This is a genomic window from Acidithiobacillus sp. TH-A67, from assembly GCF_057473545.1.
In genome coordinates this window covers 1-56,762 of the sequence record NZ_JBYCKU010000030.1, presented here as the reverse complement: position 1 = coordinate 56,762, position 56,762 = coordinate 1, and the positions used below count along the sequence as shown (strand labels likewise).

Genomic DNA, 56,762 nt, shown 5'->3' with positions numbered 1-56,762 from the left:
GATGACTACGTCGCCAAGCCCTTTGAGCCGGCAGAATTGCTGGCGCGGATCGGCGCGGTGCTGCGCCGCAGTCAGGATAGCGGCACGGTCGAGCCCAGCCCCGGCGCTATCGATTTTGGTCCGTTTCATCTCGCTCTCGATTATCGCCGCCTGTACCGAGGCAAACAGGAAATCACCATCACCGAAACCGAGTTTGCCCTGCTTCGCGCCCTCGCCGAGCATCCTTGGCAAACCCTGTCACGGGACAAACTCCTCGGCATGATCCATGGCCATAGTGAGGACATCCCGGGCCCCCGCGGCATCGATGTCTTTGTCTCCCGCCTGCGCCGGCTGATCGAAGATGACTCGAGCAAACCCCGCTATCTGCAGACGGTCTGGGGGCGTGGCTATGTCTTTGTTCCCGACGCGGGGAGCCCGGACAAACCCGCGTGAAATTCTGGCGTCTCTGGTCCGATACCCTCTTTGGACGGATCTTTTTGCTGATAGGCGCACTACTGCTAGCCAGTCAGTTTGCGGTCTACTGGTACTTCACCATCTATCTGGGCAACCCCCAGGCGCGTCACTTGGCACAAAATTGGGCACAGATCCTGACCCTCAGCAGCGCCCTGGATGTCGGAGAGGCGGAATGGCTGGCCCCGCGCTTGGCCAAGATCGGCATCGCCTTTTTTCCTATCGACGAAATGGAGGGGCATCCTCCCCGCAACCCAATCATGCGTAATGCTGCGCGTCTGTTGCGCGAAATGGGTTGGCCCGATGCCCAGGTGCAGGTCGACAATAAGCATCATCTGCTGTGGATCGATCCCGACCCCCACAGCCATGTCGCCGTTGCCATGCCCATTCCCAAACCCCCGCCAGGACCGTCACCACAGTGGTTCAAGCTCAGTGCCATCCTCCTGCTGTCGTTGCTGGGGGCCTACCTCATCGTGCATCAGATTACCGGTCCTTTGCGCCGCCTGGTGCAAGGCCTAAACGCCAGTCGTGGTCGCGAGGGGCCGGTGGCATTGCCGGTAGAGGGACCGGAGGATATCAAGCATCTGGCGGGCGAACTGAACAGTGCCCTGCGCGAACGCCATGAACTGGCGGAAGAACGGGAGATGGTCCTGCTGGGCGTTTCTCACGATCTGCGCACGCCCTTGACGCGGATGCGCATGCTCGCCGAGTTTCTCCCCAAGGAGGCGGCAGATCTGCAGAAAGATCTGGTCGACAATCTGTGGGAAATGGACGAAATCCTGCATCAGTTCCTCGATTACGCCCGCAGTGGACGCGAAGAATTAGCCGAAGAGATCGATCTGATCGCTTTCCTGCGCCATTTTGTCGAATCGCAGGGTGACGATGTGCTTCTGAAGGAGCCGGAATGCGAAAGCCTCTATCTCTCTATCACGCCGGTGGCGCTGCGCCGCGTCCTGCAGAACCTGGTGGAAAATGCTCGCCGCCACGGGCGGCCCCCTATCGAGATCCGCGTCGCGCAGGAGGCGGGTTCCGCAAGTATCGAGGTCCACGATCACGGTAACGGCATCTCGGCGGAAAAACTGGCTCAGCTTGGCAAGCCTTTCGCGCTGGCTGGGCGGGGCGGCGGCACCGGACTGGGCATCGCCATCGTGCAGCGTATCCTGCAACGTCTCGGGGGTCGCATCGAGTTCCGCAACGCCCCCGAAGGCGGCTTACGGGTGCGCTTCACCCTGCCCTTGCGCTGAGGCTGCCTGCCGCGGACAGAGTTTGCGCAACTCCTGCAGCTCCTTGGGGTCGAGCTTTTGCCAAGCAATGTTGCCACAGCGGCCTTCAATCGCGCCCTCAATGGTACCCTGCTGGGAGATGCCAGGAGCGACGACAAAATCCGGCACCGAAACCACGCTACCGGTAGGGCTTACCGACTGCAGCGCCGCCGCCGAACTGGCGGTGCTGGCGACGGGCGACACCCCGGGGCCCGCCGGATGCAGCCACAGAAAGAAAAACCCCACCAAGACGATGATGGCGAGAATCACGATGATCACCGCCATCCACGATGCCTTGCTGTTTGCGTTCGTGCTCATCTACACCCCCGTGCTTCTCTTCAGGATAGTCTTTCCAGACTCACAATTCCCAGGGCCAGCCATTTGCTGCCGGAGCTGAACTGAATCTGTACCCGTCCCTGGCGTCCACCGCCCTCATAATCCAGTACCGTTCCCTCACCAAAAACCGGGTGACGGATGCGCCCACCCAACGGGTAGGGGCAATCGCTGCGCCCACTGCTCGAAGCCGATAGAGCAGGTGCCAGCGGTCGACTGATGCGCGCGCGCGGGCGCAGCTCTTCGATTTCCTCTGCCGGTAGCTCGCGCAAGAAGCGCGACGCCAAGGCCAAACGCTCCGCGCCATGCAGCCGCCGGCTCTCGGCGTGACAGAGAACGAGCTGCTGCATGGCGCGGGTCATGCCCACATAGCAGAGGCGCCGTTCCTCGGCCAGACCGGCAGGGTCTTCCAAGCTACGTTGATGCGGAAAGAGCCCTTCCTCCAGCCCAACGAGAAAGACCTGGGCAAATTCCAGTCCCTTGGCACTATGCAGGCTCATCAACTGCACCGCATCTTCCCAGGCCTCGGCCCCGCCTTCCCCCGCCTCGAGGGCAGCATGGGTGAGAAATTCGCTGAGCAGATCCCCGGGTACGGGACTCAGTTCGCGCAGGCCCTCGGAGCCATCCTGCAGAGCAAAACTGCGCGCCGCATTGATCAGCTCCTCCAGGTTTTCCAGGCGTCCTTCGCCGCGATCGCCATCCCGCGCATGCCAATCGCGCAGGGGAACCTGCTCGAGAACCAGACGCACCTGCTCATCGAGCTCCTGGTGGGTGCAGGCTTCCGCCAAGCGATCGATGAGGGTGAGAAAAGCATTGAGCTTGGGCTGCGCCATCTCCCCGGCGGCCTGCCAGAGCGAAATGCCGCGCTCGCGGGCGAGGCTGCGCAGGCGTTCGAGGGTAACAGCGCCAATGCCGCGCGCCGGCACATTGACCACCCGCTCGAAGGCGGCGTCGTCGTGGCGCTGCAAGACCAGACGCAAATAGGCGAGGACGTCCTTGACCTCGGCCCGCTCGAAAAAGCGCAGGCCACCATAGACCCGATAAGGCACGCCGGCACGCAGGAGATGTTCTTCAAAGGGCCGCGACTGGGCATTGGAGCGATAGAGGATGGCACAGTCCTCGCGCTTGCCGCCCGCCGCCACCCACTGCTCGATGCGACCGGCCACAAAACGGGCCTCATCCTCTTCGTTGTAGGCGCGATAGAGCTGCACCGGAGCGCCCTCGCTGCGTTCCGTCCACAAGGTCTTGCCGAGACGGTCGTGATTCTGCGCGATGACGGCATTGGCCGCTGCCAGAATCGGCGCCGTAGAGCGATAATTCTGTTCCAGGCGGATCAACCGGGCACTGGGAAAATCGCGCTGAAAGCGAAAGAGGTTTTCGACTTCGGCACCCCGCCAGGCATAGATCGACTGGTCATCATCGCCAACCACGAAGAGATTCTGATGCCCCTCCGCCAGCCGCCGCAGCCACTGATATTGCACGGCATTGGTGTCCTGAAATTCATCCACCAGAACCTGTTGAAACCGCTCCTGATACTGGGCAAGAAGGGGAGCATTATTCCACAGGCGCAGGGCATAGAGCAGCAGGTCGGCAAAATCCAGGGCTCCAGCGCGCTCGCGCAGCAATTCGTAGCGCTGATAGATCTCCAGTAGCTGCGGCGGCACCGAACGCTCGCCGGCGAGCTCCTGCGGCCCGCGGCCACCGTCCTTCCAGCGACTGATACGTCCGGCGATCTGCCGCGCCGGCCAGTGCTTATCGTCCAGCTGCAGCTCCCGCACGGCACGCCGCACCAAGCGTTGGCTATCGTCCGCGTCGAGGATGACAAACTGCTCCGGCAGATCGACCAGCTCGTGGTGCATACGCAGCAGGCGATGCGCAATGCCATGAAAGGTTCCCATCCACAAGCCACGCAGATCCATGTCGAGCATGGCCGCGAGACGTTCGCGCATGGCCCGCGCCGCCTTGTTGGTGAAGGTCACCGCGAGGATCTGCCCTGGATAGAGGCCGTCTTCCAGCAAATGGGCGATACGGCTGGTGAGCACGCGCGTTTTCCCCGAACCCGCGCCCGCCAGAACCAGCGCCGGCCCCGGTGCCAGCAGCACTGCCTCCCGCTGCCGCTCGTTTAGTTCCATACCTGCCTTACCGTACTGGTGACTTGAAAAAACACCTCTGCGCCCCCACAGTCGCATCAGGTTCATTAGATGCCATCGCGGCATGATACGGGGGGTTCCCTTGGAATACAAAGACTACTACCAGATCCTGGGGGTAGCGCGTGACGCCGACGCAGACGCGATCAAATCCGCGTATCGGAAGATGGCGCGCAAATATCACCCGGACGTAAGTAAGGAGGCCAATGCCGAGGACCGCTTCAAGGACCTGCAAGAGGCCTACGAGGTACTGAAAGATCCGGAAAAGCGCCGTGCCTACGATCAGCTCGGCAGCAATTGGCAAGCGGGGCAGGATTTTCGTCCGCCACCCGGCTGGGAACATTTTACCGGCGGCTTTGGCGGCGGTGCGAACCCCAATATGGGCGGCTTCAGCGACTTCTTCGAGGAGCTCTTTGCCCAGCGGGGGCGACGCAGCCCACACGGCGGTGCGTCCTTTCGTATGCGTGGGGAGGACAGCGAAGCGGAGATCCAGATTCCCCTGGAGGACGTCTTCCATGGGGCAAAGCGAGAGATTTCTCTGGAGCTGCCCGTACTCGGCCCGGACGGACGCATGCACCGCGAACGCCGCCAGCTCAGCGTCAAAATTCCTGCGGGAATCGCTGAGGGACAGCGCCTGCGGATAACCGGGCAAGGACAGCCCGGCCAAGGGGGCGGACCCAATGGCGATCTCTACCTGCGGGTGCGCTACGCAGCACATCCGCGATTTCGGGCCGAGGGAAAGGACCTATACCTCGACCTTCCTATCAGTCCGTGGGAGGCGGTACTGGGTGCATCAGTATCGGTGCCTACCCTGGATGGACAGCTTCGGGTGAAGGTTCCGGCCGGCAGCAGTAGCGGACAGAAATTGCGACTTGGGGGCAGGGGATTACCAGAGAGCAAGGGCGGCAAGGCCGGCGACCTCTACGTGGTTCTCCAGATTGTTGTCCCCAAAGAGGTCAGTACAGCAGAGAAGGAGCTATGGGAAAAGCTCGCGACAGAAAGTCGTTTTCAGCCGCGGAATGACTGACACTCAGGAGCGAGCAAAAAGAACCGCTTGGTTGCGCCCGAGCCGTTTGGCCTCGAAGAGCGCTTGGTCGGCTGCTTGCAGCAGATCCTTTGCAGAAGCCATCTGTGCATCCCGGCTTGCGGCCCCGATACTGACCGAAACATCTGGTTGCAGGTCAGTCCAGGTATCTGCCGCAGCCAGTTGCGAGCAAATGCGCCGTGCCAACACCTGGACACCTCGCGCGTCGGTGTTTGGACAAATGATCAGAAACTCATCGCCCCCCACCCGACAGGGAATATCCTGGTGGCGGGCAAAGGCGTCGAGAATACTCGAGGCCCTCTGCAACACTTCGTCACCCACGTCGTGGCCGTGGGTATCGTTGATCAGCTTGAAGTTATCCAGATCTAGAAGCATCAGGGCAAGATTTTTATCGTGGCGTTCTGCGATCGACCACTCCTGTGCCAGCCTCTCGTCGGCATAGCGACGATTGCGCAGGTGGGTCAGCGGGTCTGTTAGCGCCGCTTGTCGCAGATCCCGATTGACATCCGCCAAAGATCCGGTGAATTTGCGCATGCGCTCCTGCCGATGCAGATATTTTTGCCTTGCCTCCTGGCGACGCTGGGCCAATTGCAAGTGTTTTCGCAGACTTTCGGGGAACGAAGACCTAGGTTCGTAGGCATCGATACCGAGGCGAAACAGCTCACTTTCACTCTGCGCATCCAGCTTGTCGCCAACGAGCAAGATGTACGGTCCGAGAACCGGATCCAGGCCGCGTAAATTGGTCGTGATCCACTCCTTGGCATTTTGCTGGGAGGCGACGACCAGCAAATCCAGACTCGCAATATCACTGATATCTGCCATCAATGGCGAAAGCCCCAGACGCGAGAATACTTCCATGCACGCGTCGGACACGCTGCTGTCCATCGCCAGGCACGCGACCCGCAATGGGGAGGAATCGCTCGATGCAACTCGCTCCCGATCCATCAGAAACTCCCAGTCCAGCGGCTCCGCAAGCAACGGCGCCGCTTCTTGCAACAGGCTCTGCCATTGCGGCCAAGCCAAAAGGAGGCGGGAGACTTGTTCGCGGACGCGCGCGGCATCGAGACCGAGCTTGATCATCTCCTCGGCCATTTGCGCTGCGCTAGCGGATCGGCGTGGGTTATCACGCAGGCAGAATTCCGCCATGCCCGCCCCAAAACGAAGCAGCCGCGCCAGAAACAGCGACCGACCTGCGTCTGGAAAGGAACTCAACTCCTCCGGCTGTGCTTGATGAAATATGGCTTCCACGAAGACCATCGGCAATCCCCACTCTTCTACCAGCAGGGAAGACAACTCATCGTGGTCAATGCCATATTGCTCGCGTTCGATGCGCAGCAGCGCGTTACCTTCGGATGGTGGCACCGTGCCACGCAATTCTGCATAACTCTCGGAGAACAGGCTCACCAAGGCCAGCTCGCCCACCTTGGCCAGGAGCGCCACAACAAATATTTCGTCTGAATTGACCTGACCAAGTTGCTCAGACAGTGCTTGTACGGTGAGCGCCGACAGCAATGAAACGGTCCAAAATTTGGCGTAATCGAATCCGCTCACCCGCGGAGTGGTCGACTGGATGAGCGTCAAGGCCAAGATGAGACGTTTGATCTGCGCTTGGCCGAGCACCAGAATTGCGTCCGAAACCGCCACTATGGGACGTGAGCGGGTGCGAATGGAGACATTGGCGAGCTGTAGCAGCCGCGCGTTCGTTGCTGGATCGGATTGCAGCACCCGTACCAGTTCGCGATCGTCGACTTCCTCTTGCTCCAGGAGACGTAACGCTTCCAGGTACACTCCTTTCGGTGAGGGAAGTTTACCACCCTGACGATACTGGGATAGCCAATCAATATTCCTCGTTGCCACTGTTTTCCCCAGCTCGTCCTGCGATATTCTCAGTCTCGTATACTAGACTATTTTCTGCAAAATGCCGTCCCCGTCAAATCGATTTGGCCATGGCTCTCGCTGTGCCCCATCGCCACGGGTACGGCTCGTTCCGGGCCCAAGAAGACTGGGGCAATGGGCTGCACAGGCACGCCGCTCTGGATACTGACCCGCTCCACCCCAGACCAAGACAGGCCCAAGGCCGTGCAGGCATTGCGGGCGTCTTCTATAAAGCGATGCAACACCGTAGTGCTGGCCTGCCGCTGTGCGGTGGCAATGGCCGAAGCCGCGGCCTCTGACCGCAGAGAGCGCAACTGCAGACGGGACTGCAGCGTGGCCAGAACCGGCAGCAGCACTTTGGGATCGGCGCGTAGCGACAGATCCCCTGCCACCCGCCAGTCTTTGTCGCTCTGGCGATTACTGCTGTAACCTGCAAGCTGCCAGTGGATCTGCGGATAGGCAGCCAATTGTTGTTCTGCCCAGCGCAGATCTTCGTTTACCACACTGGCGGCACTGCTCGCCTGCGGTTTTTCCGCAGTGGCCTGGAGTTGCGCGATCAGTTCACTGTTGGCGACCGTATATTTCTGTGTAAGCCGCAATTCCACCTGTGGCAGGGAATTCTGAGTATCTGCCGAGGCGGTCGGAGCGATACAGCAGGCCAGCACCGCCAAACTGCAACTCAGTTTTTTCATAGTTTTCTCCATGGACTGGCTCACGAAGCAGTATAGTTCATGTCATAGCCTATTGCTCTTGGAGGGCGGCCGCTCAGGAAAAGGGGTCGACTCTTCAAGGTAGAACGGATAATTGTACGAGGAGTGGAAATGTCCCATGATTTTTCAGAGGTTGGTATATTTCTTATCCTGTTAGCAGAAGAGGTGATCCATTGAAAATCCAAACACCTGGCAGCAAACCTATCCATGAGCCCATCGTACTGCGCACCTATACCGAGTTTTTATGGCACCAGGCCAGATATACTCTGGCCGGAATAACCTTCCTGATTCTTTCTCTCGGCATGGGAATCGCTGGATATCACATCTTTGGCAAACTGGACTGGCTCGACAGCCTGTTGAATGCCAGCATGATATTGAGCGGTATGGGACCCGTTTCATCGCTCCACGGCAGCACGGCAAAACTCTTTGCCAGCGCATTCGCATTATATTCAGGTATTGTGTATCTTGCGGTATCCGCAATATTGCTTTATCCCTTGGTATTGCGCATGCTCAAAATCCTGCATCTCCAGGCTTTGCATACGCCCCAATAGGGTTGTCGCCATCACCTCCGCACAGCCGGAAAATATCTTCTGGGGGGCCATTGCTGCGCTTTATCGCATTACGAAAAAGGCGCATCATCATTTACTGGAGGACGCTGCACTATCGCTGACAGGCATTCCCACTTAGTGTTTTTGCGCATCCCATCACCCAAAGGAGACATCACATGTGTGTTCGAAAGATTTTTTCTATCGTTCTCAGCTCTGCGCTGACCCTCATTGCCGCCAATGGCGAGGCCTGTACCCGAGTGGTCTACCACGGTGAGGATGGCCTGACCATTACCGGCCGCACTATGGACTGGAAAGATCCCATGCACACTCGTTTGTGGCTTTTCCCCGCGGGCCTGAAGGAAAACGGGGGGGCAGGCAAGAATGCAGCAGTATGGACTTCGCGCTACGGCAGCGTCGTTGTCACTTCCCTCAATGCCGCCGTCTCCGATGGAATGAATCAAAAAGGCCTGGTGGCCAACATGCTGTGGCTGAATTCCAGCAAGTACCCCGATCACTGCGGGACCGACGAAAAACGTCTAGCGATCAGCGCCTGGGCGCAGTATTTCCTCGATAACTTCGCGACGGTGCAGGAGGCCGTTCATTCTCTGAAGACGCATCCCGTTTGTCTGATTTCGGCGCCCATCCCTGGCACTGATCGCTTCACCACCCTACACCTGTCGTTGTCGGATAGTAGCGGCAATAGTGCCATCCTGGAGTACATCGACGGCAACTTGGTGATCCACGAAGGCCGGCAGTATCAGGTGCTGACCAATGATCCGGAATATTCGCAGCAACTCGCCGTTGCGAGATATTGGGAAGGGATTGGCGGCACCCGCTTCCTGCCCGGCAGCAATCAGGCTCCAGATCGCTTCGCGCGGGCGAGCTTCTACATTCACGCCATCCCCAAAACCGCCAGCAACCGGGTCGGGGTAGCCCAGGTGTTCAGCGTGCTCAACAACATCTCCGTACCCATGGGTATCTCCACTCCGGGGCACCCCAATATCTCCACCACCCGCTGGCGGGTCGTGGCCGATCAAAAGGACCTGAAATATTATTTCAACTCGACCTCCTCCATGGATCTGTTCTGGGTTGACCTCAACAAGGCCGACCTGAAACCCGGCGCCCCAGTGCGGATGCTGCCCATGGGCCAAGGGGAGACCTACAATGGTGACGTGCTTGACAAATTTGTGCCTAGCAAGCCCTTCGAGTTTGCCCCGGTGCCGCCGGAGGTCTTGGCGGCATACCGCTGACGAAGCAATTTTTACTGACAAGGAAGCGCCCATGAAGATTTCTGCCAAGTTGTTTTTCCTGTTGCTTCCCATGACGTTAGCGGGTTGCGCCGCAGCGGCGCCGTCTCGTCAGGGCAGCCATCCCCAGCCCCCGGATGAGAGCACGGCAAAAACCTCCCTCGACTGGTCCGGCAGTTATGCAGGGAATCTGCCCTGCGCCGACTGTGCAGGTATCCGCATGACCATCAGTCTGCGCAACGATGATCGTTATCTGTTGACGCACCAATACGCCAGCAACAAGGCGGGGGGCATCTTCCGCAGTCAAGGCAGCTTTCATTGGCTGCCGGGAGCTTCGGAAATCGAGCTGTCTTCTGCGGATGGGGAAAGGTTTCAGGTCGTGGAGAATGCGCTGGTACCGCTTACCGGCGAAGGCAAGGCGCTAGAGTTGGGAGGCAAGCGCTGGGTACTGAACAAGGTCAGCAGCCAGGACTCCGCGCAGGCGCTTTATGCCAGTTACCGCTGGCAGCTGAGCAAGCTTCCAGGCCACCAGACCGTCGCCACTGCCAACGGCAAGAAGCCCTATCTGGCCTTCGATCCCGCGGAACGCTCGGTATCCGGCTGGGATGGCTGCAATCGCATTGCTGGACGGGTCGCCCTCGGCGCGGAGAATACCCTACGTTTCCCCGCCCTGGTATCGACGCGCATGGCCTGTCTAGGCAGCAATGCAGAACTGGAGACGGCTTTTTCCACTGCACTGAACGAAACACGCTCGTTCACCTGGCATGGCAATCTGCTCGATCTGCAAGGGGAAAACGGAAAACTACTCGCCCAGTTCTCCGAGATTGCCGAGCCCGAAACTTCAGCGCATTGAGATTTTGCGTCCTATAGGGAATTTGAAGCCTGCGATATTTTCGTGGCTAGCTTCCGCGGGCGCTATATTTTTTCGCCCAGTCACGGTGTTCGCTTGCCCGTTATGGCTAGATGCCCCGGCTGGCGGACACCTTGAGCAAGTTGGCCGCCGCCAGCAGGCCCTGGTCCAGTGTGTAAAAGGTCTCGGCGCCGTGGTTGCTGGCAATGGCCAAGTGCAGGGCATCTCCGGCACGGAGTTTAGTGGCGAAGTGCTTGATGTAGCTCGTGGCTAGGTCGAAGTCCGCGACTCCCAAGGTGAGGACCCGAAAGGACTCCGACACCATGGTATCGAACTGGTCCATGGCGGCTAGGGCATTGCTTTCCGCCAGGGCCTGCGTTCTGACCTCACGGGCAAGCAAGCTGGCGAATTCCGTCCGGGTCCAACGGCTTACAGAAAGCTCTCCGGGCGGCAGCTTGACAATAAACGCCTCGACCTTGTCGCTGGTTTCTTCTTCCAGGATGAGAGGGGCTAGAAAGCTGGTATCGAAATACAGCATTACAGCCCTTCCTCGCGCATCTGCCGCAGCAGCTCGACGCTGGACTTGCGCCAATGAGGCATCTGCTTGCGGAATTGAGCGAGGGACTTGAGCGGCTGCTTAGGTTTCTCAACGGGAGTGAGACGTGCGATGGGCTGGCCGCGCCGCGTTATGACCACCTCTTCTCCGGCCTCCACTTGGTCGAGCAAATGGCTCAGATGGGTCTTGGCTTCGGCCAGGGTGACAGTGCTCATGCCAAACCTCTATTGGTCATGTAGTTGGTCATAGAATAGCCCGAGATACCCTTTCTGGCAAATCCGCACTACGTCAATGGTCACGAGCAGATCTGTGAGCAAACTTTATTATCTGTGAACAACTAGCCACACGGACACACACAGTTACTCGACAGTCACAGCCTTTGCCAGGTTGCGCGGGCGGTCAACGTCAGTACCCTTCACCAGAGCGGCATGGTAGGCGAGAAGCTGCACTGGGATGGCGTGGAGGACGGGCGAAAGCAGCCCGGCGTGGCGGGGGAGGCGAATCACATGCACCCCTTCTCCACCCTCATAGTGGCTATCGAGATCGGTAAAGACGTAGAGCTGCCCGCCACGGGCGTGGACCTCCTGCATGTTGGCAGCGACCTTCTCGAAGAGCTGGTCGTTGGCGGCAATCACCACCACGGGCATCTGCCGATCGACCAGCGCCAGGGGCCCATGTTTCAACTCACCGGCAGGGTAGGCCTCGGCATGGATGTAGGAAATCTCCTTGAGCTTCAGCGCCCCCTCCAAGGCAATGGGATAGTGCAGTCCCCTGCCGAGGAATAGGGCATGCTCCTTATCCGCAAAGCGATTCGCCCAGAGCTGGATTTGTGGTTCCAGATTGAGGGCCTGCTGCAGGCTGCCCGGCAGTTGCCGTAAGGCCTCGCGATGCGCCTGCAATGCGGCCGCATCTACCCGGCCACGCAGCACGCCGAGACTGAGGGCGAGCAGGTAGAGGGCAACGAGCTGAGTGGTGAAGGCCTTGGTCGAGGCCACGCCGATTTCTGGTCCGGCGCGAGTGAGAAAACGCAGGGCCGACGCCCGCGGGATAGCACTCTCCGCGACGTTGCAGATCGACAGGGTGTGCTGATGCCCCAAGGTCTGCGCGTGCCGCAGCGCCTCGTAGGTATCCAGGGTCTCACCGGACTGCGACAGGGTAACGATGAGCTGGCGTGGATCGGGAATGCTCTCGCGGTAGCGGTACTCGTGTCCGAGTTCTGCCGCTGCCGGGATGCCCGCAATGGATTCGATCCATTGGCGCCCCACCAGACTTGCGTAATGACTGGTTCCCGAGGCCAGCAACAGGACGCGATCGATTTCTTGCAGTCGCTCCGCCGCTCCCTTTCCCCACAACTGGTCGATGGAGAAATCCCCATCCAGAGCCGCTTCCAGGGTGTCAGCAACGGCGCGCGGCTGCTCGTAGATCTCCTTCTGCATGAAGTGACGGTAGGGTCCGAGGTCGATGGCTGCCGAGCTCAACTGGCTCCAATGCTCTTCCCGCTGTATCAGCATCCCCTCGGCATCCTGCAGAGATGACTCATTCTGCTGGAGCCGGACAAAATCGCCATCTTCGAGATAGATCACCCGCCGTGTCACCGGCAACAGTGCCGCTACATCTGAGGCAAAAAAGTGTCCCTGCTCCGCGATGCCCAACAAGAGGGGACAGCCCTTGCGATGCAGTACCAGCTCCTGCGGATCGCGCCGACTGAGCACGGCGAAGGCGTAGGCACCCTGTAACTCACGACTGGCTGCCTGTACCGCTGCCAGCAGGGCAGGCAACTGCTGACGATACCAGTGCACCAGATGGGCGATGACTTCGGTATCGGTCTCGGAAGTAAAGCGGTAGCCCAGGGACTGCAGACGACTGCGTAAGTTCTGATAATTTTCGATGATGCCATTGTGGACTACGGCAATCTCGTCATGGGAGATCAGCGGATGGGCATTGTGCTCGGCAATCCCGCCATGGGTCGCCCAACGGGTGTGGCCGATGCCGACCGTTGCTCGGAACCCTTCCTTGGTTTGCAACGCCGCCAGCTCCGCGACACGCCCGACGCTGCGGCGCCGCTGCAACTCGCCCTGCGCATCGACAAAGGCCAGGCCAGCCGAGTCATAGCCACGGTACTCCAGGCGCCGTAAGCCCTCGAGAATGACTGGAACCACATCGTCCGTCGCAAGTCCACCAACAATTCCACACATTGCTCTGATCCCCCGCCTGGTTCAGGATGGTGTACAGGATTTTTTGGGACCCTGCCAGTGTGAAATCGTCCTTTGCGGTGTCCGGCTGAGAGTCAAGCCACCTTCCGGTACCGCCTTGGTGATGGTGCTGCCGGCACCGATGGTGGCACCTTTTCCCACAGAAACCGGAGCTACCAGCTGCGTGTCAGACCCTACGAAAACATCGTCACCAATCTCGGTGCGATGTTTGTGTACGCCATCATAGTTGCAGGTGATCACGCCTGCACCAATATTCACGCCCTTACCGATCTCCGCGTCGCCGAGATAACTCAGGTGATTGGCCTTGCTTCCTTCACCCAGAATGACCTTTTTGGTTTCCACGAAATTGCCGATATGCGCACGCGCGCCGATGTCGCTTCCTGGCCGAATGCGGGCAAACGGGCCTACGCGGGCCGCCGTGCCAATGCGCGCTTCCTCCAATAACGAATAGGAGAGAATCTCCACATCGTCGCCGATCGTACAGTCACGCAGAATTACGCCGGCACCGACGCGCACACGATCCCCGAGCGAGACCTTGCCCTCGATGATCACTCCAGGCTCCAGCCAACAGTCCATGCCAAAGCGAAGTTCACCGCGCAGATCCAGACGCGCCGGGTCGGCGCAGCGCAGCCCTGCACGCTGCAAGGCCTCCACCTGCCGGCGCTGGTAGAAGCGTTCCGCCACGGCGAGCTGGGCGGGGTCGTTCACCCCCAGGGCCTCCTCCGGCCGCGGCAGGCGAAAGCCGTGTACCGCAACGCCGTCGCTACGTGCGAAGCCCACCAAGTCCGTAAGGTAGTACTCTCCCTGCGCATTGCTGGGCTGCAGACGCGCGATCCAGGCCGGCAAGCGAGACGCAGGGAGGAGCATGATGCCCAGATTGACTTCCCGCAGCAGCCGCTCCTCTGCGCTGCAGTCACGCTCCTCGCGAATCCCCAGGACCTCCCCTTGCGGAGAGCGAAGGATTCGACCATAGCCCTGGGGGTCCGTCAGGTCCCCGGTACAGAGTCCGAGGACATTGGCTGGCGTGCTGTGCAGAAACTGCTGCAGGGTCTCGGCACGCAGTAGCGGCACGTCGCCATACAGCACCAGCACCCGCTCGGCCTCCCGCAGAGCTGGCAAGGCCTGGCGTACGGCGTCGCCGGTGCCGAGTTGCCGTTCTTGGTGGTGCCAACAGATCTCGCCCTCGTGCGCAAAGGTTGCACGCACCAGCTCTGCGCCATAACCGACAGTGACGTGGATCCGCGGGTTTCCCGCTAGCGTGCGCGCCGTATCGAGCACATGCGCCAATAATGGCTTGCCCGCCAATGGCTGCAACACCTTGGGCGACGATGAGCGCATGCGCGTGCCCTTACCAGCGGCCAGGATGACGACGTCGATTGTCATGTTATTCCCCCAAAAACAAAGGCCCCACTACGCTACTGCGTCGGGGCCTTCGACAAGCTACGTGGGAAAAGACCGCCCAAAAGGCTAGCGCAGGATACCCTGTTCGCGCAGACGCTGCAGGGTGCGCAGGCGTGCTACCTGCTCGAGCAGCTCCGCTTGCGCCGCCGCATAATCCAGCTCGTCCGCCTGATTGGCGATGCGCACCTCTGCCGCCTCCTTGGCAGCCTTGGCCTTCGCCTCATCGATATCAGTGGCACGCTCTGCGGAATCCGCCAGAACCGTAACCACGTCGGGCTGGATTTCGAGGATCCCGCCGTTTACGAAGAGATATTCGGTCTCAGCACCATGTTTGATGCGCAGCTCCCCCGGGCGCAGCCCGGTGAGCAGCGGGGCATGGCGGGGAAGGATACCCAGCTCACCCATCTGCCCCGGTGCAATCACCATATCCGCCGTGCCTTCGTAGATGCTGCCTTCCGCGCTGACTACCCGCACATCGATGGTCATGCCCATAGCTCTCAGCCTTGCTGCAGCTTCTGCGCCTTGGCTAGCGCTTCATCGATGGTGCCGACCATATAAAAGGCCTGCTCGGGCAGATGGTCATATTCGCCACTGACAATCGCCTTGAAGCCACGGATGGTCTCTTTGAGCGAAACGTAGGTGCCCGGGCTACCGGTAAAGACTTCGGCAACAAAGAACGGCTGCGACAGGAAGCGTTGGATTTTCCGTGCCCGTCCCACCAGCACCTTGTCTTCGGCAGAAAGTTCGTCCATACCGAGGATGGCGATGATGTCCTGCAACTCTTTGTAGCGCTGCAAAGTCTTCTGACAGGAACGCGCTACGTCGTAGTGCTCCTGTCCGACGATCTGCGGATCGAGCTGACGGCTAAAGGAATCCAGAGGATCCAAAGCCGGATAGATGCCCAGCTCGGCGATCTGTCGCGACAACACCACCGTCGCATCCAAATGGGCGAAGGTGGTTGCCGGAGACGGATCGGTGAGGTCATCCGCCGGCACGTAAACGGCTTGCACCGAGGTAATCGAGCCGACTTTGGTAGAGGTGATCCGCTCCTGCAGCTTGCCCATTTCTTCGGCCAGGGTCGGCTGATAACCCACCGCCGATGGCATACGGCCGAGCAGTGCGGAAACCTCGGTGCCCGCCAGGGTATAGCGGAAGATATTGTCGATAAACATCAGGATGTCGCGGCCTTCATCGCGGAAATGCTCCGCCATGGTCAAGCCGGTAAGACCCACGCGCAGACGGTTGCCTGGTGGCTCGTTCATCTGCCCGTACACCAGCGCAACCTTATCGATAACGCTGGACTCGGTCATTTCGTGATAGAAGTCGTTGCCCTCGCGAGTCCGCTCGCCGACCCCAGCGAATACGGAGTAACCCGTGTGCTCGATGGCAATGTTGCGGATCAACTCCATCATCAATACCGTCTTACCCACGCCCGCGCCCCCGAAGAGGCCGACCTTGCCGCCCTTGGCAAAAGGACAGACCAAGTCGATGACCTTGACGCCGGTTTCCAGCACCTCGGTGCTCGCCGCCAACTCGTCAAAGGACGGGGCTGGGCGGTGGATCGCCTTGCGCTCTTGCGTCTGCACCGGCCCCTTGCCATCCACGGGATCGCCCAGGACATCCATGATGCGTCCCAGAGTTTCATGGCCCACGGGGACGCTGATCGGTGCCCCGGTGCGGCGGACGGAGAGTCCGCGCTTCAAGCCTTCGCTCGAACCCATGGCAATACCGCGAGCTACGCCATCACCCAACTGCGTCTGTACTTCGATGGTGAGATGGCGGTCTTCAACGACAATCGCCTCCATGATTTCCGGCACCTGCCCGCGGGGGAAGGCGACGTCGATCACCGGCCCGATGACTTGGACGATATGGCCAACGGCCTGATCTGCAACTTGCGCTTCGCTCATGCTCTGCATCCTCAAATAATCCAAAAATTTACACTGCCGCGGCGCCGGCGCTGATCTCCGCGATTTCCTGCGTGATTGCCGCCTGACGCGCCTTGTTGTAAGCAAGCTGTAATTCGCCCACGAGCCGTTTGGCATTGTCGGAGGCGTTTTTCATCGCCACCATCCGAGCGCTCTGCTCGCAGGCCAAATGCTCGACTACCGCCTGGTAAATGACCGATTCCACGTAGCGCTGTAACAGATGATCCAATACCGGTCGCGCTTCTGGCTCATAGATGTAATCCCAACGCTCGCCTGCCACCACCGTCTTTTCCTCCGGCTTTTTCACCGGCAAGACCTGCTCCAGGGTCGCCCGCTGCAACATGGTATTGATGAAGCGCGAAGAAATCAGGTAAAGGGCGTCAATCTCACCATTCCGATAGGCGTCGGTCATCACCCGAATCGGGCCAACCATATCCGCCAGGCCGGGCCGATCGCCAATGCCGGTGAGTTCGGCAGAGAGCTGCGCACCATGACGTCGCAGAAACCCAACGCCCTTGTTGCCAACTGCAGCCACCTGCACTTCTATGCCCTGACTCTGCAAGTCGTGCATTTGCTGCACAACGATGCGCAGGACGTTTACATTCAGTGCCCCACAAAGACCGCGATCGGAACTGACCAGCAGAAACCCAACCCGCTTTCTTGGCCGCTCGGCGAGAAAGGGATGTTGATACTCTGGATGCGCCTGCGCGACATGCGCCAGCACTTCGCGGATCTTGTCGGCATAGGGCCGCGATGCCGCCATCCGTTCCTGGGCGCGGCGCATTTTACTCGCCGCGACCATTTCCATGGCCTTGGTGATCTTGCGCGTGTTTTTTACGCTCTTGATCTGGGCGTTGATTTCCTTCGCCTTCGCCATTGCCGTTCCTTAATAACTCGCGGTGGACTTGAATTGCTTCAACGCTGCATCCAATTCTGCCTTGATCTCGTCGGTGAGTGCCTTCTTGTCTTCCAAGGCATCGACGGTCGCCTGATGATTGGAGTGCATATAGGCAAGCAAAGCCTTCTCAAAGGGCCGAACCTTGGCGACCTCGACGTCGTCCAGGGCACCACTGCTCGCCGCAAACAGTGCGATAGACTCCTCGGCGACGGACATCGGCGAATACTGATCCTGCTTCAGCAGCTCTGTTACGCGCTTGCCGCGCTCGATCTGCTTGCGCGTGATCTCATCAAGATCCGAAGCAAACTGCGCAAACGCCGCGAGCTCGCGGTATTGCGCCAAGTCCAGACGAATACCACCGCCGAGCTTCTTGATGACCTTGGTCTGCGCTGCGCCGCCGACGCGGGAAACCGACAGACCCGCATTGATAGCCGGGCGAATGCCGGAATTGAACAAATCGGATTCGAGATAGATCTGACCGTCGGTAATGGAAATAACATTGGTCGGCACGAACGCAGACACATCGCCCGCCTGGGTCTCGATGATCGGCAATGCGGTCAAGGAGCCGGTCTTTCCCTGTACCGCGCCATTGGTCTTCTTTGCCACGAAATCGGCGTTGACGCGCGCAGCGCGCTCCAGCAAGCGGGAGTGCAGATAGAACACGTCACCAGGGTAGGCCTCGCGACCTGGCGGACGGCGCAGCAACAGGGAGATCTGCCGGTAGGCCCAGGCTTGCTTGCTAAGGTCGTCGTAGATGATCAGGGCATCCATGCCCCGATCACGGAAATACTCGCCCATCGTACAACCGGCATAAGGTGCCAGGTACTGCATTGCCGCAGAATCCGAGGCGTTGGCGGCGACCACGATGGTGTACTCCATCGCGCCGTACTCCTCAAGCTTGCGCACCACACTCGCCACTGTGGACGCCTTCTGCCCGACGGCGACATACACACAGAAGACGTTCTGGCCCTTCTGATTCAGAATGGCGTCTACCGCAACGGCAGTCTTGCCAGTCTGGCGGTCGCCGATGATCAGCTCGCGCTGTCCGCGCCCGATCGGAACCATGGCATCAATTGCCTTGATTCCCGTCTGCATGGGCTCATCCACACTCTGGCGATCGATGACGCCCGGAGCGATCTTTTCGAGGACGTCGTATTCTTCCGCCTCAATCGGGCCTTTGCCATCCAGGGGCTGACCCAGGGAGTTGACTACGCGACCCAGCAAGCTCTTACCAATCGGTACCTGCATGACCTTACCGGTACATTTGACGACGTCCCCTTCCTCCAGGCCGGAGAATTCGCCCAATACCACGGCACCGACGTTGTCACGCTCCAGATTCATCGCGAGGGCATACTTACCCCCCGGCAACTCGAGCATCTCGCCGTACATCACGTCTTCCAGGCCGTGAATGCGGAGAATCCCGTCGCTCAGGCTGGTGATCGTTCCCTGTGAGCGGGTTTCTACCCGCCCCTCGAAACCCGCTATCCGCGTGCGGATCAGGTCACTGATTTCCGAAGGATTCAGTTGTTGCATGCCATTTCCTCAATTCAATTGCGAAGATTTTGCGCCAGTTGTTGCAACTGGCCGCGCACGGATGCGTCAATGGATTCGTCACCGGCGCGGATGACCAGACCGCCCAGGAGATCAGGGTCTACCGCCGCCCGCAGGGTCACGTGCATACCAGGATGCCGGCGTTCCAGTGCAGCAGCTACGGCCGCCCTCTGATCGTCGTCCAAAGCGAATGCGCTGGTAACCAACACATCGAGTTCCCCTTTCGCACGTCGTACCGCGGCGCGGAAGAGTTCGGCGATTTCTCGGGAAAGCGACCAGCGCTCGTTATCGATGAGCAGCTGGACGAAGCGCGTCCAGGCCTCCTTGTCGACGGCGACCGAAACACCCGCCAGCAAGGCTACCTTGTCGGCATCCAAGCGCTCTGGATCAGCGAGAAAGGCGCGCGCGTCTGCATCCTCGACCCAAGAGGCGAGGGCTTGCAGCGCATCATCCCAGGCACCCGTTACAGCGCCCGCCGATGCCATCTCGAAGAGGGCTTCAGCGTAGGGACGCGCGAGGGTAGTAGACTCTGCCATCATCGCCTCCGTCAGAGCTGGGCAACCATGCGATCAACGATGTCGCGATGATTGTCAGCGTTGATTTCCCGATGCAGGATCTGTTGCGAGCCGTCCACCACTAGGCGCACGACTTCACCACGCAACTGCTCGCGAGCGCGATTGCCTTCGACCTCGATCTCGGCTCGGGCTGCAGCGATGATGCGATCCGCCTCCTCACGCGCCTTGATTTGCGCTTCCTCGCGCATCTCAATACCACGTCGCTCGGCTAGAGAAATGATTTCGCTCGCTTTTTCTTTCGCTTCCCGTAGAATTTCGGCAGCGCGCTTCTGCGCGAGGTCAAGCTCTTCCTGACCACGCTCGGCGGCAGCCAAACCGTCCGCAATCTTTGCCGAGCGATCGTCCATTACCCGACGCAACGGACCATAAAGGTACTTGTAGAGCAAAATCACCAGGATCACGAAGGTGATCAGCTGGATGATCAGCGTCCCATTGATACTTACTGGATTCATGATGTCCTCTCTTGCACGGAGGCCGGCTCAGCCGACCAGGGGCATTAGCCGACGAAGGGGTTGGCGAAGAGGAACCAGAAGCCAAAAGCGAGAATGATGAAGGGGAAAGACTCCATCAAGCCAGCGAAGATGAAGGTGTTGACCAGCAGCTGCGGGCGCATTTCCGGCTGACGGGTAATGCCTTCGATGGTCTTGGAGGTGATCAAACCCCAGCCAATGGCCGAGCCGAGACCGGCGGCACCAAAGATGATACCCACGGCGATGGCAGTTGCTGCAACGATGATGGTATGTGCGTCCATGGTAAAGACTCCTTAGAATGTCAAAACAAAGCAGAAAGTGGAATTAGTGGTCCTGCATATTGGCCATGCCCAGATACACAACCGTCAGCACGGTGAAAATAAAGGCCTGGAGCATAATGATGAGGGATTCGAACAGCGACCAGACCTCGCCCATGATCAGGGTACCCCACCACGGCAATAGAGCGAGAAGCAGGAATACAAGCTCGCCAGCAAACATGTTGCCAAAGAGTCGCAAACCCAGACTCAGGGGCTTGGTGATTTCTTCAATCGCCGTCATGATGATGTTGATGGGCGCTAGGTACTTGCCGAATGGGTGGGTGAGGTAGGTCTTGAAGTACGCAAATCCTTTGACGCGTAGACTGGTGAAAATGGTCAGTCCAAAGACCGCCAACGCGACCGCAAAGGTGGTGTTCAAATTTACGGTAGGCGTGATGCGAAAGTGCTCGAGCCCAAACCAACCGGCGATAACTCCAGGCAGATAGGCAGGAATCACGTCCATACTGTTCATCAGCAGGATCCACACGAACACCGTCAGCGCCACCGGCGCAATCAGGGGATCGCGCACCGGAAAACTATCGGTAACCAGCTTATCGATAAACTCTACGGTTCCTTCGAGCCAGGCCTGCATTCCGGCTGGGGCTCCCCGCTGCAGGCGGGCACCGACCACCATGGAGGTGATTACCAGGATGGCAGCCATTACCCAACCAATCAGAATGGTATCGAGATCGAAGGTCCAGAATCCCTGGCCAACCGTCCAGTTGACCAGGTGATGGGCGATATCGCCAGATGCCACGTTTCATCTCCTTTTCTTGTTGCGCTCGCGCAACATGAAGCCTAAATACACAAAGTGTGCAAGCAAAAGACCGATGACCAAACCGACGATCGGCAGGTGCAACCAGGCCAAAGCCAACAGCAAGCCCAAGATGGTGAGCACCCAGCGCTGCAGCACCGCCGCACCTAGCCGCGCGCTGGCGGCAGCCGGTGAAACGGGGAGCGCCAATAGGCGGCTTCCCAAAATGAGCATGTTCAGTACGCTCAAAAAGGCGGCGTAGAGAATGGCCCAGGCCTCTCGCGCATTCCAGCGCCACGCACAAATGGCGGCGACGAGCAAAGCCAATACCAAAACCCACGCAGCAACTCGACCGACATAGGCCGAAAATGCCCAGGAGGCCATGGTTGATTTTTCTGACATCGGCCTCACCGCAAATTGGCAGGGAGTCTAAACACGCAGTCGGACGAGGTCAAGAGAGGGGCACTGAATCTTCCGTCACGCCCAGACGTTGCCATAGGGCGGCGGCCTCGGCGGCATTGCGCCAGCGAATGTGCAACTCTCCTCCTTCACGACGGACCGAGATGCGGACCTGCAGGCCCAACGCCGTTTCCAGCTGGACGAGCAGCGCGGCAAGGTTTGGGTCGACCTCCTTGGAGACTCGATTCTCGCGGTCCTGCACATTTTTGGCCAAGAGTTCGGCCTGGCGAACGCTCAGACCCTTGGCGATGATCTCCGCCGCCGCTTGCCGCTGTGCGGGGGGCGGCAGGGACAGTAAGGTCCGCGCATGTCCAGCAGTCAATCCGCCAGTGCGTAACTGCGGTGCTAAAGAGGGGTCGAGGCGGAGCAGGCGCAGCTGGTTACTGATGGCCGCTCGCGAGCGCCCCAACACCTGGGCCAGGGCCTCATGACTCAGGTGGAATTCATCAAGTAGACGCTGCAGAGCCGCGGCTTCCTCAAGGGGATCGAGATCCTGACGCTGGATATTTTCGATAATGCCGATCACCAAAGCCTGCTGTTCGGAGGCCTCGCGGATCAGGGCGGGAATCTCCCGCAGTCCGGCCAACTGTGCTGCGCGCCAGCGCCTCTCCCCCGCCAAGAGCTCATACCGGCCTCCGGCTTCGGCACGCACCAAAATAGGCTGCAGCACCCCTTCGGCGCGAATGGAATCTGCGAGTTCCGCCAGAGCCGCTTCGTCGAAATGTTTACGCGCCTGCTGTGCCCCCGGATGGATGAGGTCGAGAGGCAGATTGCGCAGGGTGCTGGTCTCCCGGTTACCGGCAAACAGGGCGTCGAGACCACGACCTAGCGCGGCAGGTTTTTTACTCATAACCGTTGCTCACGTTGCAAAAACTCTTGCGCCAGTTGGCGGTAGGCGTCGGCACCGGCACACTGCGGATCATAATGAATGGCTGGCTGGCCAAAGCTGGGGGCTTCCGCGAGCCGGACATTGCGGGGCACGATGACGCGGTACATACGCTCGGGGAAATGGCGCTCCAGCTCACCACTCACCTCGGTCGAGAGACGGTTACGCGCATCGAACATGGTACGCAGAAGGCCATCGACTTCCAGGCCGGGGTGCAATTGTGCGCGCACCCGGCGCAGGGTGTCGAGTAGTTGCGTCAGGCCCTCCAGGGCGAAATATTCGCATTGCATGGGGATCAACACCCGATCGGCTGCAACCAGGGCGTTCAGTGTCAGGAGGCCGAGGGACGGCGGGCAATCGATGAATGCGTAATCCCAATCCTGCGCGCCTCGCAGAGCGTCGCGCAGACGCAACTCGCGCCCTTCCTGCCCGGCAAGCTCTACTTCCAGAGCAGCGAGATCTAGGCTTGCGGCGAGCAAGGACAAGGCTCCACATCCTTGCAGCGCAGCCGACAGATCGACCTCCCCTAAAAGCAAGTGGTAAACATTGGGCCAGCGACTTTTATCGGCACCGAGCCCGGTGCTGGCGTTGCCCTGCGGATCCAGGTCGATCAGCAGCACGCGCTTGTCCAGGGCCGCCACGGCCGCCGCCAAGTTGACCGCCGTAGTGGTCTTCCCGACACCGCCCTTCTGGTTGGCTATGGCCACAACCCGCATCTTCTATCTCTCTCCGCTTCGCACTTACAGGATACCGACTGCGGGCGGAACCGACCAGTGACAGGATGACGCCGCGCTCTCCAGCTCGGCGCAGAGGGCAAAGCGTGGCGGTTGCCCGGGAATGGCCAATGGTTGGGCCACGAATCGTGCCGCCCAATCCGGTGGCAGTTTACTCATTTCTTCGGCCCAGGCCGGTCCTTTGGCGAGCAGCAACGCGATGCCTGGCTGCAAGCAACTTTGGGTCATGACGAGGAACTCCGCCAACTCAGCGGTGGCGCGACTGACCAGTACCATACGCTCGACGTAGCGTAAGTCCTCGGCGCGCTGTGCCCGAACTTCTGCCCACTCCAATCCTAGCAGGGACAACACATGACGCAGAAACGCCACCCGCTTACCCGCCGGCTCGACCAGCACGAAGGGTTGCTGCGGGCGCGCGATGGCCAGCGGGATGCCAGGCAGACCAGCGCCACTGCCAATGTCATATACCGGTCGATCCTTCGGCAAAAACGGTAACAAGGCCAAACTATCGAGCAAATGCCGGTATACGGCCGCCGATGGGTCCCGAATTGCTGTCAGGTTATGGGTCCGGTTCCACGACATCAGCTCTGCCAGGTAGCACAAAAGCCGCTCGCGCGCCTGCGGGCTGATTTCCTGGTCCAGGTCCATAGCGAGCAGCCCCTGATCAAGGCTCTGGCGCAGGGCGTTGCTGTCCATCTCGGGAATAGGTGGCACCTAACTCGCCGCCGCCCAGTGGTGACGTTTCACGTGAATCAACAGCAGGGAGACCGCAGCAGGTGTGACCCCAGGGATGCGGCGGCCTCCCCCACACTACGCGGCTGCTGCCGCTGCAGACGTTGCCGCACCTCCGTAGACAGACCGGAAATGACGCCAAAGTCGAGATCCGCCGGAATTTCCATGCTCTCCCAGCGTTGATTGCGTTCGACCTCTTCCTCTTGCCGCTGCACATAGCCGGCATATTTGCAGTCGATTTCCAGTACCGCGGCAAGGGAGACCGGTAACGGATCGCTGATACCACAGTCTGCCAGCAGTTCGGGATAGCTCAACTCCGGGCGACGCAACAACTCCCAGAGGTTATGGTCCCGGCGTAGGGGTTGCGGCAGGCGCATGGCCAGGTTTTGGGCTGCGGGAGAGTCTTCGCCAATACGGATGGATTCCAAGCGCTGCCGTTCACCGCGCAGCGCTTCCTGCTTGGCGACAAAGCGTTGCCAGCGCTCTTCGTCTACCAAGCCGAGCTCTCGGCCTACCGGCGTCAGGCGCTGGTCGGCATTGTCTTCGCGCAGCCGCAGTCGATATTCCGCGCGGCTGGTGAACATCCGATAGGGTTCATCCAGCCCGCGGGTAACCAGATCATCTACCATCACGCCAAGATAGGCCTCATGTCGTGCCGGACACCAGCCCTTCTCGCCACGCTCCCAGCGGGCGGCATTGATCCCCGCCAGGAGCCCCTGCGCCGCCGCCTCCTCGTAGCCCGTCGTACCGTTGATCTGTCCGGCACAGAAGAGCCCGGGCAGAAGCTGACTATGCAACTCTGGGGTCAGGGCGCGGGGGTCGAGGTAGTCATACTCGATGGCGTAGCCCGGGCGCAACAAGACGGCGTTTTCCAGGCCGCGCATGCTGCGTACCAGCGCCTCCTGCACGGCAAAAGGGAGGCTGGTGGAGATCCCGTTGGGGTAGACCTCCTGGGTGCGCAGGCCTTCGGGTTCGAGAAAGATCTGGTGTGACGCCTTGTCGGCAAAGCGCACGATTTTATCCTCGATGGAAGGACAGTAGCGTGGTCCCTTGGATTGAATGTGCCCCCCATACATGGCCGAATGCTGCAAGTTGTCGGCGATGATGCGATGGGTTTCGGCATTGGTATAAGTAATATGGCAGGGGCGCTGTTCGACCTCGATGCGCTCCGTCAGGAAGGAAAAGGGGGGCGCCGGGTCATCGCCGGGCTGGATCTCGAGCACGGAGTAATTGATGCTACGCCCGTCGATGCGCGGCGGGGTGCCGGTCTTCAACCGGGCCACCGGAAACTCGAGGGCACGCAGACGTTCCGCCAGGGCATTGGCCGGGGCGTCACCGGCGCGTCCCGCCGGGTAACTTTGATCGCCGATGTGGATGCGTCCGGCGAGGAAAGTGCCGGTGGTAAGGACCACAGCCGGAGCACGAAATTCCTGCCCATTCTCCAGCCGCACACCCGCGATCCTGCCACCTTCTACCAACAGATCGCCCACGCTGCCCTGAAACATCTGCAGGAGTGGTAGTTCTTCCAGCAGCTCACGCACCGCGAGCTTATACAGGCTGCGATCGGCCTGGGCGCGCGTGGCACGTACTGCCGGCCCCTTACGCGCATTGAGGACGCGGAACTGGATGCCGGCGCGATCGATGGCACGGCCCATGACCCCGCCCAGGGCATCAATTTCCTTGACCAGATGCCCCTTGCCAATGCCACCAATGGCCGGATTGCAGGACATCTGCCCGATGGTGTCGATATTCTGGGTCAGCAGCAGACAACGGCTGCCGCTACGCGCGACTGCCGCCGCTGCCTCGATACCTGCGTGGCCAGCGCCTACCACAATGACGGAAAAGGTGTTTTTCATGGGCGGATTATCCTGCGACGATTGGCGTCGGGCAAGCTCCGAACAACGGCGCGCCAAGTACCGCGAGCACTGCAGATCAGTTTAATAGCGGGAGAGACTTTACCGCTTGCCGTTCGCTAGACCTCGCCGCGAATCCGCGGCAAGAGCTGGGTGAGATTGCAGGGACGCTGACGGATATCCAACTGGGGGACGATGATCTGGCTGACCCCCGTGCGCACAGCCCCCGTTGAACCAGGCAACAGGAAAAAGAGGGTCCCCGAGCAAACCGCAGCTTCAGCGCGCGACTGTATGGTGCTGGTACCGATTTCTTGGTAGGAAAGATAACGAAAGAGTTCACCAAATCCTGGGATGGGCTTGCTGACCAAGGGCGCCATGGCCTCGGGGCAGACATCGCGGCCGGTGAGTCCGCTACCCCCCGTGCTGACGACGACATCGATCTGTGGGTCATCGATCCACGCCTGCATCTGCGCCCGCAGGGCCAGCAGATCATCGGCAACGATGGCACGCTGGACGATCCGATGACCCGCCTCGCGCAGCAGAGTATCGGCAGCGTCACCCGACTTGTCGGTTTCGGGGGTGCGGGTGTCCGAGGCCGTGAGGATGGCAATACCCAGGGGTTGAAACGATCGTTCTTCCATCAGTCCTCCAGTTCATCCTCCGGGCGCCGCTCGCCGCGCAGCCCAATCCCCAGATTCTTCAGTTTGCGGTAGAGATGGGTACGCTCGAGACCGGCGGCTTCTGCCGTCCTGGCAATGTTCCAGTCGTTGCGCGCCAGATGATATTCGAGAAAGGCGCGCTCGAAGCGTTCACGCGCACGCTTCAGGGTGCCGCCGAAATCATCCGGCGAGGCGTTACCGAGGGGCATCAGGCGCTGATCCAGCCCCAGCGCGCCCTCCACCTCTTCGGCACTGACTTCGGGACCCTCGCTGAGAATCAACAGGCGTTGTACCAGGTTCTGTAATTCCCGCACGTTTCCAGGCCAGGGATAGTGGCGCAAAACCTCCATGGCCTCCGGCAGAAACTGCCGCCGACTCAGACCCTCGCGCCGGCGGTACAGCCCCATGAACTCCTCGACCAGCTCTGGGATATCGGCACTGCGCTGCGCGAGGCTGGGCACTTGCAGCGGCAGGGCCTGCAGGCGGTAGAAGAGATCATGGCGGAACTGCCCCGCGGCTACCAGTTTTTGCAGATCGCGCGCCGTACCGGCAATAACGCGTACATCGAGGTCCACCGGCGTCGTCCCTCCCACCCGGAGGATGCGCCCCTCCTGCAGGGCAGAGACCAGACGCGCCTGGCTCTCGAGGTTCATGTCAGCAATTTCGTCGATGAAAAGGGTGCCACCGTGTGCCAATTCCAGACGCCCCCGCTGCACACGCCCGTCCTGCTCGGCGCCAAACAGCTCGACCGTGACATTGGGCTGAGCGATGACCGCCGCCCGCAAGTCGATGAATGGACTCTCGGCACGACGGCTGTGGCGGTGCAGGTAGCGCGCCGCGACCTCTTTGCCACTTCCCGCTTCGCCTTGGAGCAGGACCCAGGAGTCTACCGCCGCAACCCGTTTGAGTTGTTCGCGAAACTGCTTGATGGCCGGGCTTTCACCGGTAGGTCGTTCGATCACCCCACTCTGCTCGCGCAGCTCCCGGTTCTCGCGCTGTAGCCGGAAGGCTTCGAGGGCATGACCGACACTGAGCAGGGTCTTGTCCAGAGACAGGGGCTTCTCGATAAAATCATAGGCCCCCAGTTTCGTCGCCTGCACAGCAGTTTCGATGGTGCCATGCCCCGACATCATCACCACCGGCTGCTCCAGGCCATTACTCGCAAGACGCCGGAGGAACTGCAATCCGTCCTCCCCGGGCATCCAGATGTCGAGCAGAAGAAGATCGTAGAGGCCATCGCGCAGACGCGCCTCGGCCTCGGCGGCACTGGCTGCCTGGGTAACACGGTAGCCCTCGTCTTCGAGGATATCGGCCAGCGTGCTACGAATATCCGGCTCATCATCGACGACCAGAATGTTGAGTCTTCCCGCTTCCTTCATGCTTCCTCCGCCACCCCCGCCGCGAGGGGAAACCGCATCACCACCCGAGCCCCGCTTTCTTCCCGGTTTCCAGCCTCGATCTGTCCACCATGCTCCTCGACGATGCGTCGCACAATGGCCAATCCCAAACCCGAGCCCTTGGGTTTACTGGTCACGTAGGGCTCGAAAACCCGCGCCAGGAGGTCTGCAGGGAAGCCTGGACCATCATCTTCTACTATCCATTCTAGCATGGGTTGCTCCGGACCGAGCAGCATCCGAGTACGAATCCAGATGTGCCGCTGCCCCTCCGTTGCTGGCTCTGCCGTAGCAGCGATGGCATCGATGGCATTGCGCAGCAGATTGTTGAGGATCTGCCGCAGGCGATGGGCATCGGCGCGCAGCAGCGGCAGCTCGGGCGCCAGATCGCAGCGGATTTCCACTCCGGCGCCCTGCCCGCGATAAAGCTCGGCAACATCGGCAATCAAGGCGTTCAGATCAATGGGATGCAGGTCCAGCTTTGGCGCTCGGGCATATTCGGAGAAGGCATCGACCAACACTTTCAAGGCGTCGACTTGCTGGATGATGGTGTGGGTTGCCCGATCCAGCGTTTCCCCCTCGGCGCCAAGCCGTTCGAGATACTTGCGGCGCAGCCGCTCTGCCGAGAGCTGGATGGGCGTGAGCGGGTTCTTGATCTCGTGCGCCAGGCGCCGCGCTACCTCCCCCCACGCGGCGCTGCGCTGGGCAGCCAACAGCGGACTGATGTCGTCGAAGACCAGGACAAAACCCTCGGTCCCGCCCAGCTCGGCAAAGCGCGCGCCGTGCAGCAATAGGGTCTGGGTACCGTCACTACGTTCGATCTGCAGCTCCCGCTGCATGTCGTTGCGTGGCTGCTGAATCCAGTCCTGTGCCTGAGCCCAGAACGCGGCCAGTTGCGGCTCATTTTCCGGATCCGGCAGCCCGCTTTCCGGCAGACGCAGAATCTTCCTTGCCGCTGCATTGACTTCTGAGATCTTGCCATCATTGGCATATATCAGGATACCGCTGGAAATCTGCGCCAGGATGGTTTCCAGATAATACCGTCGCTGATCGGCCTCCTCCTGCGCCTTGGCCGCCTGCTGCTTGGCGCGTGCAAGCTGTCGCGTCATATTGTTGAAAGAATGAAGCAAAACGCCCAGCTCATCATTACTGGGAATGATTTGCAGGGGAATGAACTCGCCGCGCGCTACCGCTTGGGTCCCCGCGGCAAGGCGGGCGATGGGGGCGGTCAGGCGCCGGGCCAGGAGCAGGGCGATCCACAGCGCACTGAGCGCGGTCAGCAAGAGAGCGACCGCTAGGGTCATCTGAAAGGCCGTCTTCATGGGCCCGCGCATCAGGGTGAGTTGCCGATAGCGGTGATCGGCGTTTTGCACTGCTGCAGCGGCCCGACTGAATTGCTCCGGCACCACCTGCTCCACATAGAGCAGACGATTGCCGCGCCCAAAGTGCGGGTTCATCACCGGGATGAGCACGCGCACCAGGAACTGTCCGTTTTCGTCTGCCATTTTGACCAGCGGATGATTGGTATGGGCGCCAAGCAAAAGGTCGTGGGGCAGGCGAGGGACCAGCTCGAGGTTGTCGCTGCTGGTGGCAATGATGCGGTTGCTGCTGGAAAAGAGGGTGACGCTGCTCAGGCGAAACTGGTCGCGCATCTGGATGACAGTCAGCACTGCGGCACTGTCCGGCTGCCCGGTGAGCGCCTGGGCAATCGTCTCCGCCGACAGCAGGGTGCTGCTGCGGTAGCGGTCTACCCCCGCCTTGGCTACATCTACCGCCTGCTCGAGAGCGCTCTCCACCGCAGCGCTCAACCAGGAGTCAATGCCTTGATTGAGGTAACGCCAGGAGAAGGCAAACACCACGGCCGCTGGGGTCAGGCTGAGGATGGTGATGATCACGACCAGACGGGTGGCCAGCTGACTGCCCACCTCACCGCGCCGCAGACGCAGCAGCAGGCGGGCGACAGCGACCATGACCAACACCAGCAGGAGCAAAACGATGGCCGCCGAAGCGAGAAGCATGGGGATGAAAAAGGGGCTCAGCGGTCCTGCGGCACTGACAAAAAAAGTAAATGCGAGAAAGCCCAGGACCAGGAGGATCAGCAGCACCGCCCACCAGCGCAGGAAGCCGCCGCTCCCTTCGTCACCATCATTCTGGCGCAGTGCACGCAACCAGTAGCGGCGCGGCGAGGGGCGCTGACGTTCGCTCATGCCTGCGTACCGACCTTGCGCAGCAGCGCGTAGTAGAAGCCGTCCATGTCGTCCTGCCCGGGGAGGCGTTGACCGCAGCGCGGGTCTGGCACCCGCACCGCGTCGCCGTGCCCGGCAAGGAAATCCTGTATCTGCTCTTCGTTTTCTTCCGGCAAAATGGAGCAAGTGCAGTAGAGCAGGCGCCCCCCCGGTCGCAACTGTTGCCAAAGACCGCGCAGCAAACGCGCCTGCTCTTCACGCAAGGCGACGAGGTCCGGTTCGCGGTGCAGGATATCTGGGTGGCGACGAATGATGCCGGTGGCACTGCAAGGCGCATCGAGGAGAATGGCATCGAAAAGTTGCTTGTTGCTCCAGGTATCCGGCAAGGCCGCATCGGCCTCCCGCAGTTCGGCACTGAGGCCCTGCCGTTGCAGCGCCTCCTGCAGGCGGCGCAGACGTGGGGCGGAGCGGTCCAGGGCCAGCATATTCGTGGCCCCCAAGGCAAGCAGATGCGCGGTTTTGCCGCCGGGCGCGGCACAGGCATCGAGAACTTTTTCCCCCTGCTGGGGCGCGAGAATCTCCGCTGCCAGTTGCGCAGCGCCATCCTGCACTGTGACCCAGCCGGCGTCCCAACCCGGCAGATCGCGGACTGGCAAACTGCCGGGCAGGATCAGGGCGTCCGGCAATTGGTCATAGGTGCGGCTGGGCTGACCGCATTCTTGCAAGCGCCGTTGGTACGCATCGCGATTGAGCTGCTGCCGATTGACGCGCAACCACAGCGGCGCGGACTGGAGATTGGCAGCGACAATGGCGGGCCAGTCCTCTGGGTAGGCCGCCTGCAGGCGCTGCAGCAGCCACGCAGGATGCGATTCCGACAACGACATCGCCACTGTCTCGAGCGCCGGACGCTCGCGCAGATAGCGGCGCAGCACGGCATTGATCAGGCCTTTGGCCCAAGTCTTGCCGATAAGCTGGCTGGCCTCCACCCAGTCATTCACGATGGCAAAATCCGGGCGTTGCCCATGGCGCAATTCGTATAGCGCCAATTGCAGCAGGGCAAGCACCTGCTCATCCTGCTTGCCGGGGCGCAACAGGCTTTGCAACTGTTCGCGCAAGGCCTGGCTCTCGCGCAGGCCGCCACTCAGCAACCATTGCAGGCTGGCCCGCTCTGCCCCCTGCAGACCGGAGCGATCCAGGAGAAAATCCAGGCGCTCACCCGCCAACGCTGCCGGGTAGGCAAGCAGAGCGGCGCGGCGCAGGCGCTTCCCCTGCACGGCCTCGCTCAAACGAAAACCTCGCCCGCTTGCGGACGGTAGCCGCGCACGAAATCAGCACCGGAAAGTTGTGCCTTCCCCGCGGGTTGTACCCGGGTCAGCACCAAACTTCCCTGTCCACAGGCGACTTCCGGCCCTTCCGCCGTATTCGTGATCAGCGTGCCTGCTACGCCGCTAGCGCTACCCAGACGCGCCGCCCAGACGCGTAACGGCTGCTCCCGAAAACTCGTGTGCGCCACCGGGTAGGGATGGTAGGCCCGAATCAGGCGTTCGCTGGTCGCGGCGTCCTGTGACCAGTCGATACGCGCCTCTTCCTTGCGCAGCTTTTTGGCGTAGGTCGCCCGTTCGTGATCCTGAGACTGGGGTCGAAGTTCCCCCAGCCACAGACGGTCGAGAGCCTCGGAGAGGGCCTCGGCACCGAGTTCCGCCAGCCTATCGTGCAGGCTGGCTCCGGTGTCCGTATCCAGAATCGGCGTGCTGCGTGTCCACAGCACGGGGCCGCTGTCCAGTCCGGCTTCCATCTGCATGATACAGACCCCGGTTTCGCGATCGCCAGCAGCCAGCGCACGGACGATAGGAGCGGCACCGCGCCACGCCGGCAGGAGACTGGCGTGGACATTGATGGCGCCGAGGCGCGGCAGATCGAGCATCGCCTGCGGCAGAATCTGGCCAAAGGCAACGACAATGAGCAGATCGGGGGCCAACTGGGCCAACCAGTCGAGGGTTTCGGGGCGGCGGCTGGATTCTGGCTGTAATATCGGCAGCCCCGCCTGCATCGCCAGGGTCTTGACCGGACTCGCCTGGAGCTTGCGCCCGCGCCCCGCAGGACGATCCGGCTGGGTCAGAACGCCGACGACATTGTCCTGACGTGCCAACAGCTGAGCGAGCACGATCTGCGCGAATTCCGGCGTTCCGGCAAAGACGATGCGCCGGTCCTCAGCCATGCTGGCGCATCCGCTTTTCTGCCTTGCGGCGAATCAGATTCTGTTTCAGGCGGGAAAGATGATCGACAAAGAGCACGCCATTGAGGTGGTCGATTTCATGCTGCAGACAGACTGCCAGCAGGCCGTCGGCTTCCAGCTCTAGAGTCTTGCCACTGACGTCCTGAGCGCGCACCTTGACCCGATCAGCGCGGCGCACGGTCTCGAGAACCCCAGGAACGGATAGACATCCCTCCTTCATCTCCTCCTCGCCGGATTTCTCGATGATTTCGGGGTTGATGAGGGTCAGCAGCTCGTTGCGTCCATCGGAGACATCGACAACGATCAATCGCTGCGCGGCCGCCACCTGTGGTGCCGCAAGGCCGATGCCCGGGGCATCGTACATGGTTTCCGCCATATCATCCGCCAATTGACGGATTTCCCGATCGATTCGTGCCACCGGCTGAGCCAGGCCTTTGAGGCGGGTATCGGGATATTCGACAATTTTCAAAAGCGCCATAACCGGTCCGTTCTCGCAAAAATTGATATCTTGGACTAATACTATGGGGCGCGGAAGTCCCAAGGAGAAGAGATCATGCGGAAACGTGTTGTACCCCTGGCTATTGCCTGCGCCCTGCTGGGCCCTCTTGCCCCTGGCCTGGCACTCGCCGAGCCAGCAGCTGTCAGCCAGCAGTTGGGCAGTTATGTCGTACAACCCGGTGATACCCTATGGGGCATCGCCGCCCATTTCCTCAAAAATCCCTGGGAATGGCGGAAGATCTGGCACGCCAACCCACAGATCCGCAATCCCAATCTGATCTACCCCGGCGATCGCATCGTCCTGTACCGGATGCCCAATGGCGAACCTGCCGTCGAGGTCATTCCCCTGCAACCCCAACTGCAGGTAGCGGCCATTCCCAGTTACCATACGGGTATCATCATGCCCTTTCTGTACAGCCCGGCCATCGTCGCCAACAAGCAGGAGTACGACAAACTGCCCTATCTCGCTGCAGCACTGCATGAGCGTCCCGCCTATACCGCCGGGGACAAGGTCTTCGTCAGCGGCCTCGACCAGGCTGCAGTGGGAACCCGCTACAGTATCGTGCGTCTGGGTACTGAGCTGCATCGTCTGGCCGATCCCAAGCCGCTGGGCTATAGCGTGATCAATCTGGGCACCGCAGAGCTAGTGCACAACAACGGTAGCGAGGCAGAAATTCGTATTCTCTCAGCGCGGCGGGAAATCGATCTGGGCGACCGTCTGGTGCCGATCACCCCGAGACCGGCGCCACACTATTTCCCGAGCGCGCCCAAGCGGGCCGTCGCGGCACAAATCATCGCCAAAACCAACAACGCCGAAGAACTCACGGTAGGGCAGGTGGTCATCCTCGATCAGGGCGCAAATGCCGAGCTGAAGCCAGGCAACGTCATGGAGATCGACGACTCGGCACGGATGGGCAAGAATGCTGTCACCGGCAAGGATTTCCCCCTACCTCCGGAAAAAATTGGTACCCTGATGATTTTCCGCGTCTTTCCCCAGGTTTCTTATGCCGTCATCACCTCGGCAACGCGCGGCATTCCCTTGGGCGCCAATGTTTATTACCCGGTTGCCGGACCGGCAAAACTGCAGCAAGAGGCCCAACTCACTCCTTGAAACAATCCGCTTGGCTTGCCCTCCTGCGCTGCCCCGGCCTCGGCCCACGACGGCAGCGCCTCTTACTGGAACAACAGGAGTCTGCGGAGGCCTGTTTTGGCGTACGCCATCCCGATCTCCCTGCCGTCAGTCAGGAGTGGCTGCGCCGGGACCCGGAAGACTGCCTGACGGATGCCGATCGCCAATGGTTGGCAAACGCCGAGCAGGATCTCTGTACCTGGTTCGATGACGATTATCCCCCCTTGCTGCGGGAAATTGCCAATCCGCCCATGGCCCTGTTTCTGCGCGGTCAGCGCGCCCGGCTGCGCGACCCACTTTTCGCCATTGTCGGCAGCCGCAACCCGACGCCGGTGGGGAATGCCACAGCCCGTGCCTTTGCCGAGGAGCTGGGCAAGAACGGACTGGTGATTGTCAGTGGCCTGGCCATCGGCATCGACGCCGCCGCGCACCAGGGTGCTCTGCATTCGGGTACCATCGGAGTACTGGGCACCGGCACCGATCTGATCTATCCGCGCGAAAATCTGGACCTCGCCCGCGCCATGCTGGCGACGGGCCTCATCATCAGCGAACAGCCACCCGGCACCCGCGTCCATCGTGGCCTCTTTCCGCGCCGTAATCGGCTGATCAGCGGGCTTTGCCTGGGAACTTTGGTGGTCGAGGCAGCAGAAAACAGCGGCTCCCTGATCACCGCCCGTCTGGCCATGGAACAGGGCCGTGAGGTCTTTGCCATCCCTGGCTCGATCCACAGCCCTCTGGCCCGCGGCCCCCATCGTCTGATTCGGGACGGCGCCAAGCTGGTTGAGACAGCACAGGACATTCTCGAAGAGCTGGGACCTCTCTTTGCTGCCAGCCAGGGTGCTGAGATACGGGAACTGCGCCAGCCGGAGGACGAAACGGAACGTCAGGTATGGGCGGCACTGGGACAGGAAACCCTGAGCAGCGAGGAAATTGCCAGCCGCTGCGGATTGACGCTCCCGGCGCTTTCGTCCATCCTCTTGCACATGGAAATCCAAGGATATATCGCCTCCTGCCCTGGGGGGCGTTTCTGTCGCCTTCCCAATACCAACTAGGGGTCTGCCATGGAAGACGTCATCGACATCATCAGTTACCTACTCGACCACCTCGACGACGACGAGGAAAACAGCGAGATCGAGGAGCAATTGCTCGCCGCAGGGTATCCGGAAGAGGGAATTCAACGTGCCCTCGACTGGATGGACGGCTTCGACGAAGACCACAGCCCCGAAAACAGCCGCTCTGCCATCCGCAGCTATCAACCCTGGGAAAATCTGCAGTTATCCGTGGCAACGCGGGGGCAGCTGGCGGAATGGGAACACCTGGGCGTCATCAACAGCAGTATCCGGGAGCGCATTATCGACCGTCTTCTGGCCCTGGAACTGGAAGAGACCGACCTGGAGACCCTCGACTGGGTCGCCTTTCTGGTGATGGTCAACGAGGACGGCCCCGACGGCTACTGGATGGACCAACTTCTCAGCCCCGATGGCCGTCGCATCTTGCACTGACGCATGACCCACTTGCTAATTGTCGAGTCGCCAGCGAAGGCGAAAACCATCCAGAAGTATCTGGGCGGCGACTTTACGGTGCTTGCCTCCTACGGCCATGTGCGCGATCTGCTGCCGAAGGAAGGGGCCGTCGATACCGAACACGATTTTGCCATGCGCTATGCCGAAATCGCACGCAACGGCAAACATGTCGATGCCATTGCTAGCGCATTGCGCAAGGCCGATAGTCTCTGGCTCGCCACCGATCCGGATCGCGAGGGCGAGGCGATCTCCTGGCACCTGGTAGAGCTGCTGCGCGACAAGAAGTTGCTCGACGGCAAACCGGTACAGCGGGTGGTCTTCCACGAAATCACCCCGCGCGCAGTACAGGACGCCGTGGCGCATCCGCGCGCGATTGCCATGGATCTGGTCAATGCCCAGCAAGCGCGCCGCGCGCTGGATTATCTCGTCGGTTTCAATCTCTCGCCGCTGCTCTGGCGCAAGGTACGCCCCGGTCTTTCCGCCGGTCGCGTGCAGAGCGCAGCCCTACGCATGATCTGCGAGCGTGAAGCCGAAATCCGCGCCTTCGTTGCGCGCGAATATTGGACCCTGAGCGCAGAGCTGGAGCAGGAGGAAAAGCGTTTTTCCGCACGCCTCAGCCAGTGGCAGGAGAAAAAGCTCGAGCAATTCGACATTCCCGATGCGGCGGCTGCCGAGGCGATACGCAGTGAGATCCTTGCCAACCTCGAGCGCCAGCCGCTCCAGGTGATCAAGGTCGAGCGCAAGCAGCGCCAGCGGCAACCGGCCGCACCGTTTACTACCTCGACCTTGCAGCAGGAGGCTTCGCGCAAACTCGGCTTCAACGCCAGCCGTACCATGCGCGTTGCCCAACAACTCTACGAAGGCATCAGTATCGGTAACGAGACCGTTGGTTTGATCACCTACATGCGTACCGATGCGGTGAATCTCTCGGAAGATGCCATTGCCGCTATGCGCGACTTCGTGCAACAACACTTTGGCGGCGAATATCTCCCCAAAGAGGCGCGCCGTTTCAAGACCAAGGCCAAGAATGCCCAAGAAGCCCACGAGGCGATCCGCCCCACCGACATCCGCCGTCACCCCGACAGTCTGCAGGGCCGCCTCGACAAGGACCAATGGCGCCTTTACGACCTGATCTGGAAACGTGCTGTCGCCTGTCAGATGGCCGCAGCGCAGCTAGACCTGGTAGCCGTCGATTTCGCTGCGGGCAGTCACTGGCAACTACGCGCCAATGGTTCGACGGTCACCTTTCCCGGTTTTCTCGTGGTCTATCAGGAAGGCAAGGACGAGCAGGACGAAGACGACGAGCAACGCCTCCTGCCTGCCCTGCAAAATGGCGATCAACCCACTTTTCATGGGATCGAAGCCGAACAGCATTTCACCGAGCCGCCCCCGCGCTACAGCGACGCAACCCTGGTCAAGACCCTGGAGGCGCATGGAATTGGTCGACCGTCCACCTACGCGAGCATCATTCAGACCCTGCAGAACCGGGAATATGTTGCTGTGGAACAGCGGCGTTTTCACCCCACCGACTTAGGGGAGGTTGTCAACCAGTTCCTGGTACAGCATTTTGACCAATATGTCGACTATGGCTTCACCGCCGAGCTCGAGGACCAGCTCGATGCCATCTCCCGCGGCGAGAAGGACTGGCAGCCGGTATTGAGGGACTTCTGGAAGCCTTTTCATCAGCGTCTAGAAGACAAAGCCAATATCAGTCGCTCCGAGGCAACCAGCGAGGCGATCGACGAAAACTGCCCCGAGTGTGGTAAACCGTTGCGCCTCAAGCTGGGGCGCTACGGGCGCTTCATCTCTTGTAGTGGCTATCCCGACTGCAATTACGCCCGCCCCATCGATGGCCCGCGTGAGGCACCAGAACCCGTCGGGCGCGACTGTCCCGACTGCGGCAAGGCCTTGGTCTATCGCCAGGGGCGCTACGGGCGCTTCATTTCCTGCAGTGGTTACCCGAGCTGCAAATATCTGGAGAGCCTAAGCACACCCAAATCCACTGGCGTCACCTGCCCAGCCTGTGGCAGCGGCGAGCTGGTGGAGAAGCGCAGTCGTTACGGCAAGACCTTCTACTCCTGCAACACCTACCCCAAATGCAAATATGCCGTTTGGGGAGAGCCCGTCGCCCGCGCCTGCCCACGCTGCGCTTGGCCGGTGCTCTATAAAAAGAGTACCAAGCGTCGCGGTGAGGAGTTAGTCTGTCCTCAGGCAGACTGCGCCTTCCATTTTCCAGAAGCGGCAGCGCCCGTCGAAATCGAAGAATTGTTGCGCGACTACGTAGCTCCGGAGCCCAAAGCAGAGGAGGAAGCAGCAGACGGCAAGCCAAAAAAGGCTGCGCGTCGAAGCCCGGCTACTGCAAAAAAGACAAGTAGCAGCAAGAAGTCCGCCAGCGCCAAAAGTACCCGAAAAAAATCCAGCCCTGCCAAGGTTTGAAGCATGACCTACGTTGTCACCGAAAATTGTATCGAATGCAAATATACCGATTGTGCCGAAGTCTGCCCTGTCGAATGCTTTCACGAGGGGCCAAACTTTCTGGTCATCGATCCGGTCGAGTGTATCGACTGTGCTGCCTGTGTTCCCGAGTGTCCGGCCGATGCGATCTATGCCGAAGACGAAGTGCCTGACGATCAGAAACATTTCACCGCCCTGAATGCAGAACTCACCCGCCACTGGCCCGTTATCTTGCGCAAGAAGGCGGCCCTGCCCCAGGCAGAGGAGTTCAATGGAAAAAAAGACAAGCTGCCACTGCTGCGACGCGATTAGTCCTGACGGGTTTCACGTGAAACATGAATGCCACCCCGACGAAATCGACCCTGCGCCTTAGTGGCGGGGTATTCACCCTCAGCATCTTGCGTCTGACGCACGCTTCTGCCAAGACCTTGCAGGCGGAACTTGCGGCCCAGGGACCGGCGTTGCGTCTGGTACAGGGGGCAGCGATCATCCTGGACCTGACCGACATCGATCCATCACTTTCCCTGCCCTTCAGCGAATGGCTGACGATTCTCCGCGAAGCCGGCTGTTTTCCCATCGGGGTGCGTAATGTCAGCGACGAACAAGCGGAAGCCGCGGCTGCTCTCGGGCTACCCCACCTGCGCGGCAGCGACGCCAAGGCCGCCAGCGCGCCGCCGGCGTCGAATACCGCTGCAGGCAGCGTGTTCAGCCAGCCCCTGCGCTCAGGTCAGCGCCAGTACGCGCGAGGTGGCGATCTGGTCTGTCTGGGCGCCGTCAACGCTGGCGCCGAAGTCCTGGCCGACGGACATGTCCACGTCTATGGCCCCTTGCGCGGACGGGCCTTGGCGGGCGTTCAGGGAGACGAATCAGCACGCATTTTCTGTCAACGTCTGGAGGCAGAGCTGGTAGCCATTGCCGGCGTCTACATGACCCTTGACGCGGAGCACCCCCTTTGGGGCAAAGCTGCACAGGTTTCCCTCGATGGTGAACACCTGCATATAATCGCGTTGGAGAATTAATACAGGAGAGAAACTCGTGGCCCAAACTGTCGTCGTCACCTCCGGTAAAGGAGGAGTGGGCAAAACCACTACCAGCGCAGCCTTCGCCAGCGGCCTTGCCCAGCGCGGGTATCGCACTGTCGTCATCGATTTTGACGTAGGCCTGCGCAACCTCGATCTGGTCATGGGTTGTGAGCGTCGGGTGGTCTACGATTTCATCAACGTCATTCATGGAGAGGCACGCCTGCAGCAAGCGCTGATCCGCGACAAGATGCTGGAAAATCTCTACATCCTGCCGACCTCGCAAACCCGCGACAAAGATGCCCTGACGACAGATGGTGTGGCTCGCGTCATGGAGGAGCTGCAGACACAGTTCGATTACATTGTTTGTGACTCGCCCGCCGGCATCGAGAGCGGCGCCTTGCGGGCGCTGTACCACGCCGATGCCGCGATTGTTGTCACGAACCCCGAGGTTTCCTCGGTCCGCGACTCCGACCGCATCCTGGGCATTCTCGCCGCCCGTTCCAAGCGCGCCGAGGAAGGCGCCGAACCCATTCGCGAACATCTCCTGCTTACCCGCTATGCACCGAAGCGCGTCCAAGGTGGCGAAATGCTCTCCCTCGACGATGTGCAGGAGCTGCTACGCATTCCGCTGCTCGGCGTGATTCCGGAATCCGAGGTCATTCTGCAGGCGTCCAATCAGGGCATTCCGGCGATCCATATGCAGGGCACCGACGTCGCCCTCGCCTATAAAGACGTCGTGGCCAGGTTTTTAGGCGAAGAGCGACCACTGCGTTTTGTACAACCTGAAAAAACCGGTTTCTTCAAGCGACTCTTTGGAGGCTGACATGTCTTTTCTCGATTACTTTCTCGGATCGCGAAAAAAGACGGCCAGCGTCGCCAAAGATCGCCTAAAGCTGATCCTCGCGCATGAGCGCAGTGCCGATACACCAGACTTTCTCCCCGCACTGCAGGAAGAGTTACTGACGGTCATCAGTAAATACATGCCAGTCGAGAAGGACCAGATTTCCGTGCACATGGAGCGCCGCGGTGACTTTGAGGTGCTGGAGCTCAATATTCTCTTTCCGGAGCAACATTCGCCAGGCTAACGAGGGAGCAGATGGCCAGATGTCAGCGCGTTTCACGTGAAACCAAAGTTACCGGACAAGTGCAGCGCAGCGGACTCCCGCCAGGAACCTTACTGGACAAACCGGACTCCGTCCCGGCCGAACTTCGTCTGGTTGTCTACAGTCCGCAAAACTACTCCCAGGACAAGGACGTAAGCATTGCCAGCGCCGCTGCCAGCACCGAGGCACATCGCGGAGTAATCTGGCTGCACTTTCATGGTATGCCAGACCGGGCGCAACTAGAGGAATTGGGCACGCGTTTCGAAATCCATCCCCTGACCCTGGAAGACATTCAAAGCGCACAGCAACAGGCGAAACTCGAGCCCTTCGAGAACTACGTCCACCTGCAATGCCAGCAGATATCGCGGCATGGTCACGAGTTCCAGGTCACCCCCTTCCACATCATTCTACACGAAGGCTTGGTGATCAGCGTGTCTGCAGGGCGCCAGGAGCTGACCGCGGTACTACTGGACCGCATACAGAATGACCAGTCACGGCTTCGCCGCAGCGGTCCGGAATACCTCGTCTATGCCTTACTGGATCTGGTGGTGGATCAGGCCTTTCCAGCGTTACAAGGCTTCACCGATGAGGTGGAACGGCTGGAGGAAAAACTCCTGCAACGCACTCACAAAGCCCAACTTGCTGAGATACAGCAGAGCAAAAGGGAGCTGATCCTGTTCAATCATGTCCTCTGGCCCATGCAGGAAATGGTCTCGCGGCTGAACCACAGCATCGGCGAGCACCGCCTGCTACCCGACGGCCTACGTCCCTTTTTGAACGACCTCTACGACCATACCATTCAGCTCATGAGCCTGCTGAACAGCGAACGCGACGTGGTCAGCGGTCTGATGGATATCTACTTGTCGATGGTGAACAATCGCTTGAGCGATATCATGCGCGTGCTGACCATCATCTCCACCATTTTCATTCCGCTCACCTTCGTCACCGGTATCTACGGGATGAATATCGACGGCATCCCCCTACTGCATTATCGCTACGGCTACGAGATCGTTGTGGGTTTCATGTGGCTCGTCGCCTTGCTCATGATCTGGTATTTCCGCCGCCGCGGCTGGCTCTTTCAGCGCGAAAACAACGATCATAGCTAGGTCCAACGGCACTGCCCCTCAATATGCCTACGCGACTCGCAATGCCTGCCAAACACTGGCAAAACTGCGGGGACTCATCGACAGGCGGCGAATGCCATGCCCCACCAAGGCCAGGGCGAGCTGCGGGGAACCCGCAGCTTCCCCACAGACCGAGACCGGCACGTCCAGTCCCTGCAGCAAGCCCTGGATCAGACCTAGCACCGCTGGCGAGCCGGCCCCGCCCAGATTCTGCAGCCGCTCATCGCCACGGTCCGCGGCAAACACATACTGCGTGAGATCGTTGGTGCCCACCGAAACAAAATCCACCAGCCCTCGGAAGCTGCCCGACTCCAACAACATCGCGGGCACTTCAGCCATGATCCCCAGTGCTACCGGCCAGGCATGATCGATGTGCTGTTCGAGAAGGGCAGAATGACAGGATGCCAGTACCCTACGCAGTTCGATGATCTCCTGCGCTTGGCTGACCATAGGGGCCATGAGGGCGATGTCCTGCCCGTGACCGGCACGCAAGATCGCGCGTAAATGGACCTGCAAAAATTCGGGGCAAGCCAGCAGGGCGCGGATACCCCGCAGTCCCAGTGCCGGGTTCTCTTCCCTGGGCAGGTTGAGGAAGGGCAGTGGCTTATCAGCACCGGCATCCAAGAGACGCACGACGCTGCGCCGCCCCGCCATGGGCGCGAGTATTTTCTGCACATGCTGCATCTGTTCTTCTTCGTTGGGACTTTGCCAACGGTCCAGGTACAGAAACTCCGTGCGCAACAAGCCAATCCCGCGTGCTCCCAAGCGCCGTGCTTCCTGCGCCTCGGCGGGGCTGGCCACATTGGCCCAGAACTCGACATGGCTGCCATCAGCGAGAGCCAAATCACCTGCAAATCCATCCGGCAATGTCAGGGGTTCGGCCGTCGCGTAGCGTGCTCGGATGGCCTCAACCTGCGCTTTCTGGGGCGCAACGATGACTTCCCCGGTAGCGCCATCCATCGCCACCTCTATGCCCGCGCGAAGCTCAGGAGCACGCACATTGATCACATAGGGAATACCAGCGCCACGCAGGAGAATCGCGGCGTGGCTGTTGGGAGCGCCATGGCGATCAATCACACCCAGTACTTGCGCAGGATCCATGGTAGCGGCCATGGATGGCAACAAGTCATCAACGAGGAGAATGCTTGGCCTCGCTTCCGCAAACGTCCGTCCTTCCTGGTCTCCCAAAAGTGCTTCCAGTACCTGGCGTCCCAGATCGCGCCAATCGGCTGCTCGCGCCCGTAACAACGGCTCATGCAATCGCTCGATTTCTTGGGCGAGTCCCTCCACCGCAGTCACCCAGGCATGCGCCGGCCCCTGCCCCCGCCGGAACTCAGCATCGACCTTTTCCTGCAGACGCGGGTCCACAAGCAGGGCACGCTGCGCGTCGAGGATGCCTTCTTCGTGCTCACGACTACCAACAACGGCGATCGCTCGCCGGAGACGCTCTACTCCGTCAGGGATAGCGGCCTCTGCGGTGGGGAGCAACTCCTCCAGTCGGAGTCGCGCATCGGCGACCAAGCCCAGGGCGAAACCGGGAACGGCTCCCTGCGGTCGCCCTTCCGGGAGCGCCTCCGCGGAGCTCCCAAAGAGGCTATCCAGCCGCGTTAGCAGGTCAGAAGCAAGGGGCTCGTTACTGTAGACACAAAAGGCCTCGCCCTGCCGTAATTCCAGGGCCAGCAGCCCGCTGAGGCTTTTTCCAGCCACCAAGGGAGAGTCAACCGCAGAACGCCCGATCCAGAAATCCATGCCCGCCTCCCCGGCTACTCGTACCAATTCAGCCGCCGGCCGAAGATGCAAACCTGCTGGGTCGGACAGCTCGTAACAGCGCCGTTCCATACCGGCGTGGACACGCATCGCTGATTCCCGCAGCGCGCCACTATCCGCTCCCGGCAAATCGCTCTGCTTACCGCGTAACGCGTTCTGGGCCTCCCGTGCCACTTCCGGGAGACTGAGGCCGGCCTGGGCTGCCAAAGCGCCTGCCATCGCCCCTTCCACAAAGGGGGCTGGGCAAAGCGCGACGCGCTGCCGATCTTCTTGCGGGAGAAACTCCAGGGCCATCTGTGCACTCAGCACGGCACTCCCCAGGTCCATGAGTACGAGCACGGACTGGGGGGCCAATTGGGACAGCGAGGCAGCTATGCGCGTCGCATCGGTACCGAGCTCGCCTCCTGCCTCCCCGGCACCAGCGGCAACGGCAATCCGTACCGAATCTCCGACGACCTGCCGAAGCAGTGCCTCCGTCGCCTCGGCAAGGGCGCGACTGTGCGAGACAAGCAACAATGCGACCGGGGTGGACACTACTTTGCTCATATATCCCTCTGCGCCAGACAGGCGAAAAGCAGGGCGGCGGAGGCGGCACCCGGGTCGGCATGGCCGACGGAGCGCACGCCCAGATAACTGGCGCGACCCTTACGCGCCTGCAAAGGAGTGGTTGCAGCTAGGCCGTCTTGCGCGGACTGGGCGGCTGCTGCGACGTCCCCCTGGGATGCCAGCACATCTACGGCAGGAATCAGGGCATCGAGCATGGTCTTATCACCGGCGCTCGCCTTGCCCAAGCGCTGTATGCCCGCCACCCCGCTTTTCAGGCAACGACCGAGCTCCGCAGCACTGAACGTAGCGGACGCTCCCATGGCCTTGGCGGTCTCTAGGAAGAAGGTACCATAGAGTGGCCCGGAGGCGCCGCCCACCGTGCTGATCAGCGTCATCGCCACCTCCTTCAGTAGCGCTCCGGGACTTTCTGAAACCCTCCCCCCTAATTTTTCTGCTACCTTGGCGAACCCCCGAGAAAGATTACTGCCATGGTCACCATCACCGATCTCTGCATCGAGGTGGTCGAGCTCAGCTCGTTCCTGCGCCAAGCGTTCCTGTATGCAGCGCAGCCAGGCTATCAAGGTCTCCGTGTCATAATTCATGCTGATCTCCTCAGAGCCCCCAGCGCAGCGCGACCGTACAGACCGGAGCATCCCACCAGCGCTGCAGATCCGCTTCCAGTCGCAGGACGGTGATAGCGACCCCAGCCATGTCGAGACTGGTCATGTACGGCCCCACCAGGCGTCGCTGAACGTGCAGCCCATACTCCCGCGCCACTACCTCAGCGGCACGATAGACGATATAGAGCTCAAGCAAGGGGATTGCCCCCAGAGCATCAACAAATAGCAACACCGGATCGCCCGGATGGAATGGTAGGTCATTCAAGATCGGCTCCATCAACATGTGGGTCAAGGTATCGGCAGGGGCCATGGCCAGCCGCTCCCGACCGGGTTCTCCATGGATACCCACGCCAAACTCGATCTCCTGCTCGCCGAGTTGAAAGCCCTCCTGGCCCGTACTGGGATTATGGCAAGGGCCCAAGGCCAAGCCCATGGAGCGCGCCTGCCCATTTATCCGTTTACCGAGCGCTGCCAGATCAGCGAGCGCCATTCCTTCGGCCGCGGCCGCGCCACAGATCTTTTCCGCCAGGACCGTTGCCCCTACGCCCCGCCGTCCGGCGGTGTAGAGCGAATCCTGGACAGCGACGTCATCATCGATCAGCACCTGCTCCACTGCAACGCCCTGGTCCTGCAGGATCTCCGCCGCCATCTGAAAGTTCAGTACATCGCCCGTATAATTCTTGACCAGATGCAGCACCCCGGCGCCGCCATGGGCGGCAAGGGACGCGGCCACGATCTGGTCCGGGGTAGGGCTGGTAAACACTGCCCCTGGACAGGCAGCGTCCAGCATTCCCAGGCCAACGAAGCCGGCATGCATGGGCTCGTGGCCCGAACCACCACCGGAGACGATCGCCACCTTGCCGGAGATCGGCGCATCCTGGCGCAGGACATAACTGGGGTCCGTGTGTACCTGCAGCAGATCCCCATGGGCGAGGGCCATCCCGGCAAGGGATTCGCTGACCACGGCTTCTGGATCATTGATCAATGCCTTCATTGTTTTGCCTCCTCTGCTTCGATTTGCGAACGCACCTCATCCAGCGCTTTTTGCAACTTTTCCAGCTTGAAACCGAGACCTTTTTGTTCGACACGCGGCTGTTTTTCCTGCAGGAGCTTGGCCCGGGCGCGGAGGGTGCGGCTGATCATCCATTCATAAACATAGACGGCAATCGCCGCGCCGATGAGGGGGCCGACAATGGGTACCCACCAATAGCCATGGGGACCGGGAAAAGCATTGGCGCCCCATCCCTGCAACCAACAAAAAAAGCGGGGGCCAAAGTCACGGGCAGGGTTGATGGCGTAGCCGGTACCTACGCCAAAGGACATGCCGATGGCCGCTACTGCAAAGCCGATAATCAATGGGGCCAGGTTGGCGCCGGGTCCGACATTCATGTTGTCGATGATGGCGAGAACAAAGAGCAGCAGAAAGAAGGTTGCCACCACCTGATCCAACAGGGCGAGGCCCATCTGATTACCGTAATACGCGGCCGGAAAAGTGGCGAAGATGCTGAAGGTGGTCAGCCCGCCAGGTGCCGCCCGGGAGATGATCCCATGGGCGAGATTCCACTTGTCGATGGCGAGAAAATAGTCGTAATAAACAATGGCCGCACCTGCAAAACAACCGACCACCTGGGCAATCCAGTACGGTACGACCTTGCGCCAGGGAAAATTGCCGCGCAGGGCAAAGGCCAAAGTCACCGCCGGGTTGATATGCGCCCCGGAAACACCCCCCGCGACATAGACCGCCATGGCCACCGCCATGGCCCAACCCCAGGTGATCAGGAGCCAGCCCCCTGCCCCCTGGAAAATGACCAGGGTACGATGCGATTCGGTCAGACCGACCACCGCTACCGCGACACAACCGGCACCAAAGGCCAGCAACACAAAACAACCCAAAAACTCGGCAATCATCTCCGCCCAAATGGAGCGCGCCCGCCAACCGCTCTTCACGCCTGCATTCGTGACCATCTTAGTTGCCCTCCACCCAAGCAAAGGAACGTTCGACCGCCTTCTTCCAGGAGTGATACAGGCGAGCCCGGTCGCTGTCTTCCATCTGCGGATTCCAGACATGATCAACGCCCCAGTTGGCGCGTAGATCCTCCGTGCTTTGCCACAGGCCGGTAGCCAGTCCGGCGGCATAGGCAGATCCCAGGGCAGTGGTTTCGACGATACGCGGGCGCTGCACCGGCACGGCGAGCATATCAGCCTGGAACTGCATCAGCAGCTCGTTTACGACCATACCGCCATCGCTGCGCAGGGCACGTAGCCGAATGCCACTGTCCAGCTCCATCGCCTCGACCACGTCGCGCACCTGATAGGCCGTCGCTTCCAGAGCAGCCCGCGCCACATGGGCCTTGGTGGCAAAGCGAGTCAGACCGGCGATCACTCCACGGGCATCTTCCCGCCAGTACGGCGCATACAGTCCCGCAAAGGCAGGAACGATGTAGACATCGCCGTTGTCAGGCACACTACGCGCCAACGCCTCGATCTGCTCTGCCAGATCAAAAAAGTGCAGGTTGTCGCGCAACCATTGCACCAGGGCTCCCGCAATGGCAATGGAACCTTCGAGGGCGTAGTGGGTCGGCTCGTCGCCAAAGCGGTAGGCCACCGTACTCAACAAACCAGCCTTGGAATGGACCGCTTCCGTACCCGTGTTCATCAGCAGAAAGCAACCGGTGCCGTAGGTATTTTTTGCCTCGCCGGGCGCAAAGCAGGTCTGCCCGACCAGGGCCGCTTGCTGATCCCCAAGCATCCCTGCCAAAACTGTCCCGCGCAGCGGCGCACTGCGAATCTCCCCATAGACCTCTCCCGAGGAAACAATCTGCGGCAGGCAAGCGGCGGGTATACCAAACTCTGCGAGAAGCTCTTCATCCCAGCTGCAGCGCTGCAGGTCCATGAGCAGGGTGCGGCTGGCATTGCTGACGTCGGTGATATGCAAACCGCCATCTTTGCCTCCGGTCAGGTTCCAGGCCAACCAAGTGTTGATATTGCCAAACAGGGCGTCACCCTGCTCGGCCTTACGCCGTGCCCCGGGGACATTCTCCAGCAGCCAGAGCAACTTGAGCGCGGAAAAATAAGTGGTCAGAGGTAACCCGGTCTTCTCGCGAAACCAGGACTGTTCCCGCTTCTGTAGAAAGCGACGCATCAACTGATCGGTGCGGGTGTCCATCCAGACGATGGCGGGAGCCAGCGGCTCAGCACTGTGACGGTCCCACAATACGGTCGTTTCGCGCTGGTTGGTGATCCCCACGGCACGCAGATCCGTACCGCTGAGGTTGGCACGGGCCAGGGCGGCCCCCACGACTTCGTTGCTGTTGTTGAGGATTTCCAGGGGATCATGTTCTACCCAGCCCGGTTGCGGGTAGATCTGCCGGTGTTCCTTTTGCGCCTGGGAAATGATCTTGCCGGCGTGGTCAAAAATGATGAAGCGGGTACTGGTGGTCCCCTGATCGATGGCTCCGACGTAATTGGACATTTTGTATTCTCCTCTCTCCTTGCTCAGCGCTTGCTGAGGGTATTCGCCAGATATTGGTTCAGCCGTTGCTCGGTCCCTGAGGGTACGTGCAGGGAAAGCTTGGAGCGTCGCCAAAGGATGTCCTCGGGGGTGTTCGCCCATTCGTGCGCGACGAGATACTGTAGTTCCGCCTCGTACAGCCCTCCGCCCAAATCCTCGCCCAGCTCCTCCGGTCGCTGGTGGCCTGCCAGGATCTGTTCCGCGCGGGTCCCATAGGCACGGGCGTAGCGACGCAGCAAGGTGGCCGGAAACTCGGCATATTGACTCAGCAGCTGATGCAGGAAACGCTCGAAGTCAGCACCCGGGAGATCCCCGCCGGGGAGCGGCGCCGTGGCAGTCCAGGATTGACCAGTGGCCTTACCCAGCGCCGGCTCCAGGAGTTGCAGGGCATGTTCGGCCAAACGCCGATAGGTGGTGATCTTGCCACCAAAAACCGAGAGTACCGGCGCGCCGGGTCCTTTTTCGAGATCGAGGACATAATCCCGGGTCACTGCCGAAGCATTGGCGGCATGATCGTCATACAGGGGGCGCACACCGGAATAACTGCGCACCACGTCTGCGGGAACGATGGTTTTTCGCAGATAATGGGAAGCACTGCTGCAGAGGTAGGCGGTCTCCTCGGGACTGATCTGCACCTGCGCGGGATCTCCGTCGTAGGGGATGTCGGTGGTGCCGATGAGGCTGAAGCTGCCCTCGTAGGGAATGACGAAAATGATCCGCCCGTCGGGATTCTGCAGGATGAAGGCAAAGTCCTCGTCATAAAGGCGAGGGACGATGATGTGGCTGCCCTTCACCTTGCGCACGCTTTTATGGGTGTGCAGACCCAGAGCCGTACCCAGGATCTCTCCCACCCAGGGGCCGGCGGCATTGACCAGACTGCGCGCACGCAGCGTTTCCCGCTGGCCGCTGGCCGTCTCGATTTCCGCATACCAGACTCCATCCACGGCGGCTGCCTTGCTCAGCGACGTGTGCAGACGAATCTCCGCGCCGCGCTCCCGGGCATCGATAGCGTTCAGCACCACCAGGCGACTGTCTTCGACCCAACAATCGGAATAGCTGAAGCCGCGCCGTATATCGTCCGCCAGAATCCCTCCCGCCGGATGTCGGGCAAAACGCAGCGCTCGCGATGCCGGCAGGCTTTGGCGTGGTGCCAGATGGTCATAAAGCCAGAGACCAGCGCGCAACTTCCACCAAGCGCGGCTCTCCGGCCCTTCGGGCAGAATAAAGGTCAATGGCCAGATGATGTGCGGGGCGATATGCAGAAGGCGTTCCCGTTCCATCAGCGCCTCGCGCACCAGGCGAAATTCGTAGTATTCGAGGTAGCGTAATCCGCCGTGAATGAGTTTGGTACTGGCGGAAGAAGTATGGGCAGCCAGGTCATCCCGCTCGATCAAGGTAACGGTAAGTCCCCTACCAGCAGCATCGCGGGCTATACCCACGCCATTGATACCGCCACCGATGACCAGAATATCTTTTATGTCGTTCATATCGACCCCTGGTTTTCATTTTTTCTACGGAAGCGTCCTATCATTACGACGAGTGTTTGTAGTATAGAACAAAAAACTTCGCATATATTTGTAACTTATTTATATATTCTGATAAGCGCGATTAGCCTTCATTGTCCTATACTGATAAGGAATTTCGCAGGAGCGCTTGGTGGTATGGCAATGACATCGGCAATAAGTCTGCTTTGGCCCGAGGGAGAAGCGAAGCAGAACCTAGCACCGGAAGCGGCAGTTTTCGATGATCTCCATTTGCAAGAGATCTTTGCTGCCGTCTGCGCGCCGGTACCGGATTTTGCGCTGGCTGATTGGTATCACGCCTTTCCCGGAAAATCGATGGTTATTCGCCATCGCCAGGCCATTCTGCGCGATCTGTTACAGCCATCGATACGCAGCGCCTGGACCATCTTCACCCAACGGATGCAGACCCTGCGCCGCCAGCTTGGGCGAGCGCAAAAACTCTACCATGATCGCCAACGACAACGGGTTTTTCTGGATGCGATTGGTAGCTACCAAACGATTTTTTCCTCTCTGGCCGACGCGCTGACCGCCGCCAAGCCACGATCGCGCGCCCTATGCACCGTTCTGGAGGGTTTGATCCACGAGTTACAGGCACCACAGCGGCAGGAGATGCACAATACCGCAAGGGAATTGCGCCAAGAGTTGGATACCATGCGCTACGACCTGCAAATCTCCGGAAGTCATGTGAGCCTCTGGCGCGAATGTTTGCAACGCAATGTAGACGAAGAAATTGCCCATACTTTTTCTCGCTTTCTGGCTGCACCGTCAGGCGAGGAAAACGCGCGGGAGGAGCAAGAGATCGGACAGATGGACCTCGATCCGGTACAGGCACGAGTCCTCGACGCCATTGCCGAACTGTTTCCCGAATTATTTGCCCGTCTCGCCGCTTTTTACCAGCGCTGGGCGCAACCGAACCCACAAGCCGCAACCGATACCGTCCCCGCCCTGCGAATAGCTCGCTATCCCTTTGTCTTTGTCCCACTTCTGCATTGGGAGCGGGAACTACAGTTCTATCTCGCCTTTCTGGAGTTTCTCAGCCCCTTGGAGGCGACGGGCCTGCCAAGCTGCGTTCCCGAGCTCTGTGAGGAGGAAAAACACACCCATGCCGATGGGGCTTACGATCTGGCACTGGCTGCGCGCCTACGCCAGGATCAGCAGGAGAATCCCGTGCTGAACGATATCGACCTGCACGGGAGCGAGCGCATTTTGTTGGTCAGCGGCCCCAATCAGGGCGGCAAAACGACCTATGCCCGTTGCTTCGGGCAACTACATTACCTCGCTGGTATCGGTCTGCCAGTGCCCGCGCAGCAGGCCCAACTCTTCGTTTGCGACGCTATTTATACCCATTTTGAACGCCGCGAAGACGCCGAAAGCGAGCGCAGCAAGCTCGAGGCAGACCTGCTTCGTCTACGCCATGATCTGGAGCGAGCAACACCACGCAGTATCTTCGTCCTCAATGAGCTGTTTCACTCCACCACCCTCGACGATGCCCGCTTTCTCAGCCAGGAATTGCTGAAGCGCCTGCGGCATCTCGACCCGCTGGTACTCTGGGTCAGTTTTCTCGATGAGCTCAGTCGCTGCGGTGCCGATGTCGTCAGCATTCTGAGCATGGTCGACAGCAAGGAGGAGGACAAGCGCACGTTTCGCCTCTTACGCAAACCTGCCGATGGTCTGGCCCATGCCCTCTCTCTGGCCAGAAAATATGGTCTGGACTACCCTCAACTCCTGGCGAGGATTGCTCATGCTTCCCCATCTTCTTGATCCGGAAAAAAGCCTTGCTGCGTTTCCTGCCAGCGCGCAGGAACAGCATCTGGTCGAGGATCTGGGACTTGCGCCCCTGTTTACTGCCATGGCCGAGGACGATGACGAACGCCGGGAGATCGTAGAGCGGGTAATTCTCCGCTGGCGCTGTCGCGATGCGGCAACGTTACGCTACCGCCAAGAGGCCTTGACCGACTTGAGCGCGCAGCCGGAACGCGCCGAAGCCATCTTCGCCATCGCCCAGAACAGTCTGGACTTACCCGGACAGAGTCATCAGTTTCTGCTCTTCAGCAAATCTCCCAGCCGCCGACTGCGCGCCAATACCGTGCTCATGCAGGAATTGCTGCGCCAACTGCAGGCCTTGCGTGACCTGGGCAGCAAAGAAGAAACCTTCCATTCGGACGCCCTGCGCAAGCTTTTCTCCCGCTTGCAGCAGGAGATTGACGAGGGCTTTCTGCAAGCAGCGCAGGAAGCGCTGGCCGCGCTGCAACTGGACGAAGGCGTGCGCAGTGCCGCAGGGGCGGACGCCGCAGGGCGCTGTGTCCCGGAGGCCTTACACGGTGGCATTGGCAACCAGGGCTGGTTGGGAAAACTCTGGCGCGCCCAGCACGAGGACGCGGGCTTCAGCATTGCTGATCGCGATGAGGCGGGTCAGACAGCGCTTGGTAAACTGCGAGAACAGCTCCTGACCCAAACGGCGCAGGTTCTCGATGATGCAGTCGCACGGGTACTGCAGTTTTTTCGCCTGCTCCGCGACGAGCTGCATTTCTATCTTGCCGCCATCACGCTACAGCAGAAACTTCACCAACAAGGGTTGTCTTGTTGTCTGCCGGAAGTACAGGAAGGAGGCGGGCTACTGGGCGCTACAGGACTCTATTCGCCGCTTTTGCCCCTACGCGGGGAAAGCACGGTGACCAACGATATTGATGCCCGCCATACCCCGCTGATTATCATCACCGGTGCCAATCGCGGCGGTAAATCGACCTTGCTGCGCGCCATCGGTATCTCTCAGCTTTGGGCAGAAAGTGGGCTCTACAGTTTTGCGAAAACTATGCACACCAGCCTGTGTCAGGGGATCTTCAGTCATTTTCAGCAGGAGGAGGACGCCAAGCTGCAGCACGGAAAATTTGCCGAAGAACTGCAACGGATGCAGGACATCGTACCCGAGCTCCGGGCCAGAAGTCTGGTACTTTTCAACGAATCCTTTGCCGCCACCAATGAGCAGGAGGGATCTGAGATTGCGAGGCAGATCACTTTGGCCCTGCGCGACGCCGGCGTCCGCATAATCTTTGTTACCCATCTCTATAGCTTTGCCAAAAATCTTTTTGATAAAGAAGGAGAGAATATTCTATTTTTGCGCGCCAGCGCAGAGCCAGAAGCACAGCGCTTCCAGTTGCTCCCTGGCGCCCCACAGGCCAGCAGCTTTGCCCGGGAGATCTATCAAAAAATTTTCTGAAGTCAAGAAGAATTACAATCTAATAATATATTTTTAAAATTAAAGCTATCAATTCTTTCTATAAATGTTTTTCTTGCGCAACATCTCGCTGTGTCCTATACCTAAATCACTTTTCAGAAATGTGACAATATGATACGAACGGGCAGATGATAATGCGGACAAATCAATCCGTCGGGGATTTTTTACCCTATGATCAGCAGAGCCAAAATGTTGACCGTCATCGGTAGTTGCAACATCGACCTGCTTTTTCAGCTCGACCGTGTACCGGAATCAGGGGAAACCCGAATTGCTCGCAATTTCAGCCGGCATCATGGCGGTAAGGGCGCAAATCAAGCAGTGGCCGCGCGGCGTGCAGGAGCGGAGGTCCGGCTCATCGCTCAGCTCGGCCAAGACGAGGCGGGGGAGCTCCTATACCAAGCCTTGGCGGCCGAGGGAATCGACCTGTGCGGCGTTCAACGCAGCCCGCTACCCACTGGCTCCGCCTGTATCCTGCTAGAAGATTCCGGTGAGAACCGCATCACCATCTACCCGGGTGCCAACCGCGACCGTCTCCCCCACGACCTCGAAACGCAGCTGCGCGACCCAGCCTTCGTGCTGGCGCAGCTCGAGATTGACCCGGAATTGGTCCTGCATGCCGCACAGATCTGCCGGGCCAAGGGAATCCCCTTCGTTCTCAATGCGTCGCCAGTACAGGATCTTTCCGCAGAACTCTTGTCTTTGACCGATTTGCTCGTCGTCAACGCCCAGGAGGCAACGCAGATTTTGGGCCAGGCGCTTGACTCAGGCAGCGCCTTGGATGCCGCCAGAGCACTGGCGCACGCACGCATGGGCGCGGTCATTACCCTCGGCGAACACGGACTGGTCTGGGCCAGCGGCAGGGAGGCTGCACGCCTGCCCGCCTACCCGGTAGCGGTAACCGACAGCACAGGCTGCGGCGACGCCTTTGCTGGTGTTCTGCTTGCCAGCCTGGCAGCCGGGGCACCCCTGTCTGCCAGCGCTCAGCGGGCGAACGCCGCCGCTGCCCTCACGGCAACCGTCATCGGCGCACAGGACGCGTTGCCACGAAAAACAGACATCGAGCAGTTTCTTGCTTCTCACAGCCCGCGCACGGAGGATCGATCATGAAAGCCAAAAAACCCGCCACCCTAATTCTTGCCGCTCTCGGCAGTCTCGCTTTGCTTGGCAGCGCTACCGCTGCTCCGCAGTACACCTTCGGTCTGCTGCTCTCGGCCATGACCCCCTATTTCGCCACCATCAAGAGTGGCGCCGAAAGTGAGGCGAAAAAACTGGGGGTGCAGCTCTTAGTCGAGAACGGCAACAATGACTCGGCTACCCAATCCAATCAGGTAGATACCCTCATCGCCCGCAGAGTCAATCTGCTGCTGATCAATCCCACCGACGCCAAGGCGCTCATTCCCGCAGTGGAAAAGGCCAATGCCGCGCACATCCCGGTGGTGTTTATTGATCGCAAGGCAGATGGCGGCCATGCCATCGCCTACTTTGCCTCAGATAATACCCAAGCCGGCGCTCAAGCCTGTCAATTTCTCGCCAATCACCTGCATGGCAAGGGAAATCTGTTCATGTTGCTGGGCATTTCCGGCGCCTCAGCTACCAATGAGCGCAGCGCTGGCTGTGATTCCGTTCTCCGGCACTACCCCGATATTCACGTGGTCGCCCGACAGTCTGGCCATTTCAGCCGCCGCGGAGGCTTGACGGTGATGCGCGAAGTCTTGATCGCCCACCCGAATCTAGATGCGGTCTATGCGGAAAATGGACAAATGGCCATTGGCGCCGTACGCGCCGCCGAAGCAGCCGGCCGCCTCAAAAACCTCACTATCGCCATGATTGGTAGCGGTAGCGCAGGGGAAACCCAACTGGTCAAAGAAGGGAAGATTGCGCTCAGTGTCGCGCAGCAACCTGCCGTCATGGGGGCACTCGGGGTCGAGGCCGGATACAACTACCTGAACACCGGTACCGTATTCGTGCCGGTTCCGTTACACATGGATTACGCCCCCGGCCAACGCCCCTGAGCACGCAGCCATGCCAGAGAAGGCTCCTCTCCTGGAACTGAGAAACATCGGCAAGCGCTTTGGTGCCGTCCATGCACTGCGCAGTATCGACCTGCAGATCAGTTCCGGAGAGGTTCTCGCCCTGCTGGGCGACAACGGCGCCGGTAAATCCACCCTGGTCAAGATCATTGCCGGAGCGCATGCCCCCAGCAGTGGGGAAATGTTCCTGGCCGGCAGCAAAGTCTCGCTCTTCGATCCCCGCCTTGCCCACGACCTGGGGATCGAAACGATCTACCAGGACCTGGCGGTTGCCGAGAATCTTGATGTCGCGACCAACATCTTTCTGGGACGCGAGCGCAAGTCGCGCGTGCTGGGATTTCTGCCAGTCCTTGCGCGGCGCGAAATGCGACGGGAGGCGGCAAGCGCGCTGGAGCGTCTTGCCATCGAGTTGCCGCTGCGCCAGGTGGTGGGGGAACTGTCCGGCGGGCAACGGCAAGCGGTCGCCATCGCCCGCGCTGCATACTGGCAGGCACGCCTGGTCATCATGGATGAACCCACGGCCGCTATCGGCGTTGGCGAGCACGAAGCCATTCTAAAACTCATTCAAAATCTTGCGCGTTCTGGAGTGGCGGTCATTCTGGTAACCCATACCATGCCCGACGTTTGGCAGGTGGCGACGCACATCGTCGTGCTAACTCGTGGTGAAAAGGCCTTGGAGGGCAAAACCGGGGAATTGACGGAGGAGCGCGTCGTGCGCGCCATGCTCGTCGGGAGAGAGTCTGATGCCTAACGAACTGCGCCATCATCCCATCATTCTGCAGGCCATCGTTGACCAGGGCGTGCTGATCGCCTTTGTGCTCCTGGTGGTATTTCTCGCCTTCGTGGCACCGCACTTCGTATCTACGGCCAACGCCTTCAGCATCCTGATTGATGCCGCACCCTTGGTGCTCCTGGCCCTCTGTGAACTGGTCGTCATGCTGGTGGCTGGCATCGACCTGGCGGTCGGCGCCATTGCTGGATTTACCGGTGCCATTGCTGCCACCATGATGCTGGACGGATTCCCCTGGCCCATTGCCACCCTTCTTGCGCTGCTCGCCGCGATGCTTGCCGGCACCCTGCAGGGGGTCATTATCAACTACCTGCGGGTGACAGATTTCATTACCACCCTGGCCGGCTTGTCGATCTTCTCCAGCCTGACCCTGATCATCACCGATGGCGAGCCGATGAACATCAACGCCAACGGCTTCAATGCCCTGGGCGAGGGCCATCTACTCGGGGTACCAACGCAAATCTGGATTGCCGCGTTCATCGTGGTTGTGGTGGCGCTATGGCTGGGTCTCACCGCATCCGGCATGCACCTCTACGCCATTGGTGGCAACCGTGTCGCTGCCTACCGCGCCGGCATCCGCGTGCGTCGTCTGCGCAGCTTCGCCTATGCCTTCTCTGGGCTCTCGGCGGGCATCGCCGGGGTGATTCTAGCCGCGCAACTGGCTACCGCCGATCCCAACGCCGGACGCGGGCAAGAGTTACCGGCGATCGCCGCGGTGGTCATTGGCGGCGTATCGCTCTTCGGTGGCCGCGGTTCGGTCTGGGGCGCCGTACTTGGCGCCCTGATTTTGAGCACCATCCTCGACGGTCTGGTGCTTCTCAATATCTCGCCCTTTTACACGCAACTGGTGGAGGGCGTCGTCATTCTTCTGGCGGTCATGACGGGCCACCTGAGAAAAAGGAGCAGCAACTGATGGCTGCACAGGAGGGGAATCCCCTCGCGCAAAACGACGGAGGAGTACACCATGAAAACAAAAAAACCATGCACACTCAGACTACGGCAGCGCGCCGCTCTCGCCAGTACGACGCTGGCCGCCAGCTTGCTGCTGGCCGGCTTTGCCCTGCCCGCCTACGCAGCCGATGACAGCCACTCGCTGATTCCCAGCAACAAGGTCCTGGAAAGCGATCTCGGTGGTACCAAGATATCGGCCATGCTGGGCCTGATCAATTTCAGCTACCTCAACCATGCACATTCCACGCAGGATACCCATTCCATGGCTTTGGGTGGCCATCTGTACCTGCATAGCCCGTCCTATGTTGGCTTGAGTTTGGGCGTGGGCGGCGATTTTGCCACCTGGACCGACTTTTATCAGCATGAAGATCCGGAGCTTACCGGCCCCTACCCCAGCCATGGCATCGCCATCCTGCGCCTCGGCTACCTGCAGTACCATTACGGATCGGTGGTGATCCGTGGCGGACGGGAGTTCATCAACACCCCCTATGCCAACATGGACTATTACACCTTCAACCCGCGCGCCTTTACCGGCGTCGCAGCGGTCTGGGACGTGCTTGGACATCCGCAGGATGCTATTAACCAGGCCCTTAAATATCTAACATCGCATAGCGTGCGGCGGGGTGGTGGAAATAGCGTGCGACTTTCTCGGGCATTTGGCGTAGCCCGT

General features: G+C 60.2%; 53 protein-coding genes and 2 pseudogenes (1 of these 55 running past the window's edge). 22 read left to right on the top strand and 33 right to left on the bottom strand.

Features of this window, described 5'->3' with window-relative positions; translation table 11 throughout:
- Both AC2VNM_RS04175 and AC2VNM_RS04170 read left to right on the top strand, forming a co-directional pair.
- Window positions 1–432 carry the 3' portion of a response regulator gene (locus AC2VNM_RS04175; RefSeq protein WP_255789921.1) on the top strand. The gene continues 297 nt to the left of window position 1, outside the view, so 432 of the gene's 729 nt are visible here — the last part of the coding sequence; the start codon falls outside the window, past its left edge; its stop codon occupies window positions 430–432.
- Window positions 429–1,694 (top strand): ATP-binding protein, encoded by a 1,266-nt coding sequence (locus AC2VNM_RS04170; protein ID WP_483189932.1) that lies wholly within the window; start codon window positions 429–431, stop codon window positions 1,692–1,694. Before AC2VNM_RS04175 ends, AC2VNM_RS04170 begins: the two co-directional genes overlap by 4 nt.
- Here AC2VNM_RS04170 and AC2VNM_RS04165 read toward each other — a convergent pair.
- Window positions 1,662–2,030, bottom strand: coding sequence for a hypothetical protein (locus AC2VNM_RS04165; protein ID WP_483189931.1), 369 nt, complete (start codon window positions 2,028–2,030; stop codon window positions 1,662–1,664). The genes AC2VNM_RS04170 and AC2VNM_RS04165 overlap by 33 nt on opposite strands.
- A 20-nt stretch (window positions 2,031–2,050) precedes the next feature.
- Window positions 2,051–4,177 (bottom strand): UvrD-helicase domain-containing protein, encoded by a 2,127-nt coding sequence (locus tag AC2VNM_RS04160; protein ID WP_483166940.1) that lies wholly within the window; start codon window positions 4,175–4,177, stop codon window positions 2,051–2,053.
- A gap of 100 nt (window positions 4,178–4,277) precedes the next feature.
- Between AC2VNM_RS04160 and AC2VNM_RS04155 the strand changes: the two genes are divergently transcribed.
- Entirely contained in the window at window positions 4,278–5,219 is a 942-nt protein-coding gene (locus AC2VNM_RS04155) for a DnaJ C-terminal domain-containing protein (RefSeq protein ID WP_483189930.1), read from the top strand.
- A 3-nt stretch (window positions 5,220–5,222) separates the two neighbouring features.
- Here the strand turns inward: AC2VNM_RS04155 and AC2VNM_RS04150 are convergent, their stop codons facing one another.
- A complete protein-coding gene (locus tag AC2VNM_RS04150) occupies window positions 5,223–7,094 on the bottom strand; it encodes a sensor domain-containing diguanylate cyclase (protein ID WP_483189929.1) in 1,872 nt (623 codons plus the stop codon).
- Between the two features lie 47 nt (window positions 7,095–7,141).
- On the bottom strand, window positions 7,142–7,804 hold the full coding sequence (locus AC2VNM_RS04145; protein ID WP_483166943.1) for an SIMPL domain-containing protein: 663 nt from the start codon (window positions 7,802–7,804) through the stop codon (window positions 7,142–7,144).
- 191 nt (window positions 7,805–7,995) lie between these two features.
- Between AC2VNM_RS04145 and AC2VNM_RS04140 the strand changes: the two genes are divergently transcribed.
- The 3 genes from AC2VNM_RS04140 (at window position 7,996) to AC2VNM_RS04130 (ending at window position 10,470) form a co-directional block, all read left to right on the top strand.
- Entirely contained in the window at window positions 7,996–8,373 is a 378-nt protein-coding gene (locus AC2VNM_RS04140) for a hypothetical protein (RefSeq protein ID WP_483166944.1), read from the top strand.
- Between the two features lie 173 nt (window positions 8,374–8,546).
- The gene (locus tag AC2VNM_RS04135; protein ID WP_483189928.1) at window positions 8,547–9,620 is read left to right on the top strand and encodes a linear amide C-N hydrolase; all 1,074 of its coding nucleotides are present in this window, start codon (window positions 8,547–8,549) and stop codon (window positions 9,618–9,620) included.
- 31 nt (window positions 9,621–9,651) lie between these two features.
- Entirely contained in the window at window positions 9,652–10,470 is an 819-nt protein-coding gene (locus AC2VNM_RS04130) for an META domain-containing protein (RefSeq protein WP_483189927.1), read from the top strand.
- A gap of 106 nt (window positions 10,471–10,576) precedes the next feature.
- Here the strand turns inward: AC2VNM_RS04130 and AC2VNM_RS04125 are convergent, their stop codons facing one another.
- The 23 genes and pseudogenes from AC2VNM_RS04125 to def form a co-directional block, all read right to left on the bottom strand.
- Window positions 10,577–11,005, bottom strand: coding sequence for a type II toxin-antitoxin system VapC family toxin (locus AC2VNM_RS04125; protein ID WP_483167311.1), 429 nt, complete (start codon window positions 11,003–11,005; stop codon window positions 10,577–10,579).
- Window positions 11,005–11,238 carry a type II toxin-antitoxin system Phd/YefM family antitoxin gene (locus tag AC2VNM_RS04120; protein ID WP_483167312.1) on the bottom strand — a complete coding sequence of 78 codons (234 nt, stop codon included), beginning with the start codon at window positions 11,236–11,238 and terminating at the stop codon, window positions 11,005–11,007. Before AC2VNM_RS04120 ends, AC2VNM_RS04125 begins: the two co-directional genes overlap by 1 nt.
- A gap of 144 nt (window positions 11,239–11,382) precedes the next feature.
- Window positions 11,383–13,218, bottom strand: a complete 1,836-nt coding sequence (gene glmS / locus AC2VNM_RS04115) for a glutamine--fructose-6-phosphate transaminase (isomerizing) (protein WP_483189646.1) — start codon at window positions 13,216–13,218, stop codon at window positions 11,383–11,385.
- A gap of 21 nt (window positions 13,219–13,239) precedes the next feature.
- Window positions 13,240–14,619: a bifunctional UDP-N-acetylglucosamine diphosphorylase/glucosamine-1-phosphate N-acetyltransferase GlmU gene (gene glmU, locus AC2VNM_RS04110; RefSeq protein ID WP_483166416.1), complete on the bottom strand. Its 1,380-nt coding sequence runs from the start codon at window positions 14,617–14,619 to the stop codon at window positions 13,240–13,242.
- An 84-nt stretch (window positions 14,620–14,703) separates the two neighbouring features.
- Window positions 14,704–15,129 carry a F0F1 ATP synthase subunit epsilon gene (locus AC2VNM_RS04105; RefSeq protein ID WP_483189645.1) on the bottom strand — a complete coding sequence of 142 codons (426 nt, stop codon included), beginning with the start codon at window positions 15,127–15,129 and terminating at the stop codon, window positions 14,704–14,706.
- Window positions 15,130–15,134: 5 nt separating this feature from the next.
- Window positions 15,135–16,544: a F0F1 ATP synthase subunit beta gene (atpD, locus tag AC2VNM_RS04100; RefSeq protein ID WP_483166418.1), complete on the bottom strand. Its 1,410-nt coding sequence runs from the start codon at window positions 16,542–16,544 to the stop codon at window positions 15,135–15,137.
- A gap of 28 nt (window positions 16,545–16,572) precedes the next feature.
- On the bottom strand, window positions 16,573–17,439 hold the full coding sequence (gene atpG, locus AC2VNM_RS04095) for a F0F1 ATP synthase subunit gamma (protein WP_483166419.1): 867 nt from the start codon (window positions 17,437–17,439) through the stop codon (window positions 16,573–16,575).
- A gap of 9 nt (window positions 17,440–17,448) precedes the next feature.
- Window positions 17,449–18,993 carry a F0F1 ATP synthase subunit alpha gene (atpA, locus tag AC2VNM_RS04090; protein ID WP_483166420.1) on the bottom strand — a complete coding sequence of 515 codons (1,545 nt, stop codon included), beginning with the start codon at window positions 18,991–18,993 and terminating at the stop codon, window positions 17,449–17,451.
- Window positions 18,994–19,007: 14 nt separating this feature from the next.
- The gene (locus AC2VNM_RS04085; protein WP_483166421.1) at window positions 19,008–19,547 is read right to left on the bottom strand and encodes a F0F1 ATP synthase subunit delta; all 540 of its coding nucleotides are present in this window, start codon (window positions 19,545–19,547) and stop codon (window positions 19,008–19,010) included.
- A gap of 11 nt (window positions 19,548–19,558) precedes the next feature.
- Complete coding sequence (locus AC2VNM_RS04080; protein WP_483166422.1) at window positions 19,559–20,038, bottom strand: F0F1 ATP synthase subunit B; 480 nt, start codon at window positions 20,036–20,038, stop codon at window positions 19,559–19,561.
- A gap of 44 nt (window positions 20,039–20,082) precedes the next feature.
- The gene (gene atpE, locus AC2VNM_RS04075; RefSeq protein ID WP_215872117.1) at window positions 20,083–20,337 is read right to left on the bottom strand and encodes a F0F1 ATP synthase subunit C; all 255 of its coding nucleotides are present in this window, start codon (window positions 20,335–20,337) and stop codon (window positions 20,083–20,085) included.
- A gap of 43 nt (window positions 20,338–20,380) precedes the next feature.
- Window positions 20,381–21,130, bottom strand: a complete 750-nt coding sequence (gene atpB / locus AC2VNM_RS04070; RefSeq protein WP_483166423.1) for a F0F1 ATP synthase subunit A — start codon at window positions 21,128–21,130, stop codon at window positions 20,381–20,383.
- A 3-nt stretch (window positions 21,131–21,133) separates the two neighbouring features.
- Complete coding sequence (locus tag AC2VNM_RS04065; protein WP_486912921.1) at window positions 21,134–21,529, bottom strand: ATP synthase subunit I; 396 nt, start codon at window positions 21,527–21,529, stop codon at window positions 21,134–21,136.
- A 49-nt stretch (window positions 21,530–21,578) separates the two neighbouring features.
- Complete coding sequence (locus tag AC2VNM_RS04060; protein WP_483166425.1) at window positions 21,579–22,436, bottom strand: ParB/RepB/Spo0J family partition protein; 858 nt, start codon at window positions 22,434–22,436, stop codon at window positions 21,579–21,581.
- Window positions 22,433–23,188: a ParA family protein gene (locus AC2VNM_RS04055; RefSeq protein WP_483166426.1), complete on the bottom strand. Its 756-nt coding sequence runs from the start codon at window positions 23,186–23,188 to the stop codon at window positions 22,433–22,435. Before AC2VNM_RS04055 ends, AC2VNM_RS04060 begins: the two co-directional genes overlap by 4 nt.
- A 24-nt stretch (window positions 23,189–23,212) precedes the next feature.
- A complete protein-coding gene (gene rsmG, locus AC2VNM_RS04050) occupies window positions 23,213–23,920 on the bottom strand; it encodes a 16S rRNA (guanine(527)-N(7))-methyltransferase RsmG (protein ID WP_483189644.1) in 708 nt (235 codons plus the stop codon).
- Window positions 23,921–25,794, bottom strand: a pseudogene (gene mnmG, locus AC2VNM_RS04045) (tRNA uridine-5-carboxymethylaminomethyl(34) synthesis enzyme MnmG).
- 116 nt (window positions 25,795–25,910) lie between these two features.
- Window positions 25,911–26,432, bottom strand: coding sequence for a molybdenum cofactor biosynthesis protein B (gene moaB / locus AC2VNM_RS04040; protein ID WP_483166429.1), 522 nt, complete (start codon window positions 26,430–26,432; stop codon window positions 25,911–25,913).
- Window positions 26,432–27,829 (bottom strand): sigma-54-dependent transcriptional regulator, encoded by a 1,398-nt coding sequence (locus tag AC2VNM_RS04035; RefSeq protein WP_483166430.1) that lies wholly within the window; start codon window positions 27,827–27,829, stop codon window positions 26,432–26,434. Before AC2VNM_RS04035 ends, moaB begins: the two co-directional genes overlap by 1 nt.
- On the bottom strand, window positions 27,826–30,051 hold the full coding sequence (locus tag AC2VNM_RS04030; RefSeq protein WP_483189642.1) for a sensor histidine kinase: 2,226 nt from the start codon (window positions 30,049–30,051) through the stop codon (window positions 27,826–27,828). Before AC2VNM_RS04030 ends, AC2VNM_RS04035 begins: the two co-directional genes overlap by 4 nt.
- Window positions 30,048–31,316 (bottom strand): 16S rRNA (cytosine(967)-C(5))-methyltransferase RsmB, encoded by a 1,269-nt coding sequence (gene rsmB / locus AC2VNM_RS04025; protein ID WP_483189641.1) that lies wholly within the window; start codon window positions 31,314–31,316, stop codon window positions 30,048–30,050. The genes AC2VNM_RS04030 and rsmB overlap by 4 nt, the downstream gene beginning before the upstream one ends.
- On the bottom strand, window positions 31,313–32,248 hold the full coding sequence (gene fmt, locus AC2VNM_RS04020; RefSeq protein ID WP_483166433.1) for a methionyl-tRNA formyltransferase: 936 nt from the start codon (window positions 32,246–32,248) through the stop codon (window positions 31,313–31,315). The genes rsmB and fmt overlap by 4 nt, the downstream gene beginning before the upstream one ends.
- Entirely contained in the window at window positions 32,241–32,744 is a 504-nt protein-coding gene (gene def, locus AC2VNM_RS04015; protein WP_483166434.1) for a peptide deformylase, read from the bottom strand. Before def ends, fmt begins: the two co-directional genes overlap by 8 nt.
- Before the next feature lie 75 nt (window positions 32,745–32,819).
- Here def and AC2VNM_RS04010 point away from each other — a divergent pair, with 75 nt between their 5' ends.
- From AC2VNM_RS04010 to corA, 9 genes are read left to right on the top strand one after another with little or no spacing between them, the layout of a single operon-like run.
- On the top strand, window positions 32,820–33,875 hold the full coding sequence (locus AC2VNM_RS04010; protein ID WP_483189640.1) for a LysM peptidoglycan-binding domain-containing protein: 1,056 nt from the start codon (window positions 32,820–32,822) through the stop codon (window positions 33,873–33,875).
- A complete protein-coding gene (dprA, locus tag AC2VNM_RS04005) occupies window positions 33,872–34,945 on the top strand; it encodes a DNA-processing protein DprA (RefSeq protein ID WP_483166436.1) in 1,074 nt (357 codons plus the stop codon). Before AC2VNM_RS04010 ends, dprA begins: the two co-directional genes overlap by 4 nt.
- Window positions 34,946–34,954: 9 nt before the next feature.
- On the top strand, window positions 34,955–35,395 hold the full coding sequence (locus tag AC2VNM_RS04000; RefSeq protein ID WP_215872130.1) for a Smg family protein: 441 nt from the start codon (window positions 34,955–34,957) through the stop codon (window positions 35,393–35,395).
- 3 nt (window positions 35,396–35,398) lie between these two features.
- Window positions 35,399–37,852: a type I DNA topoisomerase gene (gene topA / locus AC2VNM_RS03995; RefSeq protein ID WP_483166437.1), complete on the top strand. Its 2,454-nt coding sequence runs from the start codon at window positions 35,399–35,401 to the stop codon at window positions 37,850–37,852.
- Between the two features lie 3 nt (window positions 37,853–37,855).
- Complete coding sequence (fdxA, locus tag AC2VNM_RS03990; RefSeq protein ID WP_483166438.1) at window positions 37,856–38,182, top strand: ferredoxin FdxA; 327 nt, start codon at window positions 37,856–37,858, stop codon at window positions 38,180–38,182.
- Between the two features lie 23 nt (window positions 38,183–38,205).
- Complete coding sequence (gene minC / locus AC2VNM_RS03985) at window positions 38,206–38,889, top strand: septum site-determining protein MinC (RefSeq protein WP_483166439.1); 684 nt, start codon at window positions 38,206–38,208, stop codon at window positions 38,887–38,889.
- Window positions 38,890–38,905: 16 nt separating this feature from the next.
- Window positions 38,906–39,715 carry a septum site-determining protein MinD gene (gene minD, locus AC2VNM_RS03980; protein WP_483189639.1) on the top strand — a complete coding sequence of 270 codons (810 nt, stop codon included), beginning with the start codon at window positions 38,906–38,908 and terminating at the stop codon, window positions 39,713–39,715.
- A gap of 1 nt (window position 39,716) precedes the next feature.
- A complete protein-coding gene (gene minE, locus AC2VNM_RS03975; protein WP_215872135.1) occupies window positions 39,717–39,977 on the top strand; it encodes a cell division topological specificity factor MinE in 261 nt (86 codons plus the stop codon).
- Window positions 39,978–39,988: 11 nt separating this feature from the next.
- Entirely contained in the window at window positions 39,989–41,101 is a 1,113-nt protein-coding gene (gene corA / locus AC2VNM_RS03970) for a magnesium/cobalt transporter CorA (protein WP_483189638.1), read from the top strand.
- A gap of 27 nt (window positions 41,102–41,128) precedes the next feature.
- On the opposite strand, the gene dhaM is transcribed toward corA, so the two are convergent.
- Genes dhaM through glpD form a run of 6 tightly spaced genes read right to left on the bottom strand, consistent with a single transcriptional unit; the run spans window position 41,129 to window position 49,050 of the window.
- Window positions 41,129–43,432 carry a dihydroxyacetone kinase phosphoryl donor subunit DhaM gene (gene dhaM / locus AC2VNM_RS03965; protein WP_483189637.1) on the bottom strand — a complete coding sequence of 768 codons (2,304 nt, stop codon included), beginning with the start codon at window positions 43,430–43,432 and terminating at the stop codon, window positions 41,129–41,131.
- Entirely contained in the window at window positions 43,429–44,034 is a 606-nt protein-coding gene (gene dhaL / locus AC2VNM_RS03960) for a dihydroxyacetone kinase subunit DhaL (RefSeq protein WP_483166444.1), read from the bottom strand. The genes dhaM and dhaL overlap by 4 nt, the downstream gene beginning before the upstream one ends.
- Before the next feature lie 10 nt (window positions 44,035–44,044).
- Window positions 44,045–45,046 carry a dihydroxyacetone kinase subunit DhaK gene (gene dhaK, locus AC2VNM_RS03955; RefSeq protein ID WP_483189636.1) on the bottom strand — a complete coding sequence of 334 codons (1,002 nt, stop codon included), beginning with the start codon at window positions 45,044–45,046 and terminating at the stop codon, window positions 44,045–44,047.
- Window positions 45,043–46,017 (bottom strand): MIP/aquaporin family protein, encoded by a 975-nt coding sequence (locus AC2VNM_RS03950; protein ID WP_483189635.1) that lies wholly within the window; start codon window positions 46,015–46,017, stop codon window positions 45,043–45,045. Before AC2VNM_RS03950 ends, dhaK begins: the two co-directional genes overlap by 4 nt.
- Window position 46,018: 1 nt before the next feature.
- A complete protein-coding gene (gene glpK / locus AC2VNM_RS03945; protein ID WP_483166447.1) occupies window positions 46,019–47,524 on the bottom strand; it encodes a glycerol kinase GlpK in 1,506 nt (501 codons plus the stop codon).
- A gap of 23 nt (window positions 47,525–47,547) precedes the next feature.
- Window positions 47,548–49,050, bottom strand: coding sequence for a glycerol-3-phosphate dehydrogenase (gene glpD, locus AC2VNM_RS03940; RefSeq protein ID WP_486912920.1), 1,503 nt, complete (start codon window positions 49,048–49,050; stop codon window positions 47,548–47,550).
- Between the two features lie 174 nt (window positions 49,051–49,224).
- Here glpD and AC2VNM_RS03935 point away from each other — a divergent pair, with 174 nt between their 5' ends.
- The 7 genes and pseudogenes from AC2VNM_RS03935 to AC2VNM_RS03905 form a co-directional block, all read left to right on the top strand.
- Window positions 49,225–50,847 carry a MutS-related protein gene (locus AC2VNM_RS03935; RefSeq protein WP_483166449.1) on the top strand — a complete coding sequence of 541 codons (1,623 nt, stop codon included), beginning with the start codon at window positions 49,225–49,227 and terminating at the stop codon, window positions 50,845–50,847.
- Window positions 50,828–52,303: a MutS-related protein gene (locus AC2VNM_RS03930; protein ID WP_486912918.1), complete on the top strand. Its 1,476-nt coding sequence runs from the start codon at window positions 50,828–50,830 to the stop codon at window positions 52,301–52,303. The genes AC2VNM_RS03935 and AC2VNM_RS03930 overlap by 20 nt, the downstream gene beginning before the upstream one ends.
- Window positions 52,304–52,510: 207 nt before the next feature.
- Window positions 52,511–53,428: a ribokinase gene (locus tag AC2VNM_RS03925; protein ID WP_486912917.1), complete on the top strand. Its 918-nt coding sequence runs from the start codon at window positions 52,511–52,513 to the stop codon at window positions 53,426–53,428.
- Window positions 53,425–54,333, top strand: a complete 909-nt coding sequence (locus AC2VNM_RS03920) for a substrate-binding domain-containing protein (RefSeq protein WP_483166452.1) — start codon at window positions 53,425–53,427, stop codon at window positions 54,331–54,333. The genes AC2VNM_RS03925 and AC2VNM_RS03920 overlap by 4 nt, the downstream gene beginning before the upstream one ends.
- Before the next feature lie 10 nt (window positions 54,334–54,343).
- Complete coding sequence (locus tag AC2VNM_RS03915) at window positions 54,344–55,102, top strand: ATP-binding cassette domain-containing protein (RefSeq protein WP_486912916.1); 759 nt, start codon at window positions 54,344–54,346, stop codon at window positions 55,100–55,102.
- A complete protein-coding gene (locus tag AC2VNM_RS03910; protein ID WP_486912915.1) occupies window positions 55,095–56,054 on the top strand; it encodes an ABC transporter permease in 960 nt (319 codons plus the stop codon). Before AC2VNM_RS03915 ends, AC2VNM_RS03910 begins: the two co-directional genes overlap by 8 nt.
- 51 nt (window positions 56,055–56,105) lie before the next feature.
- Window positions 56,106–56,762, top strand: a pseudogene (locus tag AC2VNM_RS03905) (hypothetical protein); the annotation flags it as partial.

Excerpts from the sequence above, each read along its gene's own strand:
- AC2VNM_RS04165 (WP_483189931.1), bottom strand. The coding sequence starts at position 2,030 with ATGAGCACGAACGCAAACAGCAAGGCATCGTGGATGGCGGTGATCATC.
- AC2VNM_RS04160 (WP_483166940.1), bottom strand. The coding sequence starts at position 4,177 with ATGGAACTAAACGAGCGGCAGCGGGAGGCAGTGCTGCTGGCACCGGGG.
- AC2VNM_RS04145 (WP_483166943.1), bottom strand. The coding sequence starts at position 7,804 with ATGAAAAAACTGAGTTGCAGTTTGGCGGTGCTGGCCTGCTGTATCGCT.
- AC2VNM_RS04135 (WP_483189928.1), top strand. The coding sequence starts at position 8,547 with ATGTGTGTTCGAAAGATTTTTTCTATCGTTCTCAGCTCTGCGCTGACC.
- AC2VNM_RS04130 (WP_483189927.1), top strand. The coding sequence starts at position 9,652 with ATGAAGATTTCTGCCAAGTTGTTTTTCCTGTTGCTTCCCATGACGTTA.
- AC2VNM_RS04125 (WP_483167311.1), bottom strand. The coding sequence starts at position 11,005 with ATGCTGTATTTCGATACCAGCTTTCTAGCCCCTCTCATCCTGGAAGAA.
- AC2VNM_RS04120 (WP_483167312.1), bottom strand. The coding sequence starts at position 11,238 with ATGAGCACTGTCACCCTGGCCGAAGCCAAGACCCATCTGAGCCATTTG.
- glmS (WP_483189646.1), bottom strand. The coding sequence starts at position 13,218 with ATGTGTGGAATTGTTGGTGGACTTGCGACGGACGATGTGGTTCCAGTC.
- glmU (WP_483166416.1), bottom strand. The coding sequence starts at position 14,619 with ATGACAATCGACGTCGTCATCCTGGCCGCTGGTAAGGGCACGCGCATG.
- AC2VNM_RS04105 (WP_483189645.1), bottom strand. The coding sequence starts at position 15,129 with ATGGGCATGACCATCGATGTGCGGGTAGTCAGCGCGGAAGGCAGCATC.
- atpD (WP_483166418.1), bottom strand. The coding sequence starts at position 16,544 with ATGAGCGAAGCGCAAGTTGCAGATCAGGCCGTTGGCCATATCGTCCAA.
- atpG (WP_483166419.1), bottom strand. The coding sequence starts at position 17,439 with ATGGCGAAGGCGAAGGAAATCAACGCCCAGATCAAGAGCGTAAAAAAC.
- atpA (WP_483166420.1), bottom strand. The coding sequence starts at position 18,993 with ATGCAACAACTGAATCCTTCGGAAATCAGTGACCTGATCCGCACGCGG.
- AC2VNM_RS04085 (WP_483166421.1), bottom strand. The coding sequence starts at position 19,547 with ATGGCAGAGTCTACTACCCTCGCGCGTCCCTACGCTGAAGCCCTCTTC.
- AC2VNM_RS04080 (WP_483166422.1), bottom strand. The coding sequence starts at position 20,038 with ATGAATCCAGTAAGTATCAATGGGACGCTGATCATCCAGCTGATCACC.
- atpE (WP_215872117.1), bottom strand. The coding sequence starts at position 20,337 with ATGGACGCACATACCATCATCGTTGCAGCAACTGCCATCGCCGTGGGT.
- AC2VNM_RS04065 (WP_486912921.1), bottom strand. The coding sequence starts at position 21,529 with ATGTCAGAAAAATCAACCATGGCCTCCTGGGCATTTTCGGCCTATGTC.
- AC2VNM_RS04060 (WP_483166425.1), bottom strand. The coding sequence starts at position 22,436 with ATGAGTAAAAAACCTGCCGCGCTAGGTCGTGGTCTCGACGCCCTGTTT.
- AC2VNM_RS04055 (WP_483166426.1), bottom strand. The coding sequence starts at position 23,188 with ATGCGGGTTGTGGCCATAGCCAACCAGAAGGGCGGTGTCGGGAAGACC.
- moaB (WP_483166429.1), bottom strand. The coding sequence starts at position 26,432 with ATGGAAGAACGATCGTTTCAACCCCTGGGTATTGCCATCCTCACGGCC.
- AC2VNM_RS04035 (WP_483166430.1), bottom strand. The coding sequence starts at position 27,829 with ATGAAGGAAGCGGGAAGACTCAACATTCTGGTCGTCGATGATGAGCCG.
- AC2VNM_RS04030 (WP_483189642.1), bottom strand. The coding sequence starts at position 30,051 with ATGAGCGAACGTCAGCGCCCCTCGCCGCGCCGCTACTGGTTGCGTGCA.
- fmt (WP_483166433.1), bottom strand. The coding sequence starts at position 32,248 with ATGGCTGAGGACCGGCGCATCGTCTTTGCCGGAACGCCGGAATTCGCG.
- def (WP_483166434.1), bottom strand. The coding sequence starts at position 32,744 with ATGGCGCTTTTGAAAATTGTCGAATATCCCGATACCCGCCTCAAAGGC.
- AC2VNM_RS04010 (WP_483189640.1), top strand. The coding sequence starts at position 32,820 with ATGCGGAAACGTGTTGTACCCCTGGCTATTGCCTGCGCCCTGCTGGGC.
- AC2VNM_RS04000 (WP_215872130.1), top strand. The coding sequence starts at position 34,955 with ATGGAAGACGTCATCGACATCATCAGTTACCTACTCGACCACCTCGAC.
- topA (WP_483166437.1), top strand. The coding sequence starts at position 35,399 with ATGACCCACTTGCTAATTGTCGAGTCGCCAGCGAAGGCGAAAACCATC.
- fdxA (WP_483166438.1), top strand. The coding sequence starts at position 37,856 with ATGACCTACGTTGTCACCGAAAATTGTATCGAATGCAAATATACCGAT.
- minC (WP_483166439.1), top strand. The coding sequence starts at position 38,206 with ATGAATGCCACCCCGACGAAATCGACCCTGCGCCTTAGTGGCGGGGTA.
- minE (WP_215872135.1), top strand. The coding sequence starts at position 39,717 with ATGTCTTTTCTCGATTACTTTCTCGGATCGCGAAAAAAGACGGCCAGC.
- corA (WP_483189638.1), top strand. The coding sequence starts at position 39,989 with ATGGCCAGATGTCAGCGCGTTTCACGTGAAACCAAAGTTACCGGACAA.
- dhaM (WP_483189637.1), bottom strand. The coding sequence starts at position 43,432 with ATGAGCAAAGTAGTGTCCACCCCGGTCGCATTGTTGCTTGTCTCGCAC.
- dhaL (WP_483166444.1), bottom strand. The coding sequence starts at position 44,034 with ATGAATTATGACACGGAGACCTTGATAGCCTGGCTGCGCTGCATACAG.
- dhaK (WP_483189636.1), bottom strand. The coding sequence starts at position 45,046 with ATGAAGGCATTGATCAATGATCCAGAAGCCGTGGTCAGCGAATCCCTT.
- AC2VNM_RS03950 (WP_483189635.1), bottom strand. The coding sequence starts at position 46,017 with ATGGTCACGAATGCAGGCGTGAAGAGCGGTTGGCGGGCGCGCTCCATT.
- glpK (WP_483166447.1), bottom strand. The coding sequence starts at position 47,524 with ATGTCCAATTACGTCGGAGCCATCGATCAGGGGACCACCAGTACCCGC.
- glpD (WP_486912920.1), bottom strand. The coding sequence starts at position 49,050 with ATGAACGACATAAAAGATATTCTGGTCATCGGTGGCGGTATCAATGGC.
- AC2VNM_RS03935 (WP_483166449.1), top strand. The coding sequence starts at position 49,225 with ATGGCAATGACATCGGCAATAAGTCTGCTTTGGCCCGAGGGAGAAGCG.
- AC2VNM_RS03930 (WP_486912918.1), top strand. The coding sequence starts at position 50,828 with ATGCTTCCCCATCTTCTTGATCCGGAAAAAAGCCTTGCTGCGTTTCCT.
- AC2VNM_RS03925 (WP_486912917.1), top strand. The coding sequence starts at position 52,511 with ATGTTGACCGTCATCGGTAGTTGCAACATCGACCTGCTTTTTCAGCTC.
- AC2VNM_RS03920 (WP_483166452.1), top strand. The coding sequence starts at position 53,425 with ATGAAAGCCAAAAAACCCGCCACCCTAATTCTTGCCGCTCTCGGCAGT.
- AC2VNM_RS03915 (WP_486912916.1), top strand. The coding sequence starts at position 54,344 with ATGCCAGAGAAGGCTCCTCTCCTGGAACTGAGAAACATCGGCAAGCGC.
- AC2VNM_RS03910 (WP_486912915.1), top strand. The coding sequence starts at position 55,095 with ATGCCTAACGAACTGCGCCATCATCCCATCATTCTGCAGGCCATCGTT.